We start from the raw sequence: 55,325 nt of genomic DNA on the forward strand, positions 1-55,325 counted from the left end.
TGAGTCGCACCAGCTGCATACAGTCGGTCGTTATAAGGTGCTCTTAATAGTCAGACTGCGCCTGTAATGCATTGACCATCACCAAAACGGCAGCAATCGGCCTACGGCAGTCAGCCTGCTTCAATCGAAGGCAGGCCCCCTTTTTACATCGCTTCAGCCAACCTCCACAAACCGCCGCCTGGTCACGAACAGCCCCGCGCCCACCGGCACGGCAAGGACCGACATCAATCCCAGGTCAAAGCCCAGCAACTGGGCCTGGCTCACTGCAACGCAGCCGATTGCGCCAGCCACCACCAGCGTCACCCCTAGCCACTTGCGCAGCGGGTACGGCTTAAGAAACCGATCAAGTAGAAAGGCCAGCGCCACGACGATGACCGTCTGGGTAATTTCGGACATGTGCAGCCCCACTCAGGTCTTGATGATCAGGGATTCGGAGGAGCGCTGTGGGCCAATCCCACCATTGACCTGCGCCTGGATGCTGACGATTACGTCGCCAGCATGGTAGGTGGGCAGAGTGTCATTGACGTACGAGCGCACACCCGCCGTTACAACAGTACCTGCGGCGAAACTGCCTACAGGCCCGGCTAAACCGCCCACAGTACCGGCAGTGCCACCGAAGGCGGAGGCGGCCAGGTTGGCGAGTTTGGTGCGTTGGGTATCCAGGGCGTCGGCCTGTTGTCGGGTCAGCGGCTTGGAGATGCCGATCATCATCACGCACGGCAGGTTCTTGGCCTGCATCTTGTCGTACACCTCTACGACCTTGCTGTTGACCTGATAGTGGGCGCTTTTCGCTTCGCCAAAATGAAGCTCGCGCAGGCGGCCGCGCTCGCTGTCGGTGAGGGTGATCTGTGAGACGTTGAAGACGATCCCGTGCGGGGTCATGTATTGGAAAGTCCCTTCGGCCTTCATTGCGAGCATCCTTTCGAGCAAAAGGGGGGATTCTCTATAAACAGCGCCCAAGATGCAAACCACCACTTTGCTGGCAGGTCGCGGCTTGATGGAAGAAAACCCGCAATTGATCTGGGCCTCGCACTATCTGAATGCTGAATCGCCCCGGCTTTCCTGGACACCTTTGAGCGTCTGCTATTGGCTGCAGACTCAACCGGTAACCGTGACGAGCGACCGCGCAGACGTAACGATCAATGAGTTGATGAAAGGCAGTGCGTTCAGCCTCGACGCGAGAGACAAAAATGCCTCGGTCGATTTCGCTTTCGATCATGCGTGCCCAGGCTTGGGCATCGGATTTGGTTTCGAAGGTTTTTCTTTGGGCTGGATAGCCCTTGCGACGGATTTGCGCTTCCCACTGATACTCGCCACGACTCCTGATTGTTGCCAATTCGACCATTCCCGCCACCGTGTGAGTGCGGCAGGTTTGTGGCAAAACGACGTTCAGGACCAGGACAGGTTTTTATCAGGAGCGCTATTCCCTTGTCATACAAGGGAAAGAAGATGGTGCACCAGGCGGGATTCGAACCCACGACCCCTGCCTTCGGAGGGCAGTACTCTATCCAGCTGAGCTACTGGTGCAATGCGGGCGCCATGATACTCATATGCGCTGCGGGCGTCCATGCTGCTGAATAGCCTGATGTTTCATGCCCGCTGAGCGGGTGTTTACTACGTTGATCAGAAAAATAGGGCAAATGCGGCGTTTTCGTTCTTTTTTTCGAACAGCCTATTGTCCTTTACCCCCTTTGATCCTAGGATTCGTTTGAGATTTCAAACGCTCTTGTCTGGGTGCTGAACCGCACGAGCTTCAATAGTGCGCTATTTATGTGCTTCAGCCCGGTGAATGATTTCCCTGACGGCAGCCTTCAAGGCGCCTTTCAACAATCATAATTTGCTCCGCGCGTGCGCGGTGCTGTTAAGGAAAGCCGACATGCAGCTTAAAGACACCCTGTTGTTCCGCCAGCAAGCCTTCATTGATGGCGCCTGGGTCGATGCGGACAACGGTCAGACGATCAACGTCACCAACCCGGCAACGGGCGAAATTCTGGGCACCGTGCCGAAAATGGGCGCTGCCGAAACCCGCCGTGCCATCGAAGCCGCTGACAAAGCGCTGCCGGCCTGGCGTGCACTGACCGCCAAAGAGCGCGCGAACAAGCTGCGTCGCTGGTTCGAACTGATCATTGAGAACCAGGACGACCTGGCTCGCCTGATGACTCTGGAGCAGGGCAAGCCATTGGCCGAAGCCAAGGGCGAAATCGTTTACGCCGCATCCTTCATCGAATGGTTCGCCGAAGAAGCCAAGCGCATCTACGGTGACGTGATTCCGGGCCACCAGCCAGACAAGCGCCTGATCGTGATCAAGCAGCCGATCGGCGTGACCGCTGCGATCACCCCGTGGAACTTCCCGGCTGCGATGATCACCCGTAAAGCCGGCCCGGCCCTGGCCGCAGGCTGCACCATGGTGCTCAAGCCTGCTTCGCAAACGCCTTACTCGGCCTTTGCCCTGGCTGAACTGGCCCAACGTGCCGGTATCCCGAAAGGCGTGCTGAGCGTTGTGACCGGCAGCGCCGGCGACATCGGCAGCGAGCTGACCAGCAACCCGATCGTGCGCAAGCTGTCCTTCACCGGCTCGACCGAAATCGGTCGTCAGCTGATGGCTGAATGCGCCAAGGACATCAAGAAAGTCTCCCTGGAACTGGGCGGTAACGCACCGTTCATCGTGTTCGACGACGCGGACCTGGATAAGGCCGTCGAAGGCGCGATCATTTCCAAGTACCGCAACAACGGCCAGACCTGCGTCTGCGCCAACCGTCTGTACATTCAGGATTCGGTGTACGACGCGTTCGCTGAAAAGCTCAAAGTGGCCGTGGCCAAACTCAAGATCGGCAACGGTCTGGAAGAAGGCACCACCACCGGTCCGTTGATCGACGGCAAGGCCGTGGCCAAGGTTCAGGAGCACATTGCCGATGCCCTGAGCAAAGGCGCGACCCTGCTGGCCGGTGGCAAGGTGATGGAAGGCAACTTCTTCGAACCGACCATCCTGACCAACGTGCCGAAAAGCGCTGCTGTGGCCAAGGAAGAAACCTTCGGTCCATTGGCGCCACTGTTCCGCTTCAAAGACGAAGCCGAAGTGATCGCGATGTCGAACGACACCGAGTTCGGTCTGGCCTCGTACTTCTATGCGCGTGACCTGGGTCGTGTGTTCCGTGTGGCTGAAGCCCTGGAATACGGCATGGTCGGTGTCAACACCGGGTTGATCTCCAACGAAGTCGCGCCGTTCGGCGGCATCAAGGCCTCGGGTCTGGGCCGTGAAGGCTCCAAGTACGGCATCGAAGATTACCTGGAAATCAAATACCTCTGCCTGGGCATCTAAGCTCGAAAGACATAAGCCCGGGAAGGCATTGCTTCAAGCACAAAGGGCACGAGAGCGCTGTCCCTTTGTGTGTTTCAAAAAGATTTTTATCTGTGGCCGGGAAAGCTGTGGCAGTCGATCATCGCATGCTGCCGTAGTTGCCTCCCCGCCACGTATTCCTTGGACCACGCCGCCCGATGAGCGGTGAATGAGGACTTTATGAGCAAGACCAACGCATCCCTGATGAAACGCCGCGAAGCCGCTGTACCACGCGGTGTTGGCCAGATTCACCCGATCTTCGCCGACTCCGCGAAGAACGCCACCGTGACCGACGTTGAAGGTCGCGAGTTCATCGACTTCGCCGGCGGTATTGCCGTGCTGAACACCGGTCACCTGCACCCGAAAGTCATCGCGGCCGTAACCGAGCAGCTGAACAAACTGACTCACACCTGCTTCCAGGTACTGGCTTACGAACCGTACGTAGAACTGTGCGAGAAAGTGAACGCCAAGGTTCCTGGTGATTTCGCCAAGAAAACCCTGCTGGTGACCACCGGTTCCGAAGCCGTGGAAAACTCCATCAAGATCGCTCGTGCTGCCACTGGCCGTGCCGGCGTGATCGCCTTCACCGGCGCATACCACGGTCGCACCATGATGACCCTGGGCCTGACCGGTAAAGTCGTGCCTTACTCGGCTGGCATGGGCCTGATGCCAGGCGGCATCTTCCGCGCGCTGTACCCGAACGAACTGCATGGCGTGAGCATCGACGATTCGATCGCCAGCATCGAGCGTATCTTCAAGAACGACGCCGAGCCGCGTGACATCGCTGCGATCATCATCGAGCCGGTTCAGGGCGAAGGTGGTTTCTACGTCGCACCTAAAGAGTTCATGAAGCGTCTGCGTGCCCTGTGCGACCAGCACGGCATTCTGTTGATCGCTGACGAAGTGCAAACCGGCGCTGGCCGTACCGGCACCTTCTTCGCCATGGAACAGATGGGCGTTGCAGCCGACCTGACCACCTTCGCCAAATCCATCGCTGGCGGCTTCCCGCTGGCCGGTGTGTGCGGCAAGGCTGAATACATGGACGCCATCGCTCCAGGCGGCCTGGGCGGCACTTACGCTGGTAGCCCGATCGCTTGCGCCGCTGCACTGGCGGTGATGGAAGTGTTCGAAGAAGAGCACCTGCTGGATCGCTGCAAAGCGGTCGGCGAGCGTCTGGTCACTGGCCTCAAAGCCATCCAGGCCAAGTACCCGGTGATCGGTGAAGTGCGTGCCTTGGGCGCAATGATCGCGGTTGAACTGTTCGAAAACGGCGACAGCCACAAGCCTAACGCTGCAGCCGTCGCCAAAGTCGTGGCCAAGGCACGCGACAAGGGGCTGATCCTGCTGTCGTGCGGCACTTACGGTAACGTGCTGCGTGTACTGGTGCCGCTGACTGCACCGGACGAGCAACTGGATAAAGGTCTGGCGATCATCGAAGAGTGCTTCTCCGAGCTCTGATTGCCCAGTGTGACCTGATCGACAAAAAACCCGCTTCGGCGGGTTTTTTTTGTCACTTGAAACACATCGGCGGCTTTTGCGCTGTATCGAATGGCCAGCATTGTCTAAGGTGCAAGCATTGTCTCGGAGTGAACTGATGACCGCTGTTGATTTACCGGCTGTGCCACGAGTGCTGATTGCCGAGGCTGACCCTTGGTCTCGAGACCTGCTCAAGCAGGTGTTGCTGCACGTACGCTGCGATGTGCGGCTGGATCTGTGTGCCGATGGCCAGCAGGCGCTGGAGTTGTTGAGTGAAAATCCTTATGACCTGGTGATCGCCGATTGGGAGCTTTCCGGTGTCGATGGCCCGGGTCTGCTGCGCAGCGTGCGTCAGCGGCGACGTAACCCGGTGTTGCCGTTCATTCTGATGAGCAGCCGCAACGACAGCGCCAGTGTGCGCGAGGTATTGCCGCTGGCCCCGACGGCCTATCTGACCAAACCCCTGAACATGGAAGGTCTGACTCAGCGCCTGCAGGACTTGCTCCTGAGCGCCGGCCAGACGGTTTCCTGCGACGTCCCGGCGCTGGCGCCCGATATGACCTTGTCGACCTTCCTTGAGCGTCGGCGTGAGTTGGCGGACGGCGCGCCGTTGCTCACTGACGTGCAACTGGCGGTCAAGCGCAGCCTGAACCCCAATGGCCTCGATCTGAAGCTGCTGGAGGAAGAAGTGCGCACTGACCCGCAGATCACTGCGGTGCTGATCGCCGCCGCCAACAGCGCCTCGCAGCACCTTGGCGATACCGTGCAGACCGTGTCGCAGGCCTTGCATCGCCTGGGCACCGGACAAAGCATGAACCTGATCCTTGGCCTGGCCCTCAAGCGCAGTGCGAAGTTGAGTGATCCGTGCCTGGCCGATTACGCCGAGCGTTACTGGGAGCTGTCACTGCACACCGCCGAATATGGGCGGAGCCTGGCGCGCTTGCTCGATCTCGATCAGGAGCGTTGCTATTGCGCTGGCATGCTCCATCGCCTCGGCGATCTGGCGCTGTTACGTTGCTTGCAGGAGTGGATACAGGCGGGGGGCGAACTGGACGAGTTGGAAGAGGTCGGCGACGCGCTGGCTGAATTTGGCGCGGCCTATGGGTCGGCGTTGCGTACTCGCTGGCGGCTTCCGTTGGAGTTGCGAGAGCTGATTGCGGCGGTCTATCAGCTCGGTGGCGGGGTTTATTCCCGTGAAGCGCTGGTGATGAACCTGGCGGCGCAACTCGCTCGCCTGACCGAGCATGAAGGCGTTGAAGAACTGGCCAAAAGCCGAACGGCGCGCCTGCTCAAAATCGGCCTGCCGGAACTGATGCGCCTGCGCAAAAAGTAGGAGCAAGGCTTGCCGCGGTGATCGTTCCCACGCGCAGCAAAGGAATGCCGCCCGGGACGCTCCGCGTCCCTTCACAGGCGTGACGCAGAGCGTCACAGGATGCATTCCCACGCGGGAGCGTGGGAACGATCGGCGCTCAGCTTCAGCCGGAGGTGATGCAGTTCTTGCCCTGGCGTTTGGCTCCGTACATCGCGGCGTCGGCGCGGGTGTACAGGCTGTCGATGGCTGCATCTTCTGCCGTGAGGCTGGTCAGGCCCAGGCTGACGGTGATACCGAAGGTCTGCCCGCCATGGCTGAAACTCAAACGCTGGATTTCCTGTTGCAGGCGCTCGGCGACTTGCCTCGCCATCTCTGGCGCGCAGCCAGGGAATACCGCTGCAAACTCTTCACCGCCAATGCGCCCGAACAGGTCACCACGGCGCAATGCGGCGCGTCCGCATTCGGCGAGTTGTTGCAGCACTTGATCGCCTTGCTGATGGCCGTACGTGTCGTTGATGAGTTTGAAGTCATCGATATCCAGCAACAGAAACGCCAGCGGAGAACCTTGCAGGCGAGCCTGTTCGAACTCGTGGCTGGCGCATTCGAAGAAGTGTCGACGGTTGCTGCTTTGGGTCAGCACATCGGTGGTGGCGAGGCGTTGCAGCTCGGTTTCCAGCTGCTTCTTTTCGGTAATGTCCTCGGCGAAGCCGACTACGATCAGCGGTTGCCCGGGTTCGGCCTGACGATTGATGAAGCACTTGTCGCTGAGCCAGCGCACTTGGCCGTCGGCGGCGAAGATTCGGTATTCGCGGTCTTCAACTGCGCCTTTTTCCAGCACTTGGGCAAGGCTGCGTTCGGCATAGTCCAGATCGTCCGGGTAAACGCTGTCGCGCCATTGATGATAGTCAGCCAGCAGCAGGCCGGCCGAGCGACCGAAAATCCGTTCATAGGCCGGGCTGACATACAGCACCTGACGTGTTTCCCAGTTGAAAGCCCAGAGAACGGCATTGACGCTGACCAGCAACGAACTGAACAACTGTTCACGCTCGCTCAGGCGCGCGACCTCACCTTGAGCATGCATCAAGGCCATCAGGGTTTGCGCGGCCTCGGGCCACTGTGGGTAGGGTAGGTCTTCCAGGTTCTTATTGACCATCGGCACAACTCTCAAAGGGCGTGCCGCAAGTTCGATAGCGGCCACAACAAAGCCCGCCTGGATGGCGAAGTGCTCTTTGAGATAGGGGATTTTGAGCTTAGTTCCCGGTTTTTGTGGCAAGGGAGCTTGCTCCCGCTGGGCGGTATACCGCCCCAATCTGGCGACTACGTTTTGTCAGTTAAAACGTGTCGCCAGGATTGCGAATGCTCTGCATTCGAGCGCGAGCAAGCTCGCTCGCCACAGGGTCAGGCGGGGCGCAGCGAGTAGGTTTTCAACTGGTGGGCGAAGTCGCGCAGCGATTGAATACCGCTGGCTTCGGCTTCGTGGACCCAGTCCTTGATCGCCGCCAGCATGTCATGGCCATTTGAGCTGGTCTTGATCCAGATCTGCTGCAAGGCCAGACGTTTCTCGTAAATTACCTTCAGCGCCTGGCTGTGCTCGAGCATGGTCTGAATCCGCACATGGTGCTTGTCATCCAGCAGGCTGGTTTCACGCGAGAGCAGGCGCTTGGCGCGATGGAATTGATGGCGAACCGAATGGTCGACCTTTTCCAGCTCTTGCTTGACCAGCGGGCCGATCACCAGCTTGCGGTACTGGGCCATGATCTGGAAGCGGTTGTTGAGGATCGCCATGGCAGTGTCCATGTCCAGGCTGCCTTTGCCTTCGACACGGTGGGCGATCGGTGCAACCCGCTGAACCTTGGCCAGGCGCAGGAAGCTGAAGACCTGGATCCACGCCCAGCCGAGGTCGAATTCCCACTTCTTCACCGACAGTTTTGCCGAGTTGGGGTAGGTGTGATGGTTGTTATGCAGTTCTTCACCGCCGATCAGAATGCCCCAGGGCACCAGATTGGTCGCTGCATCACGGCATTCGAAGTTGCGGTAGCCAACGGCATGGCCCAGGCCATTGACCACGCCAGCGGCCCAAACCGGGATCCACATCATCTGGATTGCCCAGATGGTGATGCCGATAGTGCCGAACAGCAGCAGGTCGATGACGGCCATGATCGCCACACCCAGCAGCGGATAACGGCTGTAGAGGTTGCGTTCGATCCAGTCTTCAGGGCAGTTCTTGCCGTAAATGCGCAGGGTTTCGGGGTTCTCCGCTTCGGCGCGGTACAGCTCGGCACCTTTGCGCAAGATCGTGGACAGGCCTTTGATCACCGGGCTGTGCGGGTCGTCGACGGTTTCGCATTTGGCGTGGTGCTTGCGGTGGATGGCAGTCCACTCGCGGGTGTTCTGCGCCGTGGTCAGCCACAGCCAGAAGCGGAAAAAGTGTTTCAGGCCGGCATTGAGCTCAAGGGAGCGATGGGCTGAATAACGATGCAGATAAACCGTGACGCCCACGATGGTGATGTGGGTCATTAACAGGGTGACTGCCACCAGTTGCCAGGGCGACAAGCCGAGTAAACCTTCGTACCACATAGGCTGTATGGCCCTCGATAAAGAAAAAAACAGCTGGCGCATTATCACTCAGCACACAGATAAAACCAGTCGCCCTTTCAGATAAGAGTGGCTGGATGTTTCTTTAATCTATAATTCCAACCTTTTTTGTAAGGCCATGGACGACCGAATGTCTGCTTCTTATCGCGACGCCTTGCGTGCAGCGCTGCTCTACCTGGTGTTTTCTGTCGCTTGGCTGAAATTAACTGGTTATTTATTAACCAATTTATTCGATGAATCCGCTGATCTTCAGCGATGGCAACTGATCAACGGTTATGTCTGGGTGGTGCTTAGCGCCGGGTTTATTTTCATTGCCCGGGCGCATTTGCTGTGTTTTCTCGGGATCGGCGCCAAATTGCGCCACCGTAACGAAGATCGCACTCGATTGCGCCAGGCGCAGGCGGTGTTCGATTGCACCCGTGAAGGGGTGTTGGTCACTGATCGCCAGAGGGTGATCGTCCATGTCAATCGGGCCTTTATGGACATCACCGGTTATCAGGCCGAAGAGGTGTTGGGCCAGAGTCCCAGCCTGTTCAAGTCCGGCCATCATCCGCCGGATTTCTATCAAGCAATGTTCGAGAGTCTGAAACGCACCCGCGAATGGAGCGGCGAGATCTGGAACCGGCGCAAAAGTGGTGAAATTTATCCGCAATGGCAGACCATCCGGATTATTCACGATGACCACGGCCAGTTGAGCCACTATGTGGCGGTGTTTTCCGACATCAGCGCGATCAAGAACTCCGAGCACGAACTCGCGCATCTGGCGCACCACGACCCGCTGACCGAACTGCCCAATCGCCTGCTGTTCAGCGATCGTGTCGAACAGGCACTGGCCTCGGCGCAGATCCACAAGCGCGGGTGCGCGTTGCTGATGATCGATCTGGACCATTTCAAGATGATCAACGACAGCCTCGGGCATAACGTTGGCGATCAACTGCTCAAAGCGACGGCGGTGCGTCTGCAAGGCCTGTTTGGCCCCGGTGTTACGCTGGCGCGTTTGGGTGGCGACGAGTTTGCCGTGTTGGCCGAGAACTGTCCGCAAGTGGTGCAGGCTGCCGCGTTGGCACAGCGGATCATTGAGGGCCTGAAAGAGCCGTTTTTCATCGCAGCTCACCCGTTGTTCATCAACGCCAGTGTCGGTATCAGCCTGTTCCCCAGCGACGCGCTGAGCGCCGAACAATTGCTGCGCAATGCCGATTCTGCGTTGTTCAAGGCCAAGAGTTCGGGGCGCGACGGTTATGCCTTGTACACCGAGGAGTTGACCGCCCACGCCCAGCACCGGGTCGAGATGGGCTTCGAATTGCGCCGAGCGCTGGAGCAGCAGGAGTTGCGAGTGTACTACCAGCCGGTGCATGACCTCACGACCCGCCGTTTGATCGGCGTTGAAGCGCTGGTTCGCTGGCAGCATCCACAGCGGGGGCTGGTGCCGCCGGGTGAGTTCATTCCGATTGCCGAACGCACCGGGTTGATCGCCGAGATTGATGCCTGGGTGATGCAACAGGCCTGTCAGCAGATGTGTGCCTGGCAGAACGCCGGGGTGGTGTTGTCATTTGTTGCGGTGAACGTTTCTACCCGCCTGTTTGCCCGGCGCGAACTGTTTGAGCGGGTTGCCCAAGTGCTGCACGACACGGGATTGGACCCGGCGTGCCTGGAGCTGGAAGTGACCGAAAGCGCAGTGATGGACGATCCGGAAGTCGCGCTGGAACAAATGCACCGCTTGCGCGAACTGGGCGTGCGGCTGGCCATCGATGACTTTGGTACCGGTTATTCGTCGCTGCTGCGACTCAAGCGTCTGCCGGTGCAGAAACTCAAGATTGACCAGGGCTTCGTCGCTGGCTTGCCGTTAGATGAGGACGATGCGGCGATCGTCCGGGTGATCATCGCCCTCGCGCAAAGCATGGGCATGCAGGTGCACGCCGAAGGCATCGAGCAGGTCGAGCAGGCGGCGTTTTTGCTCGAACAGGGGTGCGATCTGGGGCAGGGCTATTGGTTTGGCCGGCCGATGCCGGCTGAGGAACTGGACTGGGCGCGAGCCCCGGTGATTCGCTGAAGGCTCTTGTGGCGAGGGGGCTTGCCCCCGTTGGACTGCGGAGCAGTCCCAATATCGATAACCCGGTTCTTTCTCGTTCCCACGCTCTGCGTGGGTAACGCCGCCCGGGACGCTCCGCGTCCCTTCGCAGGTCGTGACGCAGAGCGTCACAGGATGCATTCCCACGCAGAGCGTGGGAACGATCAGTCTTTCAGTTATATAAACATTCTTAAATAGTATTTTTAAGAATATCTGCGCCTATCTACTATTGCCCTCACGCCGCAAGCAGTGCCGCCACTGCCAGGCACATCCCATTGAAGGAGCAGCACCATGAGCGCATCTCTACGTAGCGTTGACGGCCAGGACGAAGCCACCATTTTGCGCGAGATCCAGAGCGCACTGCGCGATCTGCGCTTTGGGGCAGTGGAGATCACCGTGCACAACGCCCAGGTGGTTCAGATCGAACGCAAAGAGAAATTCCGTTTGCAGAACCCAGGCAACAAGCCGAGCTGAAGCACTACTCAACGGGCAACCCGATTCCGGAAAACCATAAGAACAGCCAACACAAAAGAATTCAGGAGCTGCACCATGTCGTCGATTCGCCGTTACGCTTTGGCCGCTCTGGCCAGTGCCATTTTTGCCGGTTCCGCGGTTGCCAAGGATTACGAGCTGCTCAACGTGTCGTACGACCCGACCCGTGAGCTGTATCAGGATTACAACGCCGAGTTCATCAACTTCTGGAAGAAAGACCACGCTGGCGACAACGTGAAGATCCAGCAATCCCATGGTGGTTCGGGCAAACAGGGCCGGGCGGTGATTGATGGTCTGCGGGCCGACGTGGTGACCCTGGCCCTGGCCGGTGACATCGACGAAATCGCCAAACTCGGCAAAACCTTGCCGGCCGACTGGCAAAAACGCCTGCCGGACGCCAGCACGCCGTACACCTCGACCATCGTGTTCCTGGTGCGCAAGGGCAACCCCAAAGGCATCAAGGACTGGGGCGACCTGACCAAAAACGGTGTTGAAGTGATCACCCCGAACCCGAAAACCTCCGGCGGTGCGCGCTGGAACTTCCTCGCCGCCTGGGCCTATGGCCTGAAAGCCAACGGCGGTAACGAAGCCAAGGCCAAAGAGTACGTGCAGACCCTGTTCAAGCATGTCCCGGTACTCGACACAGGCGCTCGCGGTTCGACCATTACCTTCGTCAACAATGGTCAGGGTGACGTGTTGCTGGCCTGGGAAAACGAAGCCTTCCTGGCGCTGAAAGAACAGGGCGGCGCTGACAAGTTCGACATCGTCGTGCCTTCGCTGTCGATCCTCGCCGAGCCACCGGTCGCGGTCGTCGACAAGAACGCCGAGAAGAAGGGCAACGAGCAGATCGCCGAAGCCTACCTCAAGCATCTGTACAGCCCGGCGGGTCAGGAAATTGCTGCGAAAAACTTCTACCGCCCGCGTGACAAGGACGTGGCCGCCAAGTACGCCAAACAGTTCCCGACCCTGGAGCTGGTGACCATCGACAAGGATTTTGGTGGCTGGAAATCCGCCCAACCGAAATTCTTCAATGACGGTGGCGTGTTCGACCAGATCTATCAGGCGCAGTAACCTGAAATAGCTGATAAACGAGCCCCGATCTCACCGTCGGGGCTTTGCGCGCTCTTAACCAAGGACTTTTATGTCGCGTCGTATCTCCCCCGTCATACCCGGCTTCGGGCTGACGCTGGGCTACACCTTGGTGTACCTCAGTCTGATTGTGCTCATTCCACTGGCGGCAATGTTCGTGCATGCCGCTCAACTCACCTGGGATCAGTTCTGGGCAATCATTTCGGCGCCGCGGGTGCTGGCGGCGTTGAAGCTCAGTTTCGGCACCGCGCTGTACGCCGCGATCATCAACGGCATCATCGGCACGTTGCTGGCCTGGGTGCTGGTGCGTTACACCTTCCCCGGACGCAAGATCATCGACGCGATGATCGACCTGCCGTTCGCATTGCCGACGGCTGTGGCCGGTATTGCGCTGACGGCGCTGTACACGCCGACCGGTCTGGTCGGGCAGTTCGCAGCGGACCTGGGGTTCAAGATCGCCTACACGCCGCTTGGCATCACCCTGGCGCTGACCTTCGTCACGCTGCCGTTCGTGGTGCGTACGGTGCAGCCGGTACTGGCCGACATCCCGCGAGAGATCGAAGAGGCCGCCGCGTGCCTGGGTGCCAAGCCGTTGCAGGTGTTTCGCTACATTCTGGTGCCAGCGTTGCTGCCGGCCTGGCTGACCGGTTTTGCCCTGGCGTTCGCACGGGGCGTTGGCGAGTACGGCTCGGTGATTTTCATCGCCGGCAACATGCCGATGAAAACCGAAATTCTGCCGCTGCTGATCATGGTCAAGCTCGACCAATACGACTACACCGGCGCGACCTCCATTGGCGTGCTGATGCTGGTGGTTTCCTTCGTCCTGTTGCTGCTGATCAACTTGTTGCAGCGGCGCATCGAAACCCCATAAGGAGGCGCGGAAAATGTCCCAATCGTCTATTGCCGCCGCGTCTTCGGCCAACGCCGCCCGTCGTGGCAGCGCCGTTTCTCGGCGAATTCTGATCGGCCTCGGCTGGCTGATTTTTGCGCTGTTCCTGTTGCTGCCACTGTTCATCGTGGTGTCCCAAGGCTTGAAGCTAGGCCTCGGCGCATTTTTTACCGCGATCTTCGAACCGGATGCTTTGTCGGCCCTGAAGCTGACCGTCATTGCGGTGCTGATTTCGGTGCCGTTGAACCTGGTGTTCGGCGTCAGCGCGGCCTGGTGCGTGAGCAAATACTCGTTCCGTGGCAAGAGCATGCTGGTGACCCTGATCGACTTGCCGTTCTCGGTGTCGCCGGTGATCGCCGGTCTGGTCTATGTGCTGATGTTCGGCGCCCAGGGGATTTTTGGTCCGTGGCTGCAGGACCACGATATCCAGATCGTTTTCGCCTTGCCGGGCATCGTGCTGGCGACGATTTTTGTCACCGTGCCGTTCGTAGCGCGTGAGCTGATCCCGCTGATGCAGGAGCAAGGCACGCAGGAAGAGGAAGCCGCACGGTTGCTGGGCGCCAATGGCTGGCAGATGTTCTGGCACGTGACGGTGCCGAACATCAAGTGGGGCCTGATCTACGGCGTGGTGCTGTGTACCGCGCGGGCGATGGGTGAATTCGGTGCGGTGTCGGTGGTGTCCGGGCACATTCGAGGGGTGACCAACACCCTGCCGCTGCACGTCGAGATCCTCTACAACGAATACAACCACGTTGCCGCGTTTGCCGTTGCGAGCCTGTTGCTGATCCTGGCGCTCTTCATCCTGCTGCTCAAGCAGTGGAGCGAAAATCGTATTAACCGCCTGCGCGCCAGCGCCGCGGAGGAATAACTCATGTCGATCGAAGTCCGTAACGTCAGCAAGAATTTCAACGCGTTCAAGGCGCTGAACAGCATCAACCTGGACATCCAGAGCGGCGAGCTGGTGGCGTTGCTTGGCCCGTCCGGCTGCGGCAAAACCACCTTGCTGCGGATCATCGCTGGCCTGGAGACCCCGGACGCCGGCAGCATCGTGTTCCACGGCGAAGACGTCTCCGGCCACGACGTGCGTGATCGCAACGTCGGCTTTGTGTTCCAGCACTACGCCTTGTTCCGCCACATGACGGTGTTCGACAACGTCGCGTTCGGCCTGCGCATGAAGCCGAAAAACCAGCGTCCGAGCGAAAGCCAGATCGCGGTCAAAGTCCATGAGCTGCTGAACATGGTGCAACTGGATTGGCTGTCGGATCGCTACCCGGAACAACTCTCCGGCGGTCAGCGCCAGCGCATTGCGTTGGCCCGTGCCTTGGCGGTTGAGCCGAAAGTCTTGCTGCTCGACGAACCTTTCGGCGCGCTGGATGCCAAGGTCCGTAAAGAACTGCGTCGTTGGCTGGCGCGCTTGCACGAAGACATCAACCTGACCTCGGTATTCGTGACCCATGACCAGGAAGAGGCGATGGAAGTGGCCGACCGCATCGTGGTGATGAACAAGGGCGTGATCGAGCAGATCGGTTCACCGGGCGACGTCTACGAAAACCCGGCCAGCGATTTCGTCTACCACTTCCTCGGCGATTCGAACCGTCTGCACCTGGGCGACGATAATCACGTGTTGTTTCGTCCTCACGAAGTGTCGCTGTCGCGCACTGAGCTTGTGGATCACCACGCGGCGCAAGTGCGGGATATCCGTCCGCTGGGTGCGACCACGCGCATTACGTTGAAGGTCGAAGGTCAGAATGAGCTGATTGAAGCGGAAGTGGTGAAGGATCACGACAGCCTGACCGGGCTGGCCAAGGGCGAGACGTTGTTCTTCAAACCCAAGGTCTGGCAGAAAGTCGCCAACCTCTGAAAAATATCGCCGGCTTGCCTCTCCCACGGGGTCTGCACTGACCTGTGGCGAGGGAGCTTGCTCCCGTCGGCCGGTCCGCGTTCGGGCGCAGCAGTCGCAAAGCAGGCCACCTTGTCCTACCTGAAAAACGCGATTGCTGGTTTTAGGACTGCTGCGCAGTCCAGCGGGAGCAAGCTCCCTCGCCACAAAAGCGTCTTATGCTGCTGCATTTTTGCGATTAATTCGCACCCCACCCGCCCGCGCCTCGATCTGCTCTTTGAGCTCATGCCGCAAACCCAGCAAAAACGCCAATTCCGCCACCACAAACAGCGGCCCGACGATCAACCCCGTCACATCATCGACAAACGCCGGTTTGCGTCCTTCGTAGTGATGGCCGACAAACTGGATCGCCCAGCCGACCACAAACATCGCAATGCCGCTGCTCAACCAGAGCAGGGTACTGTGCGCCGCAAGAATCTGGCCTAGCCAAACGGACAGGCCCAGCAGCACCGTCATCACCCCACCGAGGCGTACTTCAAGGCGCAAATAGAACCACGCCGATGGCAGCGCCAATAGCACCGCAGGAGACAGCCAGAGCCCGGCCACCGGCCATCCTGGCCGTGACAGCAGCACCGCGACGGCGACCACGATCAGCGGAATGCCAATGAAGTGGCTGGCGATGTTGCGCGGGTCACGGTGGTACGCGGCGTATTGACTGAGGTGGTCAACGAGGCTTTTCATTGTTATTCCTCCTGTAGGGATCTCGATCATGCCCTGCGGTCCGTCGTTGCTCTGTCAGCCAGACGACAATCATCTTGGAGTTTTCATGGATATGCAGGCCTGGCGGTCACGCCTGATGAAGGGTCAATGGTTCAGCCATTTGCCGCCCTCGTTACAGGATAGTCTGCTGTCCCTGGCCCGCGTGCGGCGGTTGTCGCCGGGGCAGCGGCTGTTCAAGCGTGGTGATCCGCCGTGTGGTCTGTACGCGATGCTCGAAGGTGCGATACGCGTGGGCGCCGTGAGCGAGCAGGGCAAGGAGGCGTTGTTGAGCCTGATCGAGCCGTCGCACTGGTTCGGTGAAATCAGTCTGTTCGATGGCCAGCCGCGCACCCACGACGCCTATGGCGTGGGCCACTGCATTCTGTTGCACATACCGCAGACAGCGCTGCTCACCTTGCTCGAAGAACAGCCGCACTACTGGCGACAGTTGGCCTTGCTGATGAGCCATAAACTGCGCCTGACGTTCATCAATCTCGAGCATTTGACCTTGCTGCCAGCCCCGGCCCGCGTGGCGCATCGCTTGCTGATGATTGCCGATGGCTACGGCGAGATCGAACCGGCACGCCGGATCCTGCAACTGCCGCAGGAGCAGTTGGCGTTGCTGCTTTCGCTGTCGCGGCAGACCACCAACCAGATCCTCAAGGAACTGCAGAACCAGGGCATTCTCAACCTGAGTTATGGCGAGATCGAGATCCTCGATGCAGGTCGGTTGCGGGCGATGGCGAGCGTCTGAGTCGGCCGCCTCATCCGAAATAACCGTTAGTGATGGGCTTTGTGCACCAAGGCGCCTAGCCTGTGGTGATGATTATTCGAGGTGTGCCATGCGTTTGCTGTTAGTGGAAGACGAACCCGAGACCGCGAAACTTCTGGCCCAGGGCCTGAGCGAAGCCAGTTATGTGGTGGATGTAGCGGAAAACGGCATGGCCGGTAGACGTTTCATCGAAGCGACTGAATACGACCTGGTCATTCTCGATGTGATGTTGCCCGGCCTCAACGGTTGGCAGTTGTTGCAACAGATCCGTCAGCTTGGCGCAACACCAGTGCTGTTCCTGACCACCGCGGATGGCATTGAAGACCGGCTGCGCGGGTTGGAGCTGCATGAGGATGATTACCTGCTCAAGCCGTTCGCCGTCAGTGAGCTGGTGGCGCGAGTGCGCAAGTTGCTGCGTCGCGGGCGCAACGCAAACCCGTAACGGGTCTGTTAACGCAACCCATCCCGAAACTGCCCCGGCGTCATCCCGGTCCAGCGTTTGAAGGCGCGGCTGAAGCTGCTGGTGTCGGCGAATCCGAGCAGATAGCTGATTTCGCTCAACGAGCACTGCGGGTCTCGCAAGTGCAGCAGCGCCAGATTTTCACGACACTCATTGAGCAACGTATCGAACCGGCAGCCTTCGTCCGCCAGGTGCCGTTGCAGGCTGCGCAAACTCAAGTGCAAGGTCTCGGCGATGCGTTCGGCGCTGGGTTCGCCTTCGGGCAGTTGCGCTTCGATGGCATCGCGCACCTTGCGCTCCCAGGTCAGCAGGCGCAGCTGCGTCAGGGCGCGCTTGAGTACGGTTTCGTTGTGTTCGGCGAGTTCCGGGTTGGCGTCATCCAGATGGCTTTCGAAGTCTTCGATGGAAAACTCCAGCCGGTCTTCATCAGCAGCAAAGAAGATCGGCGCGCGGAACACCGCGTGCCATTGTTTCGGGTCGGCCGGTTCCGGGCGACGCAGGTACACCGCCAGCGGCGCGTAGTCCCGGCCCAGACGGTTGCGACAGGTGCGCACGTAGATCGCGGCGAAGGCGTCGATTGCTTCCCGTGCTGGCGCCGGGCTGCCTTCGGGCACCTTGAGGGTGAAGCAATAACGATCTTCGCCACGGGTCAGTTCGAGGTCCAAGGCGTCGCTGATCACCTGGTGATACCGCACGATGCGCTCGAACACCTCACGCAGACTGCCGCTGGCCACCAACGCATAACCCAACGCGTGGAAGGTGGTCGGGCTGACGAATCGCGACACCCGCAAACCAATTGCCGGATCGCCGCTGACTTCGACGGCCAGTTCCCATAGTCGCGTCGTGGCCGATAACGGATAGCGGGCGTTCGGGTCGTCCATCAGTTGCGGGTCGAGCCCGGCTTGCAGGCACAGCGCGTTGCTGTCGAGGCCGAGGGCGTCGAGTTGTTTGCGCAAAGCGCGGGTCCAGCTGGCGAGGGAGGTGGGTTCAATCATGATGATTGGCGCTTCCGGTCAACAGGTTGGCGTTCACAGCTAACGCCCGAAGCGATCGCGCAGGGCAGGATGCGAACATCAATAACTAAAGGATGGAAGCATGTACGGTACTTCTGCAAGTCCTGAACGCCTGAATGCACAACAACGATCTGCACACATTCGTGAAGTAGTGCTCGCCCGCGGTGTCGAACTGCGTAAGCGTTACCCGATTCTCGATCATCAGGACGCCTTGGGCGTGGGCATTCTGGCCTTCGCCCTGGCCGGGATGATTGGCTCGGCGGCGCTCTACATGACCGGGCATATGGCCTGGTGGGCGTGTTTGCTGCTGAATGCGTTTTTCGCCTCGCTGACCCATGAGCTGGAACACGACCTGATCCACAGCATGTATTTTCGCAAGCAACGCCTGCCGCACAACCTGATGATGGGCTTGGTCTGGCTGGCGCGGCCAAGCACCATCAACCCGTGGATCCGCCGTCATCTGCACCTCAACCACCACAAGGTGTCCGGCAGCGAAACCGACATGGAAGAGCGCGCCATCACCAACGGCGAACCCTGGGGTATCGCGCGTTTGCTGATGGTCGGCGACAACGTGATGTCGGCGTTCATCCGCATGCTGCGGGCCAGGACCTGGGCGCACAAATTCAGCATCATCAAGCGCACGCTGAAGGTTTACGCGCCACTGGCACTGGTGCACTGGGGCGCGTGGTACCTGTTTCTCGGTTTCCACGCGGCCAACGGCATCGCGTATTTACTGGGCACCTCGGTGGAGTGGTCGGTGATCACGCTGTCGGTGATGCAGGTGATTGATATCGCCGCCGTGGTGATCATCGGCCCGAACGTGCTGCGGACCTTTTGCCTGCACTTCGTCAGCTCGAACATGCACTACTACGGCGACATCGAGCCGGGCAACGTGCTCCAGCAGACCCAGGTGCTGAACCCATGGTGGATGTGGCCGTTGCAGGCATTTTGCTTCAACTTCGGCAGCAGCCATGGCATCCATCATTTTGTGGTGAAGGAACCGTTTTATATCCGCCAGCTGACCGTCCCGGTGGCGCACAAGGTGATGCGCGAGATGGGTGTGCGCTTCAATGATTTCGGCACGTTTGGACGGGCGAACCGGTTTGTGCGCAAGGAGCAGCAGAGCATCGAAGCGGTGCGGGAAGCTCAAGCGTAGGTCGTTCCCACGTGTGTTCCTCGGCAGCTTTTTGATTTCGGGAGCTGGCAGGAAGTGTTGATTTTATTATTCCGTACGGGTCTATATAAATCATGAAATATTCCTTTCGGAAATAAGTCATTAAGGCAATGATTCATCCATCGAAACGATCGCGTGGGGGTGTCAGGCGCAGGCAGATCGATTCATCGAACCGCAACTTATCCGTGTTAAACATTTGAGGACTACCGAGCTGTCGGTGATGACCGCGCGGTACAAAATAGTGATTTCCGGGGCCGTCTCCTTGGCAGGGTGCGGCCCCTTTTTTTCTCGACAAAGCGCAGGCTCCTACATCTGATCTCCGGTATCAGGTATCTATCGCATATTCTATTTGAGTCTTAATAAATATCTTCTTATTCCTTAACGAATATAAATCCTATCCCTATACTCGACCAGGAACAGACACGCACAGGAGAGCTCCCCATGCGCAACGAGTCAATTCGCTACCTGATTGTGCCGGGCTGGCAAGGATCGCCAGAGGATCATTGGCAAAGCCATTGGCAGAACAGCCTGCCGAACAGCGCACGGGTGGAGCAGGCCGACTGGCTGACACCGCGTCGTGAGGATTGGATTGCGGCGCTGGCCGAAGCGATTGATGCCGACAGCACGCCGGTGATCCTGATCGCCCACAGCCTGGGTTGCATCACCGTTGCCCATTGGGCGGCTACTGCGCCGATGCAGGCATTGCGTCAGGTTCGCGGGGCCTTGCTGGTGGCGCCTGCCGACGTCGAGCGCCCGGCCTGCGTGCCTGCGTTGCGCAACTTTGCACCGATTCCGACGCACCTGTTGCCGTTCCCGAGCCAGGTTGTGAGCTCCGACAACGACGCCGCTGTCAGCGCTCCACGGGCGCTGGAGTTGGCACGACACTGGGGCGCCGAAGCGGGGATTCTGGCGGGGGCCGGGCACATCAATGTGAAGTCCGGTCACCATCGTTGGGAGCAGGGTTTTGCCTACCTGTATCGCCTGCAAAACCGCATGGAGCATCACGCCCTGCGCCGCGCTTGAACCTCTTTTTTATTTAAACGCCCCCGTCTCCCGGCGGTTCTGGGCGGGAGTCTGCCATGAGTTTGCATGAGTCTTTCGGTCAGCCCTTGCTGACCTTTCCCGACGCTGAAAAAAGCCCGTTGAGCATTCGCGCCAAGGCGCTGGTATTTGTCGACCCGCGCTCGCGACAGCTGCGCCAGGAGCTGGAGCAACTGGCGCCGCGCTCGATCTCGGTGTTGATTCGCGGTGAAACCGGCAGCGGCAAAGAGCTGTTGGCGCGACATATCCACCGTGCCAGTGATCGCGGTGGTTTGTTCGTATCGGTCAACTGCGGCGCCATTAGCCCGACCTACGCCGATGCCGAGTTGTTCGGTTATGCCGGCGGCAGTTTCAGTGGTTCGGCCAGCAGTCGCGCCGGCTGGTTTGGTTCGGCCAATGGCGGGACCTTGTACCTGGATGAAATCGGCGATTTGCCGTTGCCGATTCAGATCAAACTGCTCGCCGCCCTGGAGAATCACGAAGTCACCCGCGTCGGTGCGCAGCAACCGAGTCCGGTGGATGTGCGCCTGGTGGCGGCGACCAGCATCGATCTGGCACAAGCGGTGGCGGCCGGTAAATTCCATGAGCGGCTCTACCACTACCTCAGCGAAGGTCAGCTCGAATTGCCGGCCTTACGTGAGCGAGTCGGTGACATTCAGTCATTGGCCGAGTATTTCCTCGGCATCTACAGCCAGCGCCTCGATCTGCCGGTGCCGTTTATCAGCGACGCGGCCCAGCAGGTTCTGGAACGGCACAGCTGGCCGGGTAATACCCGTGAGCTGGAAAACGTCATTCACTTTGCGTTGCTGGTGAGCAGTGGCGAGGAAATTCTTCCGGAGCATTTGAATTTGCCTCAGGTGTTGTCGCCGCTCGAACAGATCGAGCAACAACTCAAGCGCCTTGTCGACGGCGGTACTGCTGCGGAACAGAATGCCCTGAAGCAACTGCTCCATAAAGCTGGGCTCTTGTAGGAGCAAAGCTTGCTCGCGATCCAGGCGGCGCGGTCTATTCGGAGAATGTCATCGCGGGCAAGCCTTGCTCCTACACATGCGATGGTGGCCTCAAGTGCGAGTTAGAGCGGGTCGAGGCTGTATGAATAAAATGGAATATGAAAGTGAATAAAAGATATTGTTCGGGAATAAAAAATCTCGGTATCGTCCGCACCACACCAGCGATAGCACGTCACTGGCATTTCATTTTTTAGCCGTTGTCGACAACGACAAATAAGGACACTGCATGAAAAAGGTTCTGTTGTTCACCGCATTGGCGGCTGCCCTGACTGCGGGCCTGGCCCAGGCTGGCGAAAAACTGGTGGTTGCCGCAACGCCGGTGCCGCACGCCGAGATTCTTGAACTGATCAAACCGACCCTCGCCAAAGAAGGCGTGGATCTGGAAATCAAGGTCTTCACCGACTACGTACAACCGAACGTGCAGGTCGATCAGAAGCGTCTGGACGCCAACTACTTCCAGACCCTGCCGTACCTGCAAAGCTTCAATGAAGGCAAAGGCACTCACCTGGTGACCGTGATCGGCGTCCACGTCGAACCGTTCGGCGGCTACTCGAAAAAGGTCAAAACCCTGGCTGAGCTGAAAGACGGCGCAACCATCGCTATCCCGAACGAAGGCAGCAACAGCGGCCGTGCGCTGATCCTGTTGCAGAAAGCCGGCCTGATCGAGTTGAAAGACCCGAAAAACGCCCTGGCTACCCCGAAAGACATCGCCAAGAACCCGCACAACTTCAAGTTCAAGGAACTGGAATCGGCGATGCTGCCGCGTGTGCTGGATCAGGTCGACCTGGACATGATCAACACCAACTACGCGCTGGAAGCGGGTTTGAACCCGGCTAAAGATGCGCTGGTGATCGAAGGTGCGGATTCGCCCTACGTGAACTTCCTGGTCGCGCGTCCAGACAACAAGGACAGCGTAGCGATCCAGAAGCTGGCCAAGGCCCTGACCAGCCCTGAAGTCAAAGCGTTCATCGAGAAGAAATACAGCGGCGCGGTACTGCCAGCGTTCTGATTGAGCGGTAAAACCCTTTGAGGTTTCAACGCCGACGGCTGATAGAGCGTCGGCGTTTTTTATTGAGGGGAGTCAATTTCAAGAATTGAGTCTGGCCTGAATATCACCCCTCACCCCAACCCTCTCCCCAGAGGGGAGAGGGGGCAGATATCTGTGTTTCCCAGATTCTGAGTTCGGCTGCGTAATCGCAGGTCGCAGTAAATTGTCCAAACACCTCGGTCAGTCCCCTCGCCCCTCTGGGGAGAGGGTTAGGGTGAGGGGTGGTTCTAACTAGCCCCGCGTATTCAACGCCCGGCGCAACGCCGTCAATAACTTCACGATGTCCTGCGGATCCAGCCGCTGGGGTATTTTCACGTCTGCCATTTTTATCGTCCTTGTGATGGTTCGGCCGAGAGTGTGGCCGCAAGCTGCTCGTCCTTGGAGGGGTATTTTGAAAAATAGATCCCTCCTACAGCGCAAAGGAAAATAGCTGTCTCCCGCTGACACCGCCAACCCATCAGATAGTTTTTTGCGTGATATCAATATGCTTTATCGGTATTTAAATGTTTCTTTTTATACCTTTAAAGTCAGTGCCTGCCGGGTTGTTATCCACAGCCCAATGGACTGCGCCACCGTCGCTTACCCTGCGGCGTTCAGGATCTTCAATGACGTTCGATTACGCTTTCATCCTCAGCACCCTGCCGGCGTTTCTCTGCGCCGTGGGCGTGACGCTGCAGGTCGGCCTGATCGCCATCGGCACTTCGTTGCTGGTAGCACTGATCAACGCGACCCTTCTGGTGTTCCGCACACCATACTTACAGCGCCTCGTGGCGTTGTACGTGGAACTGGCGCGCAACACCCCGCTGCTGATCCAACTGTTCTTCGTCTACTTCGCGTTGCCGGCACTTGGGGTGAAGGTTTCCGGTTTTGCCGCGGCGATCATTACCATGACCTTTCTGGGCGGTGCGTATCTTACAGAGGTGCTGCGGGCCGGCGTTGAAGCGGTGCCAGCGGCGCAACTGGAGTCGGGGCGCTCGATCGGCTTGTCTCGCTGGCAATTGCTGCGCTACGTGATCCTGCCGCAAGCGGGGATCCTCAGCCTGCCATCGCTGTTCGCCAACTTCATTTTCCTGCTCAAGGAAACCACCGTGGTCTCGGCGGTGGCGGTGCCGGAGATTCTCTATACCACCAAGAGTTACATCGCGCTGTATTACAAAACCTACGAAATGCTCGCCGTGCTGACGCTGATCTGCGTGTTGCTGTTCTTGCCGTTGTCGCTGTTGCTCAGCCGCCTGGAAAGGAGGCTCCAGCATGGCCAGTTCGGGTCTTGAGCTGCTTTGGGTGTCTTTGCCGCAGCTAGGCAAAGGCGCTGCGCAAACCTTGTCGATTTCGTTTTTGAGTATCGCCATCAGCACGGTGGGCGGAGTGCTCTACGGCGTGCTGTGCAGTCTGAATTCGAAGTGGTTGAACGCGTTGCTGCGAGTCTATCTGGAACTGTTCCGGGCAATCCCGGTGCTGGTCTGGCTGTATTTGCTGTTCTTCGGCCTGCCGATTTTTTTCGGCCTGAGCCTACCGAGTTTCTGGTGCGCGGTGCTGGTGCTGTCGTTGTGGGGCGCCAGTGAAGTCGGCGAAGTGGTGCGCGGAGCCTTGCATTCCTTGCCCCGTGGCCAGCGTGAAGCGGGGTTGTCGATCGGGCTGTCCGGCCCCCAGCTGTTCGGTTACGTGTTGCTGCCCCAGGCACTGAAACGCATGACGCCACCGACCATCAACGTCTACACGCGGATCATCAAGACCAGCTCGCTGGCGGTGTTGATCGGCGTGGTCGACGTGATCAAGGTCGGCCAGCAGATCATCGAGCGTACCTACGAGTCGGTGTTGATCTACGGTGCGTTATTCCTGTTTTTCTTCTTTATCTGCTACCCGCTCTCGGCCGCTTCCCGCGTGCTGGAACGGCGCTGGACGCAAGCATGAGTGCATTGATCGAGTTCAAGGGTTTCAACAAGTTCTTCGGTGAGCATCAGGTCCTCAACGGGGTCGACTTGAGCGTCGAAGCCGGTGAAGTGATCGTCATTCTTGGCCCCAGCGGCTGCGGCAAAAGCACCTTGCTGCGTTGCCTCAACGGTCTGGAAGTCGCCCACAGCGGCGAGTTGCGTTTCGCCGGGCGCGAGTTGCTGAGCAAGACCACCGATTGGCGCGAAGTGCGTCAGCAGATCGGCATGGTGTTCCAGAGTTATCACCTGTTCCCGCACATGAGCGTGCTCGACAATCTCCTGCTCGGCCCGCTCAAGGTGCAAAAGCGCCCACCGCGTGAAGCGCGCGAACAGGCCTTGGCGCTACTGGAACGGGTCGGTCTGGCGGACAAGCGCGAGGCTTTCCCGCGCCAGCTTTCCGGTGGCCAGCAGCAACGCATCGCCATCATCCGCTCACTGTGCATGAACCCGCAGGTGATGCTGTTCGATGAAGTCACCGCGGCCCTTGATCCCGAGATGGTCAAGGAAGTGCTGGAAGTGATTCAGGGCCTGGCCCGCGACGGCATGACGCTGTTGATCGTGACCCACGAGATGGCCTTCGCCCGCGCGGTAGCGGACCGCATTGTGTTCATGGACGCCGGGCGCATCCTCGAACAAAACCCTCCCGAGATTTTCTTTACGAACCCGCAAACCGCACGAGCGCAGCAGTTCCTGGAGAAGTTCTCCTACGTCGAAGCACTGCCCAAAAAGACTCTTGAAAAGGAATTGGAACTGTCATGAAAACTGCCAAGTCTTCACTGCTGCTACTCCCATTGTTCGGCCTCGCGCTGTTGGCCGGGTGCAATAAATCCGAAGCGCCTGCCAAACCTGCGGCCTCTACCGCCAGCGCGGCACCGGCGGCCAGCTACCTGGAGAAAATCAAGGCGCGGGACAAGCTGATCGTTGGTGTATTCACCGACAAACCGCCGTTCGGCTTCGTCGATGAAACCGGTCGCTACGTGGGGTTTGACACCGACATCGGCCGTCAATTTGCCAAGGACCTGCTGGGCGACGAGAACAAGGTCGAGTTCGTCGCGGTCGAGCCGGCGAGCCGGATTCCGTTCCTGCAAAGCGACAAGGTCGATCTGATCCTCGCCAACATGACCGTCACTCCGGAGCGCAAGGAAGCGGTGGAATTCACCAACCCGAACCTCAAGGTCGCAGTGCAGGCGCTGGTACCACAGGCGAGCTCGGTCAAAAGCCTCGATGACCTGGCGACCCGCACCACTATCGTCACCACCGGCACCACTGCCGATATCTGGCTGACCAAGAACCACCCGGACTGGAAGCTGCTGAAGTTCGAGAAAAACACCGAGTCCCTGCAAGCCTTGGCCACTGGTCGCGGTGATGCGTATGCGCAAGACAACCTGGTGCTGTTCAGTTGGGCCAAGCAGAACCCGGGCTACCGTGTGCTGACCGAACCCCTGGGTGCCGAGGCACCGATTGCGCCTGCGGTAAAGAAGGGCAACATCGAGCTGCGTGACTGGGTCAACGCCGAGCTGGCGAAGCTGGGTGAAGACAAATACCTGCGCAAGCTTTACGACCAGTACGTGCGTAAAGAACTGAGCGATGACACCCAGCCTGAGAGCGTGATTGTCGAAGGCGGGAAGTGGCAGGGCTGAATCGTCACGGCTGCACTGATCGTTCCCACGCAGAGCATGGGAACGATGTGTATGGGGCTAGTCCGGCCAGTTCCACGCAGGTTCATCGAGCATCCCCTGACCAACGATCCCGGTCTGGCCAAAACACTTCTCCAGCACGATGGCGTTGCATTCGGGGGCTTGCTGCAATGCTGCGATCAAGCGGCTGGCGTGGGACACCACCCACACCTGGCACTGCTCCGAGGCGCGGATGATCAGCCGCGCCAATGCCGGCAGCAGGTCCGGGTGCAGGCTGGTTTCCGGTTCGTTGAGCACCATCAGCGTCGGCGGCCTTGGCGTCAGCAGGGCGGCGATCAGCAGCAAGTAGCGCAAGGTCCCGTCCGACAGCTCGGCGGCGGACAGCGGTCGCAACAACCCTTCCTGATAGAGCTCGATGGCAAACCGTGAGCCTTGAAGCGGCTGGATGTTCAGCCGGGCGCCGGGGAATGCGTCGCTGATGGCGGCGTGCAGCGCCTGCGGATCACCGATTTCGAGGATGGTTTGCAACGCTGCCGCCAGGTCGCGGCCATCGTGGTGCAACACCGGCGTGCGCGTACCCAGTTGAGGTTGACGAACTGGCGCCTCGGCGTCGCTGCGAAAGTGATCGTAAAAGCGCCAGCGGCGAATGAACTCACGCAACTGCAATACTTCGGGTGATGCGTGCAGGCTGCCGACCTGATCGAACAGGCTGTCGAAGACCGGCGTGTGCTGGGCCAGCACATCCCAATCGCGTTCGACCCGCGAGCGAATCATCGGGCCGGCGCGATTGACCAACAGGCTGGCCGGGCGGTACAGCGGCCCTGACCAGATGCATTCACGCTTGATTTCCGGGTCCAGGGAAAACGCTGAGCGCGACAGTTCCGGCAGGCCCAGGGCGATTGCATAACTGAAGTCTTCACTGGCAAAGCCCAGCCGCAAGCGCTTGGGCGACTGACGCACGGAGGCCTCGACGGCTACTTCACCGTTGCGCATGCGCCGGCTGATGTTTTCCGGGCCGGCCCAGAAGGTCGAGGCCAGCCCACCCTCGCGCGCCAGTGCGTTAACCACACCGCCCTGAGCGGTTTCGGCCAATAGCCGCAGAGCGCGGTAGAGGTTGGACTTGCCGCTGCCATTGGGCCCGGTGATGAGATTCAGGCGCCCGAGCGGGATCACCAATTTATTGATCGAGCGGTAATTGGCCACCGCGAGGGTTTTGAGCATCCGCGAGCTCCTGCTGTGTTGCCCGGCAGTGTGCCTGACTGTCGATAACGCGATGATGTCTGAATGTGTGCAGTTGTTGCCGTGCAGCACTGGAGCCCTGATCTAAGCTCTCAGTCGTACCGTCACGTGTCCGCCCGCATCACGCCTGCCCGTATCACGCAAAGGAGCTTGCATGGCTGGTCTCGGATTGAAATGTATCGTTGGCCTGAGCCTGTTTGCCCTGCTGACCGCATGCGGTGATAAAAAGCCGGTCGAAAAGGAACGCCCACGGGTGTTTGTGCAAGAGGTTAAACCGACCAATTTCGCCGCCTCGGTGACCCTGACCGGGGATGTTCAGGCGCGGGTTCAGACCGAGTTGTCGTTTCGCGTTGCGGGCAAGATCATCCAGCGCATGGTGGATGTCGGCGATCGGGTTTCTGCCAAACAAGTGTTGGCCAGGCTCGACCCGAAAGACTTGCAGACCAACGTTGATTCGACCCGGGCCCAGGTGGTCGCCGAGCAGGCACGGGTCAAACAGAGCGCTGCCGCATTCGTCCGCCAGCAAAAACTCTTGCCCAAGGGTTACACCAGCCAAAGCGAATACGATTCTGCACAGGCCGCGTTGCGCAGCAGCCAGAGCGCCTTGAGCGCAGCGCAGGCGCAGTTGGCCAATGCCCGCGAGCAGCTGAGTTACACCGCGCTGGTTGCCGACGCGCCCGGGGTGATTACGGCGCGTCAGGCTGAAGTCGGCCAGGTGGTGCAGGCCACGGTGCCGATTTTCAGTCTGGCCCGGGATGGCGAGCGCGACGCGGTGTTCAATGTCTATGAATCGCTGTTGAGCGCGCCGCCATCGGAGCGGTCGGTGGTGGTCAGCCTGCTCGATAACCCGACGATCTACACCACCGGCACGGTGCGCGAAATCACCCCGGCGGTGTCGGCACAAACCGGTACGGTGCAGGTCAAGGTCACCCTCAGCGCATTGCCCGAAGGCATGCGGTTGGGCTCAGTGGTCAGTGCCACGGCCAAGGTGCCGGGCAAGTCTGTGATCGAATTGCCCTGGGCCGCACTGACCAAGAATCTCAGTGATCCGGCAGTGTGGCGGGTGGATGCCAATGGCAAGGCACAGTTGCAGACCGTCAAGGTGGGGCGTTACCTGACTGGCAAAGTGATCATCAGCGAGGGCCTGAACGGCGGCGAGCGAGTCGTCACCGCTGGCGGCCAGTTGTTGCACCCCGACGTATCGGTCGAGATCGTTACGCCGCCCGCCGAAGGTTCGACGGGAGTTCAGCCATGAAGCGCGTGTTGCTGCTTTTGTCGGCGGGCTTGCTGTTGGCGGCCTGCTCGAAAAAGGAGGCGCCACCGGAGCCGGTGCGCCCGGTGCTGTCGATCGAAGTGCAGTCTCTTGACCAGCAAGACCTCGGGCGTTTCGCCGGGAGCATTCAGGCGCGCTTCGAAAGCAACATTGGTTTCCGGGTGCCCGGGCGTATCGCCAGCCGCAATGTGGATGTCGGCAGCGAAGTCAGGAAGGGCGCGTTGCTGGCAACCCTCGACCCGACCGATCAGCAGAACCAGTTGCGTGTCGCTCGGGGCGATCAGGCGCAAGTCGAGGCGCAGTTGATCAATGCCAAGGCCAATGCACGCCGTCAGCAGGAACTGTTCAACAAGGGTGTGGGCGCCCAGGCGCAACTGGATATCGCCCAGACCGACCTGAAAACCACCCAGGCTTCACTGGACCAAGCCAGGGCGGCGGTCAGTCAGGCCAGGGACCAGCTCAATTACACCGAGCTGCGTACCGATCACGACGCAATCGTGACGGCCTGGAGCGCCGAGGCCGGGCAGGTGGTGACCGCCGGACAACAAGTGGTGACGCTGGCGCGGCCCGACATCAAGGAAGCGGTGATCGATCTGCCCGCAGGCCTTGCCGAGCAACTGCCCAGCGATGTCGTGTTTGAGGTGGCTGCGCAACTTGACCCCGGTATCCACACCACGGCCATCATCCGCGAGATCGAGCCACAGGCGCAAAGCGCGACCCGGACTCGCCGCGCTCGCTTGACCCTGGCCGAGACGCCGCGGGGCTTTCGTCTCGGTACGGCGATCAGCGTGACCTTGAGCTCGGCCATCGAACCGCGTATCGAATTGCCGCTGACGGCCTTGCAGGAAGTCGACGGTAAACCCCGTATCTGGGTGGTCGACAAACAGACCCAGACCGTTTCCCCGCGCGACGTCACCGTACTCAGTCGTGGCGCTGACAGCGTGATCATTGGGCACGGCGTCAAAAGCGGTGAGCGCGTGGTCAGCGCCGGCGTGAACAGCCTCAAGCCGGGGCAGAAAGTCAAAGTCGACGAGGACCGCCCGTGATGAAAGGGAGCTTCAACTTATCCGAGTGGGCCATCAAGCATCAGTCGTTCATCTGGTACCTGATGTTCGTCGCGCTGCTGATGGGGGTGTTCTCGTACCTCAATCTGGGGCGCGAAGAAGACCCGTCCTTCACCATAAAAACCATGGTGATCCAGACCCGCTGGCCCGGTGCGACCCAGGAAGAAACCCTCAAGCAGGTCACTGACCGCATCGAGAAAAAACTCGAGGAGCTCGACTCGCTCGATTACGTGAAAAGCTACACCCGCCCCGGCGAATCCACGGTGTACGTCAACTTGCGTGACACCACCAGTGGCAAGGACATCCCGCAAATCTGGTACCAGGTGCGCAAGAAGATCAACGACATTCGCGGCACGTTCCCCCAGGGCATACAGGGCCCGTCGTTCAATGATGAATTCGGTGATGTGTTCGGTTCGATCTACGCCTTTACCGCCGACGGCCTGTCGATGCGCCAGTTGCGCGACTACGTCGAGCAGGCCCGCGTCGAGATCCGTGACGTACCGGGGCTGGGCAAGATCGAGATGGTCGGCCAGCAGAACGAAGTCATCTACCTGAATTTCTCCACCCGCAAACTGGCGGCGCTCGGGATCGATCAGCGTCAGGTCGTACAAAGCCTGCAAACCCAGAACGCGGTGACTCCGGCCGGGGTGATCGAGGCCGGTCCCGAGCGGATTTCCGTGCGCACGTCGGGGAAGTTCGCCTCGGAAAAGGACCTGGAGACGGTCAATCTTCGGCTCAACGACCGCTTCTACCGTTTGGCCGACATCGCTGAAATCAGCCGTGGCTACGTCGACCCGGCGTCACCGATGTTCCGCTTCAACGGCCATCCGGCCATCGGCCTGGCAATTGCCATGCAGAAGGGCGGCAACATTCAGGTCTTCGGTAGCGCGCTGCACAAACGTATGGACGAGCTCACCGCCGACCTGCCGGTGGGCGTCGGCGTGCACAAGGTCTCGGATCAGGCTGAAGTGGTGGAAGAGGCGGTCGGTGGCTTCACCAGTGCGTTGTTCGAGGCGGTCATCATCGTGCTGGTGGTCAGTTTTATCAGTCTCGGTGTGCGCGCCGGGTTGGTGGTGGCCTGTTCGATTCCGCTGGTGCTGGCGATGGTCTTCGTGTTCATGGAGTACAGCGGCATCACCATGCAGCGGATTTCCCTCGGAGCGCTGATCATCGCCCTCGGGCTGTTGGTGGATGACGCGATGATTACCGTCGAGATGATGGTCACGCGCCTGGAATTGGGTGAAACCAAGGAACAGGCGGCGACGTTCGCGTATACCTCGACCGCGTTCCCGATGCTCACCGGGACCCTGGTGACCGTCGCCGGTTTCGTGCCGATCGGCCTGAACGCCAGCTCCGCCGGTGAGTACACCTTTACCCTGTTTGCGGTCATTGCCGTGGCGATGATCGTCTCGTGGATTGTCGCGGTGCTGTTCGCCCCGGTGATTGGCCTGCACATCCTCAGCGCCCATGTGAAACCGCATGACGCGCAACCCGGGCGTATCGGCAAGGCCTTCGACAGCGGCTTGTTGTGGAGCATGCGCAATCGTTGGTGGACCATCGGCATCACGGTGCTGTGTTTCCTGGTGGCGGTGTTTTGCATGCGTTTCGTGCAGAACCAGTTCTTCCCGTCGTCGGATCGCCCGGAAATCCTCGTCGACCTGAACCTGCCGCAAAACGCCTCGATGGATGAAACCCGCAAGGCCGTCGACCGTCTCGAAGCGACCCTCAAGGGCGATCCGGACATCGTGCGCTGGAGCACCTACATCGGTCAGGGCGCGATTCGTTTCTACCTGCCGCTCGATCAGCAATTGCAGAACCCCTACTACGCGCAACTGGTGATCGTCAGCAAGGATTTCAAAACCCGCACGCTGCTCAGCGAGCGCTTGCGCGAACGTCTGCGCAAGGACTTCGTCGGCATTGGCAGCTACGTGCAAGCGTTGGAAATGGGCCCGCCGGTGGGCCGGCCGATCCAGTACCGGGTCAGCGGCAAAGACATCGATCAGGTACGCAAGCATGCCATCGACCTGGCCAGCGTGCTGGACAAGAGCCCGCACATTGGCGAGATCATTTTCGACTGGAACGAACCGGGTAAAGTCCTGCGCATCGACATCGCCCAGGACAAGGCACGGCAACTCGGGCTGTCGTCCGAAGACGTGGCGAACCTGATGAACAGCATCGTCAGCGGCTCGGCGGTGACTCAGGTCGACGATGACATCTACCTGATCAACGTGGTCGGACGCGCCATAGACGCCGAGCGCGGCACGCCGGAAACCCTGCAAAACCTGCAAATCGTCACGCCCGGCGGAACGTCGATCCCGTTGCTGGCCTTCGCCACCGTGCGGTATGAGCTGGAGCAGCCGCTGGTCTGGCGCCGCGATCGCAAACCGACCATCACCGTCAAGGCTGCGGTGCGTGACGAGATACAGCCGACTGACCTGGTGAGGCTGCTGAAGCCGGATATCGACACGTTCGCCGCGACCTTGCCGGTGGGCTATAGCGTCGCCACCGGCGGTACGGTCGAATCCAGTGGCAAGGCCCAGGGGCCAATCGCCAAAGTCGTGCCGTTGATGCTGTTTCTGATGGCGACGTTCCTGATGATCCAGTTGCACAGCGTGCAGAAGCTGTTTCTGGTGGCGAGTGTCGCGCCGTTGGGCCTGATCGGCGTGGTGCTGGCGCTGGTTCCGTCGGGGACGCCGATGGGTTTTGTGGCGATTCTCGGGATACTCGCGCTGATCGGCATCATCATTCGCAACTCGGTGATCCTGGTGACTCAGATCGACGAATTCGAACGCAGCGGCCTCTCACCCTGGGACTCCGTGGTGCAAGCCACCGAACACCGTCGCCGGCCGATCCTGCTGACTGCCGCAGCCGCGAGCATGGGCATGATTCCGATTGCCCGGGAGGTATTCTGGGGGCCGATGGCCTACGCCATGATTGGCGGGATCATCGTCGCCACCTTGCTGACCCTGCTGTTCCTGCCGGCGCTGTATGTGGCGTGGTACAAGATCAAGGAACCGAAGAAGTCCTCGTGATGATCGTTCCCACGCTCCTGCGTGGGAATGATCGGATCTCAGCTACGCCGCCAGACACTCGCCAACCAAGGCTGCTGATCCCTCGGCAATCCTGCCGGTCGGTAGTAATGCTCCAACTCGACAAACCCCGCCCCCGTCAGCAGTTCCTGCCACGCCGCCAGATCGTGATACGCCCCAAAGCGCGGGCCATTCCAGCCTTCGCGGTTATCCCCGCGTGGATTCGAACTGAACAACACACCGCCCGGCTTCAACGTCCCGTGCAACTGCTTCAGCACCCGAGGCAATTCCTGAACCGGAACATGAAACAGCACCGCGTTGGCGAAGATCCCGTCGAAGCGTTCGGCCGGCAGATCGAGTTTCAGAAAGTCCTGTTGCCAGACTTCGCAACCGCTGTCATCGCGTGCCATCTGGGCAAAACGCTCGGAACCATCGAGGCCGATGGCGATGTGGCCCATGCGAGTGAAGGTCTGCAGATCCCGGCCCGGGCCACAGCCGAAATCGAGCACGGTGAACGGCGCCGTACCCTGAATGTGTCGCAACAGGGCGTCGATGTTTTGGCTGACATCGTGGTCGCGGGTGCCTTCACGGAAATCTTCGGCGACCTGGTTGTAGTGGCCCAGGGTGGTCGCGGTGATCTGTTTGAGGTCGTCAGGGGTGTGTTTCATGGCGGCTGCGCAGGCAAAGGGTGAGTTCGCCGAATATACCCCTTGAAGATGATCGTTCCCATGCTCTGCGTGGGAATGCCTCTAGGGACGCGGAGCGTCCAGTGACGCGGAGCGTCACGGGCTGCATTCCTTTGCTGCGCGTGGGAACGATCGGTAGGGGCTCAGCGCTTGTTCAAAACTCGCGCCAACCGATCCCCACCCAGCTGAATCACCGCCACCAGAATCACCAGCAACACAATCACCGTCAGCATGATCTGGCTATCAAAGCGCTGATACCCGTAGCGGTACGCAATGTCGCCCAGTCCACCGGCACCTATGGCGCCGGCCATGGCCGAGGAATTGATCATGGTCACCAGCGTGATGGTGAACCCCCCGACGATTCCCGGCAGCGCCTCAGGCAACAACACGTGCCAGACGATATGCCAGCGTCGGCAGCCCATGGCCTGGGCGGCTTCGATCAGGCCGTGGTCGACCTCGCGCAAGCTGACCTCGGCGATGCGCGCAAAGAATGGCGTAGCAGCGATGGTCAGCGGCACTACGGCGGCCCAGACACCGTAGGTGGTGCCGACGATCAAGCGGGTGAAGGGGATCAGCGCGACCATCAGGATCAGGAACGGGATCGAGCGGAACAGGTTGACGAAGGCCCCCAGCGCACGGTTCAGCGCCGGTGCCTGGTAGATCCCGCCCTTGGAACTGGTCACCAGAATCACCGCCAGCGGAATACCCGCCAACAGCGCGATCAGCGACGACACGCCGACCATCAGAAACGTGTCGATAACGCCCTGCAGCAATCGATCAAACCACATAACCCAGCACCTCCACCTGTTGTGCCCAGTGACTGGCGCGCTGGCGCAACTCTTCGGCGCCCAGGGACGAACCGGTTACCGCCAATAAAAATTGACCAAGGGCGTGACCCTGAATCCGTTCGACGCCACCTTGCAGCAAGCGCACGCGACCGCCAAGTGCACTGAACAGCGCCGCCAGGTCTGGCTCGTCATTGCTGTTGCCGGTGAACTGCAAGCGCAGCACTACCGCGGATTCCGACGAGTGCGGTTGCGCCTGCAATCGGCTTTGCAGTTCTTCCGGCAAACTGTGTTGCAGAGGCGCCAGCAGGGTTTTACTGACCTCGTGTTGCGGGTTGCCAAACACTTCCCAGACCGGTCCTTGCTCGACGATTCGTCCGTGTTCGAGCACCACCACCCGATCACAGATATCGCGAATTACCGCCATTTCGTGGGTGATCAGAATGATCGTCAGCCCGAGGCGCTGATTGATCTCGCGCAGCAGGCCGAGGATCGACTGCGTGGTCTCCGGGTCGAGGGCCGAGGTGGCCTCATCGCAGAGCAGAATCGCTGGGTCATGCACCAGCGCCCGGGCAATGCCGACGCGCTGTTTTTGCCCACCCGAAAGCTGCGCCGGATAGGCCGTGTGTTTGCCTTGCAGACCGACCAGTTCCAGCAGCTCACGGACCTTCTGTTCACGCTCGGCTTTTGGCACGCCCGCGACCTTGAGCGGCAGCTCGACGTTCTGCCATACGGTTTTCGCCGACATCAGGTTGAAGTGCTGGAAGATCATGCCGATCCGCCGCCGCAGCGCCACCAGACGGTCTTCATCGAACTCGCCGATATCCACCTGATCAATCAGCACCCGACCGGTGCTCGGTTGTTCAAGGCGGTTGATGGTGCGGATCAGCGACGATTTGCCGGCACCGCTGCGGCCGATGATGCCGAACACTTCACCGCGCTGGATCGCCAGGTCGATGCCATGCAGTGCAGCGACCGGACCTTGCTGGCCGTTGTAGGTTTTACCCACACCGATAAAGCGCACATGGGCGCGGTTGAGCTCGGGGTGCAGCTCAGTCTGTTCGGCACTGCGAGACGGTGGGATTTGCAGTCGAAGCTGGGCGTTGGCGGCATTCATGGTCAGCCTTCCCAGCCAGCTTGGTAGAGCTTGCCGTGGGCTTTATCCAGCGCGGCGCGAACCACCGGCGAATGCTGGTAGATGTCGACGAACTTGATCAGGCGCGGGTCGGTTTTGCTTTTTGGCTGGATCACGAACTGGATCACGTATTCCTTATGGTCGAGGCCGTCGAACAGCAGCGCCGAGCCGGCATCGAAGGTCTTGGCCAGACGAATGTAGGCCGGGTAGCCCTGCACCAGATCGGCGTCGTCATACGCACGCACCAGTTGCACGGCTTCGACCTGAAGGATTTTCAGTTTTTTCGGATTGGCAACGATGTCGTCTTCGGTCGCCTTGTAGCCCACACCCGGTTTGAGGCTGATCAACCCGGCCTTGGCCAACAGTTGCAAGCCGCGACCGCTGTTGATCGGGTCGTTGGCGATGGCCACGCTGGCGCCCTCGGGAAGCTCGTCGAAGCTTTTGTATTGCTTCGAGTACAGGCCGACGTTGTTGATGATGCCCGGCGCAAACGGTACCAGATCAAAACCGGCGGCGGCCTTGGCGTTTTCCAGGAACGGGATGTGCTGGAAGTAGTTCACATCGATGTCGCCCGAGGCCAGGCTGACGTTCGGTGCGATCCAGTCGCTGAACTCCACCAGCTCGACCTTCAGGCCTTGTTTACCGGCCTCTTCGACCGCCGCTTCCAACGGGATGGCGAAGGCGGCGGTGGTGCCGATTTTCAGCGGTGCGTCGGTGGCGAACGCTACCGAGCTGAAGAGGCCGAGGGTCAGGGCCAGTGCTTTGACTGGGAGGGTGAGCAAGTTGTTTTTCATCAAGGGTTTCCAGTCAGTTATTGAATGTGTGACTCATATTTGTGGCGAGGGAGCTTGCTCCCGCTGGGCCGCGTAGCGGTCCCAAAACCATTCAATGAGGCGTGCCTGTTAAAACTCGGCAGCAGGTTGTGCGACTGCTGCGCAGTCGAGCGGGAGCAAGCTCCCTCGCCACAACGGTTAGTGTCGGTAGGTGGATCCTGTGTGTTGCTCGGGCAAATACGCCTGCGCGTGAAACAGCTTTTCGCGCAAGGTGCCTTCGTCATAAGCGGTCTTGTACGACCCGCGGCGTTGCAATTCGGGAATCACCAGATCAATGAAATCGACATAGCTTTCCGGGGTGACGATGCGGGTCAGGTTGAAGCCGTCCAGGCCGGTTTCAGCAATCCAGGATTCCAGCTCATCGGCGACCTGCTCAGGCGAGCCGACCACGGTGATGTAGCGGCCGCCCAAGGCGTGTTGCTCCAGCAACTTGCGCCGGGTCCAGTCGTTGTTTTGCAGGTTTTTGGTGGCGGACTGGATGGCGTTGTTTTTCACGTACTGGATGGGTTCATCGAGTTCGTATTCGGAAAAGTCGATCCCGGTGGACGCCGAGAAATGCGCCACCCCGGCTTCGGCGCTGGCGTAGCTCAGGTACTCGGCGTGCTTGGCCCAGGCAAGCGTTTCGCTGGCACCGACGATCACGTTCAACCCCATGAAGACCTTGATGTCCTCGGGGTTACGCCCGGCAGCGGCGGCGCTGGCGCGGACCTTGTCCACCTGCACCTTGGTCGAGGCCTTGTTCTGGCCGCTGATGAACACGCACTCGGCATGTTGCCCGGCGAACACCAGGCCGCGCTCCGAACTGCCGGCTTGAAACAGCACCGGCGTGCGCTGCGGCGAGGGTTCGCAGAGGTGATAACCCTCGACCTGATAGAACTCGCCGTGGTGTTCGACCTTGTGGACTTTGCCCGGTTGGGCGTAGATCCGCTGCTCGCGGTCGTTGATGACCGCATCGTTTTCCCAGCTGCCTTCCCAGAGTTTGTACAGCACCTCAAGGTACTCATCGGCCTGGTCGTAACGCCGGTCATGCTCGACCTGTTCGCTCAGGCCCATGGCCTTGGCGGCGCTGTCGAGGTAGCCGGTGACGATGTTCCAGCCGACCCGGCCACGGCTCAGGTGATCGAGGGTCGACAGGCGACGGGCGAACAGGTACGGCGGCTCATACGTCAGATTGGCGGTCAGGCCAAAGCCGAGGTTCCTGGTCACCGCGGCCATGGCCGACACCAGCAGCAGCGGGTCGTTGACCGGCAACTGGATCGACTCCTTGAGCGGCACATCGACCGAGTGCTGATAGACGTCGTACACCCCGACGATGTCGGCGATGAACAGCCCGTCGAACAAGCCACGCTCCAGCAACTGCGCCAGCTCGGTCCAGTACTCGACCGTCTTGTACTGGGTCGAGTTGTCCCGTGGATGAGTCCACAGGCCGTGGTTGATGTGCCCGATGCAGTTCATGTTGAAGGCATTGAGCAGGATCTTTTTTTTCTTTGTCAGAGGCGAGGGCATCAAATAGTCCCTCGCAGCGGCGGGTTTTCATCGTTGAGGTAGTAGTTGCCAATTGCGTGGTACTTCCAGCGCACCGGGTCGTGCAGGGTGTGCACGCGGGCGTTGCGCCAGTGACGATCCAGCCCGTGCTCGGCCAGGGTGGCCTGGCTGCCGGACAGTTCGAACAGCGTGCTGCCGGCCGCCAGGGAGATTTCCGTGCTGATGGCGCGCGCTTCGGCCACGGCAATCGAGGCCGCCGCTATCGTTTCGGCGTTGGTGTCGGCCTGGGCGCGGTCGAGGAATTCTCCTGCGCGTTCCAGCAGTGCTTCCGTCGCGTGCAGGCGAATACTCAGGTGGCCAAAGCTTTTGATCGTCAGCGGGTCTTCGGTGGCGTTGTCATTGCCGGAGTCGATCCACGGGCGGGTTTTGCTTCGCACGAAATGCAGCGCGTCTTCATAGGCTGCGCGAGCAATGCCGGTGTCGATGGCCGCATGAAGAATCTGCGCCAGCGGGCCGACCGGGGTTGGACGTTCGAAGGCGCTTTGAAAGGGGATCACGTCGTCTGCCGAGACGTAGACGTCTTCGAACACCACCGAACCGCTGCCGGTGGTGCGCTGGCCGAAGCCGCTCCAGTCATCGATGACCGTCAGGCCCTGGCTGTCACGCGGGACGAAGGCCAGTTGCTGGACGCCGTTTTCATCGACCACCGTGGTCGGAATCCGTTGTGCGTAAATCGCCCCGGTGGAGTAGAACTTGCGGCCGTTGATGCGAAAGCCGTCGCCATCGGGAGTCAGGCTGGTGACCCGGTGGAGAGCGGTTTTGGTCCCGAGTTCGGCCAGCGCATTGCCGAAGCGCTGACCGGCGAGAACTTCGGCGTACAGGCGTTTTTTCTGCTCGGATGTACCGTTTACGCGCAACACTTCGAGGGCATAAAAGTGGTTCTGCGGGATCTGCCCCAGCGAACCGTCGGCCTGGGCGATCAGCGCGATGACTTTGGCCAGGGTGACGTTGGAAACCCCCGCGCCGCCGAATTCCCTGGGTACGCTGATGCCCCACAGGCCTGAACGCGAAAAGACTTCCAGTTCGGGGTAGGGCAGGCGTCGTTCACGGTCGCGCAGGGCGCTGTCGCGTTTGAAGTCTTCGGCCAGATCGCTGGCGACGACGAGGGCTTGTTCATCGCTGGTGATGACCGCGACGGGGTGAGAAAGAGTCATGTGTTTCTCCAGATGTCTGGTCGGTCAGATCCAGGAATGGCGGGCTGGTTTTGTGCCGTTCAGGTGATAAGTGCCCACGGCGTGGTATTTCCAGCGCACCGGATCGTGAAGGGTGTGCACGCGTGCGTTGCGCCAGTGGCGGTCGAGGTTGAACTCGGCGAGGGTGGCGCGGCTGCCGGCCAGCTCGAAGAGCTTTTCGCTGGCCAGCAGCGAGATCTCGGTGGTCAGCACCTTGGCTTCGGCGACCGCAATCGAGGCGCGTGCGGCGGATTCGGCGGTGACCGGCGCGGCGCTGACTTGATCGAGCACTTTTCCGGCTTTGCGCAGCAGCGCTTCGGCGGCGTGCAGTTCGATTTTCAGTTTGCCGATGTCGGCAATCACGTAGAGGTCATCGCTGGCGCGTTCGACGTTGGCGTCGATCCACGGCCGTGCGCGTTCGCGAACGAAGCTGATGGCGTCATCGATGGCGCCGCGCGCAATGCCGGCGTCGATGGCGGCTTGAATCAGCTGTGACACGGCGCCCTGAATGTTCGGGCTGTCGTTGATCCGCCAGTTTTCCACCACCAGATCAGCATCGACCCGCACATTGTTCAGCAGCACGGTGCCACTGGCCGTGGTGCGTTGGCCGAAACCTGACCAGTCGTCGACGATGCGTAGCCCAGGGGTGCCACGACGGACGAAGGCGATGACTTGCTTGCCGTCGTCGTTGAGTGCCTTGACCGCGACCCAGTGAGCGAACAGTGCGCCCGTGGAGTAAAACTTCTGACCATTGATGACGTAACCATCACCATCGGCAGTGATTCGGGCTTTGAGTTCCAGGGTGTTTTTGGTGCCGCGTTCAGGCCCCGCGTTGCCGATCCGCCAGCCGTCGAGCACGCTCTGGAACAGCTGCTTTTTCTGCCGCTCGTTGGCCGTGTGCTGGAGCAGATTGAGAATCCCGAAGTGGTTCTGCGGGATTTGCCCGAGTGCCGGGTCGGCCGCGGAAATGATCGCGAAGACTTCGGCGATGGTGACGAATGAAACGTCGGGGCCGCCGAACGCCTTGCCGATGGCAATACTGCCCAGGCCACTGCGGGTGAATTGTTCGATTTCCGCCCAGGGCAACTTGCGCTGTTGATCGCGTCGCGCGGCTTGCAGGCGGGCGACCTGAGCGAGTTCGTGTGCCGCTTCGAGGGCTTGCGCGTCGTCGCGCAAAACATGTGCGGGCAACAACAGCGGGGGAATGTCCAGATCACTCTGAACGTTTGCATCTGCCAGATTAGACATCAGCGCCGCTCCTTGGCTGCACGCAATGCCCTGGCGATTTGCACCGGGGTGATTATGTTCCTGACCATACCTACCTCACATCTCATGGATAAGCCGCATCGTGCGGCGAAATCAAAATCAAGAATGTCCGGTGGTCCGGTTTATATACCCTAAACGTGTATAAAAAATTAATGAACTAACTTTTAGGAATATGCATAGAAGGCTAGCTCTGTACCCCTGTGGCGAGGGGGCTTGCCCCCGTTGGGTCGCGAAGCGACCCTTCAAGGCTAAGATCGCAGGTATTCAGGTGTAACGCGGGCGTGGGGTATGCGGGTGCTCCGCACCCGAACGGGGCGATGCGGCGTTCCGACAAGCCCCCTCGCCACAGGGTTTGGCGGCTCGCAGTGGCTCTTTGGGGGGGGCTTTGAGGCAAGTATTGGCGCAGCCGACTTTCAGGGTGCGCACTGGAGCCCAGCGTGAGTTATTGCCTGCTCGATCAAGGATGCAATAGGTGACTTCCAGCCGATGGTCTTCGCCGGCTTCGAGAATCACTGCCGACGGCACCCAGACGTTGATCGGGTGACCGACTTCGCCGGGTTTGATCTTGGGCAGGTCCATGCGCACATCACCCCAGCGCAGGGTAATTTCATCGTCAGCCGCCATATTCAGGTAGGGTTCGATGATCAGCGGTACGCCACGTTTGATCTGGTTCGGATTGACCCCGTGACGGCGAATCATCTCGGGAATACCCAATGGCTCCAGGTGCTGGTTTTCATCTGCGCACAGGGTGTGTGGCTGACCACCCGGGCAGTCGAGTTTGACCTGGACCTGTTTCGCCGCGGACAGCGCCGGGCCTTGCCCGACTTGCATGAGCCGGTAGTGGATACGCGAGCTGCCATTGCGGATAAAACTCTCGGGAACCCGCAGGTTGAGTGGCTGACCGACATCTGCGCGGTTGAGCACCCTTGAGGCCACATAGCAGTTGTCCCAAAACAGTTCGATCAGATCACCTTCGTCCATGCCGGCATAAGGCGGTATTTCGATCAGCAGGTAAGCAGCGGAAGTGATGTTGATGGCAGAGCCGGGCGACTGCGTCAGGCCGGGAGCCGCCAGTTCAACTTTGTTCGACATACAAGTCATGTGTGTTCTCCTTGAAACATCGCAGCGAAGTCCATTTCGGAAGTGTCGAAGGCGTTAGGGTAGTAGGCGATTAAATATATTCAAGTACTGTGAAATACCTGTTAGCGCCTAGATAAGGGAGCGGCCGACGGGGTGTCAATAGACGCACGTTGAGAACGTGGGAATGCCAGGCTATTCAGATATTTCCTACCTCTAATTAGCGATCGATGGACATGCTGTTCGGCTTTTTCCTGGGTGCGCTCGATTTGTGAGCCAGTGTTTCCGGTGTTTTTCGGCATTGAATCAATCTGAGTGTGTTGGAGGTTACGTGGCGGGAGGATGTTGCAGGAGGTATCTATATACCGCTTTCGACTGGGGTGATTAATTAATTACGGAAGTCGGCGGGAGGCGGGTGAGGCGAGTCAAGTCGTGTGATAAATGTCACTTCCGTCCGTGGAAGTTGACAGTGCTTACTATATTTCTGAAGGTGATTGTTAACTTCAGGAGTTGAGGAACTTGTTGAGGAATTGTCGGGTTCGTTCTTCTTTTGGATTGGCAAACAATGCCTTTGCTTCACCTTGTTCGACGATGACGCCCTTGTCGAAAAACACCACCCGGTTCGCCACATCACGAGCAAAACTCATTTCGTGGGTAACGATGACCATCGTGCGTTTTTCTTCGGCCAGACTGCGAATGGTCGCCAGCACTTCGCCGACCAGTTCCGGATCGAGCGCCGAGGTTGGCTCGTCGAAGAGAATCACTTCCGGCTCCATGGCCAGCGCCCGGGCGATTGCCACGCGCTGTTGCTGCCCACCGGACAGCCTGCGCGGATAGGCGTCTTCCTTGCCTGCCAGGCCGACCTTGGCCAGCAGTTTGCGACCCAGCGCCAACGCTTTGTCCTTTGGCATTTTCTTCACCACCAAAGGGCCTTCGATGACGTTTTCCAGGGCCGTGCGATGGGGGAACAGATTGAAGTTCTGAAACACGAAGCCGACATGCTGGCGCAACCGGCGCACCAGGCTCTGCTGCTGGTTCAGCGGGCGGCTGCCATCGATCTCGATGTCGCCGACCTTGATCCGGCCGCTGGTGGGTTCTTCAAGAAAGTTCAGGCAACGCAGGAAGGTGGTCTTACCCGAGCCGCTAGGGCCGATGATCGCCACCACCTCGCCTTCTTCAACCTTCAGATCGATGCCATTGAGCACCACTTGACCCTTGAACTGCTTTGTCAGTTTTTCCACGACAATCATGGGGTCAGGACTCCTGGTCGTGCCGATTGACCCGCTCTTCCAACTGGTTTTGCAGGTGAGAGAGCACCGTTGCAAGCACCCAGTAGATCAGTGCGGCGGCAAGATACATGGTGAAAATTTCGAAGGTGCGGGCGGTGATCAGCTGTGCCTGACGGAACAGTTCCGGCACCTGAATGGTCGCCGCCAGCGCCGTGTCCTTGACCAGCGAAATGAAGCTGTTGCCCAGTGGCGGCAACGCCGTTCGCGCAGCTTGCGGCAGGATGGCCCGGCGCAGGGTTTGCGCGCGGGTCATGCCGATACTGGCCGCGGCTTCCCATTGGCCGCGCTCAATGGAGCTGATCGCGGCACGGAGAATTTCGCAGGCGTAGGCGGCCATGTTCAGCGAGAAACCGATCAAGGCCGCCGGCAGCGGATCCAGTTCGATACCCAATTGCGGCAAGCCGTAATAGATCACGAACAGTTGCACCAGCAACGGCGTGCCGCGAAAGAACGACACGTAGATGCGGGCGATCCAGCTCACCAGCTTGAAGCGCGACAAGCGCATCAAGGCCAGGCTAAACCCCAGCAATAGACCAAAGAACATCCCGCCCAGGCTGAGGATGACCGTGAAATACGCGCCCTTGAGCAAAAAGGGCGCGGAGTCCAGCGCGAGTTGGAAAGCTTCTTCCATTATTGGGTGACGTCAGCGCTGAAGTATTTTTCCGAAAGCTTTTTCAGCGTACCGTCGGCACGCAGCTTGTCGATGGCCTTGTTCACCGCAGCCAGCAGCTCAGGCTCGCCTTTGCGCAGGGCAATGCCGGCTTCCTGGCGGGAGAACGCTTCGCCGGCGGCGGTGGTGTCTTTGGCCTTCTTGGCGTACTCCAGCGCCGCGAGGCGGTCGATCAGAATGACGTCGGTGCGGCCAACGCGCAGGTCCTGGAACTTGGTCGGATCGTCTTCGTAGGTGCGGACTTCAGCGCCTGGCACATTGGCTTTTACCCACTGCTCATAGTTGGTGCCCAGGCCTACACCGACTTTCTTGCCGGTCAGGTCGGCGGCGGTCTTGATGTTCAGCGCCGCAACCTTCTTCGTTAGCACCAGCGCCTGTATTCCGGAAACAGTGTAAGGCTCGGAGAAGTCATACTTCTTCTTGCGCTCGTCCGAGATGGTCACCTGGTTGATCACCGCGTCCAGACGCTTGGATTCCAGCGCCGCGAGGATGCCGTCCCATTTGGTCGGTTGCAGTTTGACCTTAACGCCCAGCTCTTTGGCCAGGGCTTCGGAGAACTCCACTTCGAAGCCGGCCAGTTTGCCGTCGGCATCGACGAAACTGAACGGTGGGTAAGTGCCTTCAAGGCCGACGTTGATCACGCCAGCATCCTTGATTTTTTGCAGCTGCTCACCGGCCACTGCTTGCCCCAACAGGCCAGCACCGAGTACCAGGCCCAGCGAGCCCACCAGCAGATTTCGACGAAATGCGGAAAAATTCATGACAAGCCCCTGTGTTTTTTATGAAGACATTTTTTGGAGAAGCAGGCAAAACCGAGAATTGAACGACTGCAACATCGTGCCCTAAAAGCAGCGTATGCGTCTCGCGGCAATTGCGCCTGCGGCGGGACTATATGATGCGGCTTTTAGATATTAAAAATAATATAAATTCACTTTATTATTCTTTTTTTGAATATAAAGGCTGCGTGCAATTCCTGTGGCGAGGGAGCTTGCTCCCGCCGGTCGGTCCGCGCTCGGGCGTAGCAACCGCAAATCAATACAGCGCGACGTATCTGCAAGAGCCGGGTCGCGAATTTTGGGGATGCTTTGCATCCCAGCGGGAGCAAGCTCCCTCGCCACAGAAGATCTTTTTCCGGCAGGCTCAAAACGCTGTGTTATAGGCAAACAACGCCGGCGCACCTCCGGTGTGCAGGAAGATGATCGGGCCGTCATTGAAGCGCTGCCGGCCGATACCGTCGAGCAAGCCGGCCATGGCCTTACCGGTGTAGACCGGGTCGAGCAACAGCCCTTCCTGACTGGCCAGCAACTTGACTGCCGCGAGGGTACCGGCGTTCGGCTCGCCGTAACGCGGAGCGAAATACTCGTCCCACAATTGCACCTTGAAACTCGCCGGCAGGTTCACGCCCAGCAGTTCGGCGGTGCGCTCGGCCAGGCCCTGGACTTTCGGCCGCTGGTCTTCGTCGCTGCGCGAAACGGTGACACCGATTACCGGCAAATCCGGCAGTACTTCGCTCAGCGCCAACGCCAGACCGCTGTGAGTGCCGGCGCTGCCCGAAGCCAGCACCACGGCGGCGAACTCCAGGCCGCTGTCCTCGATTTGCCCGGCCAGCTCCAGTCCGGCTCGTACATAGCCCAGCGCGCCCAAGGCGTTGGAGCCGCCAATCGGCACCAGATAAGGTTTTTTGCCGTTACTGCGCAGACGCTCGGCCAGGGCTTGTAGCTGTTGGTCGGCGTTATCGAGGTTCTCTACCAGTTCGACCTTGGCATCGAACAAGTCCAGCAGCAGGCGATTGCCGTTGCCCAGGTAATTGCTGTCATCAGTGCCGATCGGATTCTCCAGCAAGGCGACGCAGCCCAGGCCCAGTTTGGCGGCAAGCGCTGCCGTCTGGCGCACGTGGTTGGACTGGATTGCACCTGCGGTGATCAGCGTATCGGCACCTTGCGCGAGCGCGTCGGCGGCAAGGTATTCGAGTTTGCGCAGCTTGTTGCCACCCATGGCCAGCGGTGTCAGGTCGTCACGTTTGACGTAGACATCACGCCCGAGCCAGGCCGACAAGCGTTCGAGTTTTTCCAGGGCGGTAGCATTGGCAAGAAGGTCCAGACGATTAAAACGAGCCAGCTGTTGTTTGATCATGGGGCCGCACGGGTTGTGGGAGATGACTGGACTATAGGCAGGCCGATTTGCTCGGGCAACCGACAATGTCGCTTATGCCAAAAAGTGCTTAATACAGCACTATTCGTTCTTAATTCCGCTTTGAGCGCATACCGTAAAGTGAACGCCGTTCAGGCGGCCTTACTGTCCGGCCGCCGCACGTGAGGAGTTTTACCGTGAGCCAGCGTTCCAGCCATTGGCAATTACAGACCATCGTCAGCCAACTGCGCACCGCCCGCGACCAGTGGCGTGCGCAGAACGGTCGTATCAGCGGCGAGCAGGGCGGGCGTGAGCTGCCATCGCGTGCGGCGATGGCGGAGATTCTCGAAGCATTGTGCGGTGCGCTGTTCCCGATGCGCCTGGGCCCAGTGGACCTGCGTGAAGAGAGCGAAGACTTTTACGTCGGGCATACGCTGGATGTGGCGCTGAACGCGCTGCTGGCTCAGGCGCGGTTGGAGCTGCGCTATGTCGCGCGGCAAAGCGCCCGGGTCGATACCGAAGTCGAGGCGCGGGCGATCAGCCTGATCCAGGATTTCGCCCTGGCCTTGCCAGGTCTGCGCAGCCTGCTGGATTCCGATGTACTGGCGGCGTATCACGGTGACCCGGCCGCACGCAGTGTCGATGAAGTGCTGCTGTGCTATCCGGGGATTCTGGCGGTGATTCACCATCGTCTGGCCCACCATTTGTACCGCGCCGGGCTGCCATTGCTGGCGCGGATCAGTGCGGAAATCGCGCACTCGGCCACCGGCATCGACATTCACCCGGGCGCGCAGATCGGCCGCAGTTTCTTCATCGACCACGGCACGGGCGTGGTGATCGGCGAAACCGCGATCATCGGCGAGCGGGTACGCATTTACCAGGCCGTGACCCTCGGCGCCAAACGCTTCCCGGCCGATGAAGACGGCCAGTTGCAGAAGGGCCATCCGCGCCATCCGATCGTTGAAGACGATGTGGTGATCTATGCCGGCGCGACCATCCTCGGGCGGATCACCATCGGCAAGGGCTCGACCATCGGCGGCAACGTCTGGCTGACCCGCAGCGTACCGGCCGGCTGCAACCTGACCCAGGCCAATCTGCAACATGATGACGGGACGCAGAAGTAAGTATTCAAGAACCACCCCTCACCCCAACCCTCTCCCCAAGGGGGAGAGGGTGAAAGGGAGCCGATCTTCATTGTTGTCAAAATCGAGTTCGACTCGGTCGTTCAGGTCGCAGCACATCGAAAGCACACACAGGTCAGTTCCCTCTACCCCTTGGGGAGAGGGTTAGGGTGAGGGGTGGTTTCCAAAACCACCGAAGATGCCGAGCCTGGCTCCCCTCAAACCCCGCGTCATACCCTTCCCTGAGCTAGCGTACGAAACGTACCACCGAGCCTCGCGATTAGTCCTCCCAGCCTATCCATGTTTAACTTGAACGTTCATTCAAGTTAAACCGGTGGTTCGCTGCCCGCTCACAACAGGAGGCTAGCCTTTGCTGAGTCCGTTATTGACAGCCACGTTTTACCCCCTCGAGGTGCACGCTTCATGAGTGCATCGTTCACCCCTCCAAGCGGTCAGATCCGCATGAATCCGCCGGTGTTCTACTTCGCGGCGACCTTCATTTTACTGTTCGGCCTGGTGGTCATCGCCTTCCCGCAAGAGTCCGGCGCCTGGTTGCTGGCGGCGCAAAACTGGGCGGCCAACACGGTCGGCTGGTACTACATGCTGGCAATGACCCTGTATCTGGTCTTCGTGGTGGTCACCGCCTTGTCTGGCTACGGCAAGATCAAGCTCGGTGCCGACCACGACGAGCCCGAATTCAGTTACCTGTCCTGGGCCGGCATGCTGTTTGCCGCCGGGATCAGCATCACGCTGTTCTTCTTCTGCGTGTCCGAACCGCTGACGCATATGCTGCAACCGCCGCAGGGCGAGGCCGGCACGGCCGATGCGGCACGCCAGGCGATGCAGCTCCTGTTTCTGCATTGGGGCTTGCACGGCTGGGGCGTATTCGCTTTTGTCGGCATGGCGCTGGCCTATTTCGCCTATCGGCATAACCTGCCGCTGGCCCTGCGCTCGGCGCTTTATCCACTGATCGGCAAACGCATCAACGGCCCGATCGGTTATGCGGTGGATGGCTTCGGCATCATCGCCACGGTGTTCGGTCTGGGCGCTGACATGGGTTTCGGCGTGTTGCACCTCAACTCCGGCCTCGACTACTTGTTCGGCATTGCCCACACCCAGTGGATTCAGGTCGGCCTGATCACGCTGATGATGGGCGCGGCGATTATCGTCGCCGTCGCCGGCGTCGATAAAGGCGTGCGGGTGATGTCCGACATCAACATGCTGCTGGCCTGTGCGTTGTTGCTGTTCGTGTTGTTCGCCGGCCCTACCCAGCACCTGCTCAACACCCTGATCCAGAACCTCGGCGATTACCTCGGCGCCTTGCCGATGAAGAGTTTCGACCTTTACGCCTACGACAAACCCAGCGACTGGTTGGGCGGCTGGACGGTGTTTTACTGGGCCTGGTGGATCGCGTGGTCGCCGTTCGTGGGCCTGTTCATCGCACGTATTTCCCGTGGCCGGACCATCCGCGAATTCGTCTTCGGCGTGCTGTTGATTCCGCTCGGCTTCACCCTGGCGTGGATGTCGATCTTCGGTAACAGCGCCATCGACCAGGTACTCAACCACGGCATGAGTGCCCTTGGCCTGTCGGCCATCGAGAACCCGTCGATGACCCTCTACCTGCTGCTGGAAACCTACCCATGGAGCAAAACGGTGATCGCCGTTACGGTGTTCATCAGCTTCGTGTTCTTCGTCACCTCGGCCGACTCCGGCACCGTGGTGCTCTCGACGCTGTCGGCCAAGGGCGGCAACCCCGATGAAGACGGGCCGAAATGGTTGCGGGTGTTCTGGGGCGCGATGACCGCGCTGGTCACCAGTGCGTTGTTGTTTGCCGGCAGCATCGACTCGTTGAAGTCAGCGGTGGTACTGACCTCGTTGCCGTTCTCGCTGATTCTGTTGCTGATGATGTGGGGGCTGCACAAGGCGTTCTACCTGGAATCGCAGAAGCAAATCGCCCAGCTGCATTCCTTGGCTCCAGTCTCGGCGTCGTCACGACGCGGTAAGGGTGGCTGGCGTCGGCGTCTGAGTCAGGCTGTGCACTTTCCGTCGCGTGACGAGGTGTACCGTTTTCTCGACACGACGGTGCGTCCGGCGATTGAAGAAGTGACGGCGGTGTTCGCTGAAAAGGGTTTGAACGTGGTCACCCAACCGGACCCGGCCAACGACAGCGTCAGCCTGGAAATCGGTCACGGCGATCAGCCTCCGTTCATCTACCAGGCGCAAATGCGCGGTTACTTCACGCCGTCTTTCGCCCGTGGCGGGATGGGCTCCAAAGAGCTCAACAACCGTCGCTACTACCGGGCTGAAGTGCATCTGAGCGAAGGTAGCCAGGATTACGATCTGGTGGGCTACACCAAAGAGCAAATCATCAACGACATCCTCGATCAGTACGAGCGACACATGCAGTTCCTGCATCTGGTGCGCTGACCGAGGCCGGTGGCGCTCAAGCGTTGTTCAGGGCCATGAACAGCACCAGAGCGGCCACCGGCACACCGAACACCATGAAGCCCACCATCAATTCGGAGGTCAGCGGTTGCCCGGCGGAGATAATGCCGATGGCGCCGTTGATCACCGTCAGCGCCAGCCACAGGACGACGAAACTGTAGGTCAGGGTTTGGCGGCTGAAGCCGAGCTTCTCACCGATGAACAGCATCAGCGCCAGCAAGACCAGGCCGAAGGTGATGATGATCGTGGTGTGCATGATGGTGTGCTCCTGAATCGGTGTTTGTCATACCGAGCATAGGCGCCGTTTAGCACCATGGCGCTTAAACCAGTCCACCGTCGTACATCCCCAGTGTCGGTGAGCTTCCTGCACAGCCGACACATGTCGCTACCAGTTCGGGTGTTTGTGGATTGAGTAGCGCAGGTGTTGGCACGGATGGGTTAGCCAGTCGTCTGGTTAGAAAAATACGTGTTTGCGATGGGCTAATATTTAACCGAGTGTGTATGGTGTGTATTGGGGTGTCCGTTTGCCGGGTAAAGTCGCAGCAAATGCTGACGACAAAGGGCGAAGGTGATGCGGAGTCGGGAAATGATCAGGATGATCGAAGACGACGGTTGGTATTTGGTAGCAGTCAAAGGCAGCCACTATCAATACAAACATTCGTGCAAACCGGGGAGGGTCACGATCAAGCACCCTGACGCGGATCTTCCAAAGGGAACAATCAACAGCATTTTGAAACAGGCGGGCTTGAAATGAGCCTGGAGAATATCGATCAACGCCCCGATGGGGGCGGATTGGAAGGGCCTATCCCCATGAAATTCCCAGTCGTACTGCACAAGGATGCCGACTCAGATTACGGCGTGATCATCCCCGACGTTGCGGGTTGTTTCTCAGCAGGTGGAACGGTGGCGCAGGCGCTCGAAAACGTTAAAGAAGCGCTGGCGTTGCATTACGAAGGACTGGTCGCTGATGGCGATCCGTTGCCGCAGGTGCGCGAGATCGACGAGCACTTCGAAAACCCGGATTACGCGGGAGGTGTTTGGGCAGTGGTCGAGTTTGATGTGACGCCGTATTTCGGCAAGTCCGTGCGTTTCAATGCAACGTTGCCAGAGCAGTTGCTGGAGCGCATTGATCAGACGGTCAGACGCGATCAACGGTACAACTCAAGATCCGGGTTTCTGGCAGCAGCGGCCCTGCGCGAACTGTCGGCGTAAGGACAAAATCAAGAACTGTATGAAACGTTTCAGCATTTAGTCGAACTCCCCGTTTTGAATGCGTTGCCTGAGCGTATGCTGGGCAACGCTGACGACTTCGTCGCTCATAACAAGAGAGGGCTCGATGACTTACACCGCTGCTGCTGATCGTTACGACTCCATTCCTTACCGCCGCGTCGGGCGCAGTGGGCTGGTGCTGCCGGCACTGTCGCTGGGCCTGTGGCACAACTTCGGCGACAGTACGCCGATCGATACCCAGCGATCCTTGCTGCGTACAGCCTTTGACCTGGGCATCAATCACTTCGACCTGGCCAACAACTACGGCCCGCCGTACGGCAGTGCCGAGGTCAACTTCGGCCGTTTGCTGCGCGAAGACTTCAAGCAGTACCGCGATGAGCTGATCATCTCCAGCAAGGCCGGTTGGGACATGTGGCCGGGCCCTTACGGTCAGGGCGGTGGCTCACGCAAATACGTGCTGGCCAGCCTCGACCAGAGCCTGCAACGCCTAGGCGTCGACTATGTGGACATCTTCTATTCCCACCGCTTCGACCCTGACACGCCACTGGAAGAAACCGCTAGTGCGCTGGCCACCGCTGTGCAGCAGGGCAAGGCGCTGTACATCGGTATCTCGTCGTACTCCGGGGCGAAAACCCGTGAAGTCGCCGCATTGTTGAAAGAGTGGAAAGTCCAGCTGCTGATCCACCAACCGGCCTACAACCTGCTCAATCGCTGGGTGGAAAAAGACCTGCTGGACACCACCGACGAACTCGGTGCTGGCGTGATTGCCTTCACTCCGTTGGCTCAAGGGCTGCTGACCGACAAGTACCTTAACGGCGTGCCGGCTGATGCGCGGGTCAATCGTCCGGGCGGTGGTTCGCTGCAGGCTTCGCATTTGTCCGATGCCAACATTGCTCAGGTGCGTGCGCTCAACGAAATCGCCAAACGTCGTGGTCAGAGTCTGGCGCAATTAGCGTTGGCATGGACTCTGCGGGATCCGCGAGTGACTTCGGCGCTGATCGGCGCCAGCCGCCCCGAGCAGATCATCGAGAACGTCGGGGCGTTGAAGAATTTGAGCTTCAGTGTTGAGGAACTGGCGGAGATTGACCGGTTTGCCCAGGAAGGCGGGATCAATCTGTGGGAGAAGCCTTCGACGGCGGAGTAACCCTGGATCGGTGGTATCCGCTCGGGCCACCCCTCACCCTAACCCTCCCGAAACGTCGGACCGCCCCAGAGGGTAGAGGGGAGTGACCGTGTTGTATGATAAATATACTGCGACCTGTCAGACATACGCTGAACGTGAGACCGACACAGCTCAAGTTCCCTCTCCCCTCTGGGGAGAGGGCTAGGGTGAGGGGCGGTTTCAGAGTCGAACGCCAATCCAAGTAACACCACCTTAGCGCTTCTAAAGTTTTACCTGAAAAACGGCACATCCCCCAACACCGTCGCCCGGTGCATCACCCGCCGTACTGGCCGGTAATCGTCCACGGCAAAATGCTGGGTCACGCGGTTATCCCAGAACGCCACGTCGTTCTCCTGCCAACGCCAGCGAATAGTAAATTCCGGCCGGGTAGCATGGGCGAACAACAACTTCAGAATCGCCTCGCTTTCTGTCTCCGACAGCTCATTGATCTTCGTTGTGAAGCCTTCATTGACGAACAACGACTTGCGCCCGCTCACCGGGTGTGTGCGGATCACCGGATGCGACAGCGGAGGGTTCTTCTTGCGCGCTTCTTCCCACTGAACCAGTGCTTCAGGCGTGGTGCCAAAGCGCTCCAGAGGGAAGGATTTGACGAAGTCGTGAGTCGCAGTCAGGGCTTGCAGCAGGTTTTGCAGAGGCACCGACAGCGCTTCATAAGCCGCAATGCCGCTGGCCCATAACGTGTCGCCACCAAACTCCGGCAACAGCTTGGCGCTGAGTACCGCGCCGAGGGCCGGGGTCGGCAGGAAGGTCACATCGGTGTGCCACACGGCGTTGTCACGCACATCGGTTTCGGCTGTGTCGAGGATCAGCACTTGCGGTTGTTCCGGCACATTCGGGTAGATCGGATGAATGTGCAGATCACCGAAATTCGCCGCAAAACGTGCTTGCTGCTGCGGATTGATCGGCTGCTCGCGGAAGAACAGCACCTGATGCTTGAGCAACGCCTGCTCGATTGCATCGCGCTGTTCGAGGTTCAACGGCTGGGAGATATCGACGCCGCTGATCTGCGCGCCGAGGGCGGTGCTGAGTGGGGTGACGGTCAGGCTGCTCATGGCTTTCTCTTCAACTCGGGCGCCGAACTGTCGGCGTAGTCAGTGCTTAAAAAACGTCTCAATGCGCCTGGCCATGCCACGGCACCAGTTTGCGTTGCAGCGCTCGCAGGCCCATTTCCATGGCGAAGGCAATCAGTGCGATCAGTAGAATCCCCAGCACCACCACATCGGTGACCAGAAATTGCGCGGCTGACTGCACCATAAAGCCCAGGCCGCAGGTGGCGGCGATCAACTCGGCTGCGACCAGTGTCGACCAGCCCACGCCCAAACCAATGCGCACACCGGTCAGAATGTCCGGCAGGGCGCTGGGCAAAATCACATGGCGAATCAGTTGGGCCCGTGTTGCGCCTAGCGACTGCGCCGCGCGCAACTTGGCCGGGTCGACGGTACGCACGCCAGTCGCGGTGGCAATGGCGATCGGGGCGAAGATCGCCAGATAGATCAACAACACCTTGGACAGCTCACCGATGCCGCACCAGATCACGATCAACGGCAGATAGGCCAACGGTGGAATCGGCCGGTAGAACTCGATCAGTGGATCGAGAATTCCGCGCGCAATGCGGTTATGGCCGATGGCGATACCGACCGGCACTGCGGTCAAAACGGCGAAGCCCAGACCCAAGCCGATACGGCTGAGACTCGCGCCCAGATGCTGCCAGAGGGTTGAGTCCATGTAGCCGGTGGTCGCCAGCAACCAGCCTTTTTGCAGGACGGCGGACGGCGGCGGAAGGAACAACGGCTCGATCAGGCCACTGGCGGTCACCGCCCACCAGAGACCAAGCAGCGTAAACAGCGTCAACAGGCTGATCCAGCGTGTGCTGAGGCTGCGACGGACTGGAATCACTGACGAAGGGTTGGGCACTTTGACCGTGGCGGCCGGGATTTCATAACTGCTCATCAGGCACGCTCCTGCCGTTGGGAGAACACACGGGCAAGGACGTGTTCGCGGGTTTCGATAAAACGCGGGTCGGACTTGATCGCTCGCGCCGATTCACCGGCCGCGTAACGCTGACCGAAATCCAGCTGCAGGCGCTCGACGATTTGCCCAGGGTTAGGCGCCAACAGAATCAGATCCGTGGCCAGGAAGACTGCTTCTTCAATGTCGTGGGTAATCAGGAACACCGGTTTGGCGGTGCGCCGCCAGACTTGCAACAGCAGTTCCTGCATCTGTTCGCGGGTGAAGGCGTCAAGGGCGCCGAAGGGTTCGTCCATCAGCAGCACGCGTGGGTCGGCAGCGAGGGCGCGGGCCAGACCGACACGTTGTTTCTGACCGCCTGAGAGCTGCCAGATGCGGCGCGCATCAAAGCCTGCGAGGTCGACCAGCGCGAGCATCTCCCGGGCGCGGATTTCGCGTTTATCACGCGGTACGCCGGCCAGTTCCAAACCGAAACCGACGTTGGCCAATACGTCCTGCCAGGGCAGCAGCGCGTCGTCCTGGAACACCACGCCACGCTCGGCGCCCGGACCTTTGACCGGCACACCATCGAGGGTGATGCGCCCGGTGCTGGGTTCGACGAAGCCGGCGATCAGGTTCAACAGCGAGGTCTTGCCGCTGCCGGACGGGCCGAGGGCGACCAGCAATTGCTGGGGCCCAAGGCTTAAGGAAATATCCGCCAGCACCGGCTCCGGGCTACCGGGGTACTGTGCGCTGATGCGCTCCAGCTGAAGCAAGGCCATCGCGGTCAACTCCCGATCAATTAGTGATGTACTTGGCGCTGACGTAAGGGGCGTAGTCCGGCAGCACAGCCTCAACCTTGCCTTGTTCCTTGAGGAACGCCGCGGTGTCGGTGATGGCCTTGGTGGTCGGCGCGCCAAGGGTGATCACCTGATCAGCCGCCAGCGGGTAGACGTTGCCTTGCAGCAGCAACGGAATGTCGCTGGCCTTGGCACCGGAGAGTTTCACCAGTTTGTCGACATTGCCCTTATCGGCCAGCCAGGCTTGCGGGTCTTTGCGGTAGTGGGCGTAGGCGTCGAGGGTGACTTTGGCGAAGGCACTGACGATTTCCGGGTGCTTCTCGGCGAAATCCTTGCGCACGATCCACGCATCGAAGGTCGGCGCGCCGAACTTGGCCAGTTCACCGGAAGTGATCAGCACTTTGCCGTTTTCCTTGGCAACGCCCAGCGCCGGGTCCCACACGTAGGTGGCGTCGATGTCGCCGCGTTTCCACGCGGCAATGATTGCCGGCGGCGCGAGGTTGAGGATCTGGACTTTCGACGGGTCGATGTTCCAGTGCTTGAGCGCGGCCAGCAGGCTGTAGTGACCTGTGGAAACGAATGGCACGGCGATTTTCTTGCCGATCAGGTCCTGCGGGGTCTTGATCCCGGAACCGTCGCGGGCCACCAGTGCTTCGGCGGCGCCGATCTGGGTGGCGATGAGGAAGGTTTCGACCGGAACCTTGCGGGTGATTGCAGCCGTCAGCGGGCTGGAGCCGAGGTAGCCAATCTGCACGTCGCCCGAGGCGATGGCGGCGATGATGTCGGCACCGTTGTCGAACTTGCGCCAGTCGATTTTGGCGTGGGTGGCGGTTTCGTAAGTGCCGTCAGCCTGGGCGACTTTCGCTGGGTCGACGGTGGTCTGGTAGGCGACGGTGACATCAGCCGCTTGGGCGAAAAAGCTCGCTGCAGCCAGGGAAGCGGCCGCCAGGAGGCGTAGGGGGAAGTGCAGTTTCATCATGAAAGTCCTCATCAGGCGGCCGGGGTTTCGGCGAGTGATGAGACTAAATGATCTAAGAATTCGAAAATAAATAACTTTTTCGAATGAGCTTATGAGCGGAAAACCCTGACAGCGACCGCTGTGTGCTCATCGCGAGCAAGCCTGTGTGGGGCACGCGACATGATCGTTCCCACGCTCTGCGTGGGAATGCCTCTAGGGACGCTCCGCGTCCAGTGACGCGGAGCGTCACGGGCTGCATTCCCACGCGGGAGCGTGGGAACGATCGGCGGATTTAGTTACTGATCGCCAGAATGCTCGCCTGGTACGACCCGACAAACACGTCGAAATCACCGACTTCGTTCTGCTCAAGCTCGGTTTGCTGGGCCAGCGACGAGCGCGCCAGCTCTTCAAAGCGCGCCTGCTCTTCGGCAGGCAGCGGCTCGCTGCGGAAGAACTCGGCGTGCGCCTGACTCTGGCGCAGGGAGAACTGGGCGAAGCTTTCCTT

General features: G+C 59.8%; 53 protein-coding genes and 1 tRNA gene (1 of these 54 cut by a window edge). 27 read left to right on the forward strand and 27 right to left on the reverse strand.

Annotated features, from left to right (window positions below):
- Positions 1-153 precede the first annotated feature (153 nt).
- The 4 genes from KRR23_RS12500 to KRR23_RS12515 form a co-directional block, all read right to left on the reverse strand.
- On the reverse strand, positions 154-396 hold the full coding sequence (locus KRR23_RS12500) for a hypothetical protein (protein WP_216742747.1): 243 nt from the start codon (positions 394-396) through the stop codon (positions 154-156).
- A gap of 12 nt (positions 397-408) precedes the next feature.
- A complete protein-coding gene (locus tag KRR23_RS12505) occupies positions 409-909 on the reverse strand; it encodes a hypothetical protein (protein WP_103319461.1) in 501 nt (166 codons plus the stop codon).
- A gap of 34 nt (positions 910-943) precedes the next feature.
- Positions 944-1,345 (reverse strand): hypothetical protein, encoded by a 402-nt coding sequence (locus tag KRR23_RS29105; protein WP_253912064.1) that lies wholly within the window; start codon positions 1,343-1,345, stop codon positions 944-946.
- Between the two features lie 105 nt (positions 1,346-1,450).
- A tRNA-Arg gene (locus tag KRR23_RS12515) sits at positions 1,451-1,527 on the reverse strand.
- A 349-nt stretch (positions 1,528-1,876) separates the two neighbouring features.
- Here KRR23_RS12515 and gabD point away from each other — a divergent pair.
- The 3 genes from gabD (at position 1,877) to KRR23_RS12530 (ending at position 6,146) form a co-directional block, all read left to right on the forward strand.
- Positions 1,877-3,319 carry an NADP-dependent succinate-semialdehyde dehydrogenase gene (gabD, locus tag KRR23_RS12520; protein ID WP_054595050.1) on the forward strand — a complete coding sequence of 481 codons (1,443 nt, stop codon included), beginning with the start codon at positions 1,877-1,879 and terminating at the stop codon, positions 3,317-3,319.
- A 198-nt stretch (positions 3,320-3,517) separates the two neighbouring features.
- On the forward strand, positions 3,518-4,795 hold the full coding sequence (gene gabT / locus KRR23_RS12525; RefSeq protein ID WP_216742748.1) for a 4-aminobutyrate--2-oxoglutarate transaminase: 1,278 nt from the start codon (positions 3,518-3,520) through the stop codon (positions 4,793-4,795).
- Positions 4,796-4,931: 136 nt separating this feature from the next.
- The gene (locus tag KRR23_RS12530) at positions 4,932-6,146 is read left to right on the forward strand and encodes a response regulator (protein ID WP_216742749.1); all 1,215 of its coding nucleotides are present in this window, start codon (positions 4,932-4,934) and stop codon (positions 6,144-6,146) included.
- 142 nt (positions 6,147-6,288) lie between these two features.
- Here KRR23_RS12530 and KRR23_RS12535 read toward each other — a convergent pair whose 3' ends face one another.
- Together KRR23_RS12535 and desA are read right to left on the reverse strand one after the other, a co-directional pair.
- Entirely contained in the window at positions 6,289-7,278 is a 990-nt protein-coding gene (locus KRR23_RS12535; RefSeq protein WP_216742750.1) for a sensor domain-containing diguanylate cyclase, read from the reverse strand.
- 245 nt (positions 7,279-7,523) lie between these two features.
- Positions 7,524-8,702 (reverse strand): delta-9 fatty acid desaturase DesA, encoded by a 1,179-nt coding sequence (gene desA, locus KRR23_RS12540; RefSeq protein WP_216742751.1) that lies wholly within the window; start codon positions 8,700-8,702, stop codon positions 7,524-7,526.
- A gap of 148 nt (positions 8,703-8,850) precedes the next feature.
- Between desA and dibA the strand changes: the two genes are divergently transcribed.
- The 6 genes from dibA (at position 8,851) to KRR23_RS12570 (ending at position 15,119) form a co-directional block, all read left to right on the forward strand.
- Positions 8,851-10,770, forward strand: a complete 1,920-nt coding sequence (gene dibA / locus KRR23_RS12545; protein WP_216742752.1) for a phosphodiesterase DibA — start codon at positions 8,851-8,853, stop codon at positions 10,768-10,770.
- A gap of 309 nt (positions 10,771-11,079) precedes the next feature.
- Positions 11,080-11,262 (forward strand): sulfur starvation response protein OscA, encoded by a 183-nt coding sequence (gene oscA, locus KRR23_RS12550; protein WP_007941032.1) that lies wholly within the window; start codon positions 11,080-11,082, stop codon positions 11,260-11,262.
- Positions 11,263-11,337: 75 nt separating this feature from the next.
- Complete coding sequence (locus tag KRR23_RS12555) at positions 11,338-12,351, forward strand: sulfate ABC transporter substrate-binding protein (RefSeq protein ID WP_216742753.1); 1,014 nt, start codon at positions 11,338-11,340, stop codon at positions 12,349-12,351.
- A 70-nt stretch (positions 12,352-12,421) separates the two neighbouring features.
- On the forward strand, positions 12,422-13,240 hold the full coding sequence (cysT, locus tag KRR23_RS12560) for a sulfate ABC transporter permease subunit CysT (RefSeq protein WP_019691172.1): 819 nt from the start codon (positions 12,422-12,424) through the stop codon (positions 13,238-13,240).
- 13 nt (positions 13,241-13,253) lie between these two features.
- The gene (gene cysW / locus KRR23_RS12565; RefSeq protein WP_054595058.1) at positions 13,254-14,126 is read left to right on the forward strand and encodes a sulfate ABC transporter permease subunit CysW; all 873 of its coding nucleotides are present in this window, start codon (positions 13,254-13,256) and stop codon (positions 14,124-14,126) included.
- A 3-nt stretch (positions 14,127-14,129) separates the two neighbouring features.
- Positions 14,130-15,119: a sulfate/molybdate ABC transporter ATP-binding protein gene (locus KRR23_RS12570; RefSeq protein WP_216742754.1), complete on the forward strand. Its 990-nt coding sequence runs from the start codon at positions 14,130-14,132 to the stop codon at positions 15,117-15,119.
- Between the two features lie 195 nt (positions 15,120-15,314).
- On the opposite strand, the gene KRR23_RS12575 is transcribed toward KRR23_RS12570, so the two are convergent.
- Positions 15,315-15,839, reverse strand: coding sequence for a DUF962 domain-containing protein (locus KRR23_RS12575; protein ID WP_216742755.1), 525 nt, complete (start codon positions 15,837-15,839; stop codon positions 15,315-15,317).
- A gap of 85 nt (positions 15,840-15,924) precedes the next feature.
- Here KRR23_RS12575 and KRR23_RS12580 point away from each other — a divergent pair, with 85 nt between their 5' ends.
- Both KRR23_RS12580 and KRR23_RS12585 read left to right on the forward strand, forming a co-directional pair.
- Positions 15,925-16,611, forward strand: a complete 687-nt coding sequence (locus KRR23_RS12580) for a Crp/Fnr family transcriptional regulator (RefSeq protein WP_216742756.1) — start codon at positions 15,925-15,927, stop codon at positions 16,609-16,611.
- Positions 16,612-16,699: 88 nt separating this feature from the next.
- On the forward strand, positions 16,700-17,071 hold the full coding sequence (locus tag KRR23_RS12585; protein ID WP_216742757.1) for a response regulator: 372 nt from the start codon (positions 16,700-16,702) through the stop codon (positions 17,069-17,071).
- An 8-nt stretch (positions 17,072-17,079) separates the two neighbouring features.
- Here the strand turns inward: KRR23_RS12585 and KRR23_RS12590 are convergent, their stop codons facing one another.
- On the reverse strand, positions 17,080-18,084 hold the full coding sequence (locus tag KRR23_RS12590; protein WP_216742758.1) for an AraC family transcriptional regulator: 1,005 nt from the start codon (positions 18,082-18,084) through the stop codon (positions 17,080-17,082).
- Positions 18,085-18,184: 100 nt separating this feature from the next.
- Between KRR23_RS12590 and KRR23_RS12595 the strand changes: the two genes are divergently transcribed.
- The 8 genes from KRR23_RS12595 to KRR23_RS12630 all read left to right on the forward strand — a co-directional run bounded on the left by KRR23_RS12595 (position 18,185) and on the right by KRR23_RS12630 (position 25,946).
- Positions 18,185-19,258, forward strand: coding sequence for a fatty acid desaturase (locus tag KRR23_RS12595; protein ID WP_216742759.1), 1,074 nt, complete (start codon positions 18,185-18,187; stop codon positions 19,256-19,258).
- Between the two features lie 459 nt (positions 19,259-19,717).
- Positions 19,718-20,299 carry an alpha/beta hydrolase gene (locus tag KRR23_RS12600; RefSeq protein ID WP_216742760.1) on the forward strand — a complete coding sequence of 194 codons (582 nt, stop codon included), beginning with the start codon at positions 19,718-19,720 and terminating at the stop codon, positions 20,297-20,299.
- Between the two features lie 56 nt (positions 20,300-20,355).
- Entirely contained in the window at positions 20,356-21,288 is a 933-nt protein-coding gene (locus tag KRR23_RS12605; RefSeq protein ID WP_216742761.1) for a sigma 54-interacting transcriptional regulator, read from the forward strand.
- A 265-nt stretch (positions 21,289-21,553) separates the two neighbouring features.
- On the forward strand, positions 21,554-22,336 hold the full coding sequence (locus KRR23_RS12610; protein WP_216742762.1) for a MetQ/NlpA family ABC transporter substrate-binding protein: 783 nt from the start codon (positions 21,554-21,556) through the stop codon (positions 22,334-22,336).
- Between the two features lie 644 nt (positions 22,337-22,980).
- Positions 22,981-23,646, forward strand: a complete 666-nt coding sequence (locus KRR23_RS12615; protein WP_216742763.1) for an amino acid ABC transporter permease — start codon at positions 22,981-22,983, stop codon at positions 23,644-23,646.
- A complete protein-coding gene (locus KRR23_RS12620) occupies positions 23,627-24,286 on the forward strand; it encodes an amino acid ABC transporter permease (protein WP_054595069.1) in 660 nt (219 codons plus the stop codon). The genes KRR23_RS12615 and KRR23_RS12620 overlap by 20 nt, the downstream gene beginning before the upstream one ends.
- Positions 24,283-25,065, forward strand: coding sequence for an amino acid ABC transporter ATP-binding protein (locus KRR23_RS12625; protein ID WP_216742764.1), 783 nt, complete (start codon positions 24,283-24,285; stop codon positions 25,063-25,065). Before KRR23_RS12620 ends, KRR23_RS12625 begins: the two co-directional genes overlap by 4 nt.
- Positions 25,062-25,946: a transporter substrate-binding domain-containing protein gene (locus tag KRR23_RS12630; protein ID WP_216742765.1), complete on the forward strand. Its 885-nt coding sequence runs from the start codon at positions 25,062-25,064 to the stop codon at positions 25,944-25,946. The genes KRR23_RS12625 and KRR23_RS12630 overlap by 4 nt, the downstream gene beginning before the upstream one ends.
- A 57-nt stretch (positions 25,947-26,003) precedes the next feature.
- On the opposite strand, the gene KRR23_RS12635 is transcribed toward KRR23_RS12630, so the two are convergent.
- On the reverse strand, positions 26,004-27,164 hold the full coding sequence (locus KRR23_RS12635) for an AAA family ATPase (protein ID WP_216742766.1): 1,161 nt from the start codon (positions 27,162-27,164) through the stop codon (positions 26,004-26,006).
- A 172-nt stretch (positions 27,165-27,336) separates the two neighbouring features.
- On the opposite strand from KRR23_RS12635, the gene KRR23_RS12640 reads away from it, so the two are divergent.
- Genes KRR23_RS12640 through KRR23_RS12650 form a run of 3 tightly spaced genes read left to right on the forward strand, consistent with a single transcriptional unit; the run spans position 27,337 to position 32,551 of the window.
- Positions 27,337-28,437, forward strand: a complete 1,101-nt coding sequence (locus KRR23_RS12640) for an efflux RND transporter periplasmic adaptor subunit (RefSeq protein WP_216742767.1) — start codon at positions 27,337-27,339, stop codon at positions 28,435-28,437.
- The gene (locus KRR23_RS12645) at positions 28,434-29,501 is read left to right on the forward strand and encodes an efflux RND transporter periplasmic adaptor subunit (protein WP_216742768.1); all 1,068 of its coding nucleotides are present in this window, start codon (positions 28,434-28,436) and stop codon (positions 29,499-29,501) included. The genes KRR23_RS12640 and KRR23_RS12645 overlap by 4 nt, the downstream gene beginning before the upstream one ends.
- Positions 29,501-32,551, forward strand: a complete 3,051-nt coding sequence (locus tag KRR23_RS12650) for an efflux RND transporter permease subunit (RefSeq protein WP_216742769.1) — start codon at positions 29,501-29,503, stop codon at positions 32,549-32,551. Before KRR23_RS12645 ends, KRR23_RS12650 begins: the two co-directional genes overlap by 1 nt.
- 38 nt (positions 32,552-32,589) lie before the next feature.
- On the opposite strand, the gene KRR23_RS12655 is transcribed toward KRR23_RS12650, so the two are convergent.
- The 12 genes from KRR23_RS12655 to KRR23_RS12710 form a co-directional block, all read right to left on the reverse strand.
- Entirely contained in the window at positions 32,590-33,216 is a 627-nt protein-coding gene (locus tag KRR23_RS12655; RefSeq protein WP_216742770.1) for a bifunctional 2-polyprenyl-6-hydroxyphenol methylase/3-demethylubiquinol 3-O-methyltransferase UbiG, read from the reverse strand.
- 161 nt (positions 33,217-33,377) lie between these two features.
- Positions 33,378-34,022: a methionine ABC transporter permease gene (locus KRR23_RS12660; protein ID WP_216742771.1), complete on the reverse strand. Its 645-nt coding sequence runs from the start codon at positions 34,020-34,022 to the stop codon at positions 33,378-33,380.
- Positions 34,012-35,136 carry a methionine ABC transporter ATP-binding protein gene (locus tag KRR23_RS12665; protein WP_216742772.1) on the reverse strand — a complete coding sequence of 375 codons (1,125 nt, stop codon included), beginning with the start codon at positions 35,134-35,136 and terminating at the stop codon, positions 34,012-34,014. Before KRR23_RS12665 ends, KRR23_RS12660 begins: the two co-directional genes overlap by 11 nt.
- Positions 35,137-35,138: 2 nt before the next feature.
- On the reverse strand, positions 35,139-35,948 hold the full coding sequence (locus KRR23_RS12670; protein ID WP_216742773.1) for a MetQ/NlpA family ABC transporter substrate-binding protein: 810 nt from the start codon (positions 35,946-35,948) through the stop codon (positions 35,139-35,141).
- A gap of 177 nt (positions 35,949-36,125) precedes the next feature.
- Positions 36,126-37,493, reverse strand: coding sequence for an LLM class flavin-dependent oxidoreductase (locus KRR23_RS12675; protein ID WP_216742774.1), 1,368 nt, complete (start codon positions 37,491-37,493; stop codon positions 36,126-36,128).
- Entirely contained in the window at positions 37,493-38,686 is a 1,194-nt protein-coding gene (locus KRR23_RS12680) for an SfnB family sulfur acquisition oxidoreductase (RefSeq protein WP_216742775.1), read from the reverse strand. The genes KRR23_RS12675 and KRR23_RS12680 overlap by 1 nt, the downstream gene beginning before the upstream one ends.
- Before the next feature lie 24 nt (positions 38,687-38,710).
- Positions 38,711-39,952, reverse strand: a complete 1,242-nt coding sequence (locus tag KRR23_RS12685; protein WP_216742776.1) for an SfnB family sulfur acquisition oxidoreductase — start codon at positions 39,950-39,952, stop codon at positions 38,711-38,713.
- 282 nt (positions 39,953-40,234) lie between these two features.
- Entirely contained in the window at positions 40,235-41,071 is an 837-nt protein-coding gene (locus KRR23_RS12690; protein WP_253912065.1) for a hypothetical protein, read from the reverse strand.
- A gap of 479 nt (positions 41,072-41,550) precedes the next feature.
- Positions 41,551-42,297: an L-cystine ABC transporter ATP-binding protein TcyN gene (gene tcyN / locus KRR23_RS12695; RefSeq protein ID WP_216742777.1), complete on the reverse strand. Its 747-nt coding sequence runs from the start codon at positions 42,295-42,297 to the stop codon at positions 41,551-41,553.
- 4 nt (positions 42,298-42,301) lie between these two features.
- On the reverse strand, positions 42,302-42,967 hold the full coding sequence (gene tcyL, locus KRR23_RS12700) for a cystine ABC transporter permease (protein WP_054595082.1): 666 nt from the start codon (positions 42,965-42,967) through the stop codon (positions 42,302-42,304).
- Complete coding sequence (gene tcyJ, locus KRR23_RS12705) at positions 42,967-43,767, reverse strand: cystine ABC transporter substrate-binding protein (protein ID WP_216742778.1); 801 nt, start codon at positions 43,765-43,767, stop codon at positions 42,967-42,969. The genes tcyL and tcyJ overlap by 1 nt, the downstream gene beginning before the upstream one ends.
- Before the next feature lie 379 nt (positions 43,768-44,146).
- On the reverse strand, positions 44,147-45,139 hold the full coding sequence (locus KRR23_RS12710) for a D-cysteine desulfhydrase (RefSeq protein WP_216742779.1): 993 nt from the start codon (positions 45,137-45,139) through the stop codon (positions 44,147-44,149).
- A gap of 194 nt (positions 45,140-45,333) precedes the next feature.
- Between KRR23_RS12710 and epsC the strand changes: the two genes are divergently transcribed.
- Positions 45,334-46,260, forward strand: a complete 927-nt coding sequence (gene epsC / locus KRR23_RS12715) for a serine O-acetyltransferase EpsC (RefSeq protein ID WP_019691211.1) — start codon at positions 45,334-45,336, stop codon at positions 46,258-46,260.
- Positions 46,261-46,719: 459 nt separating this feature from the next.
- Positions 46,720-48,684, forward strand: a complete 1,965-nt coding sequence (betT, locus tag KRR23_RS12720; protein ID WP_216742930.1) for a choline transporter BetT — start codon at positions 46,720-46,722, stop codon at positions 48,682-48,684.
- Positions 48,685-48,700: 16 nt separating this feature from the next.
- Here the strand turns inward: betT and KRR23_RS29110 are convergent, their stop codons facing one another.
- A complete protein-coding gene (locus tag KRR23_RS29110; protein WP_253912066.1) occupies positions 48,701-48,958 on the reverse strand; it encodes a hypothetical protein in 258 nt (85 codons plus the stop codon).
- 315 nt (positions 48,959-49,273) lie between these two features.
- Here KRR23_RS29110 and KRR23_RS12730 point away from each other — a divergent pair, with 315 nt between their 5' ends.
- The 3 genes from KRR23_RS12730 (at position 49,274) to mgrA (ending at position 51,076) form a co-directional block, all read left to right on the forward strand.
- Positions 49,274-49,456, forward strand: a complete 183-nt coding sequence (locus KRR23_RS12730) for a type II toxin-antitoxin system HicA family toxin (protein ID WP_216742781.1) — start codon at positions 49,274-49,276, stop codon at positions 49,454-49,456.
- 56 nt (positions 49,457-49,512) lie between these two features.
- Positions 49,513-49,914, forward strand: coding sequence for a type II toxin-antitoxin system HicB family antitoxin (locus KRR23_RS12735; protein ID WP_145019516.1), 402 nt, complete (start codon positions 49,513-49,515; stop codon positions 49,912-49,914).
- A gap of 124 nt (positions 49,915-50,038) precedes the next feature.
- Complete coding sequence (gene mgrA, locus KRR23_RS12740) at positions 50,039-51,076, forward strand: L-glyceraldehyde 3-phosphate reductase (protein WP_216742782.1); 1,038 nt, start codon at positions 50,039-50,041, stop codon at positions 51,074-51,076.
- 248 nt (positions 51,077-51,324) lie between these two features.
- Here mgrA and tauD read toward each other — a convergent pair whose 3' ends face one another.
- From tauD to gshA, 5 genes are all read right to left on the reverse strand, one after another.
- Entirely contained in the window at positions 51,325-52,167 is an 843-nt protein-coding gene (gene tauD / locus KRR23_RS12745; RefSeq protein ID WP_216742783.1) for a taurine dioxygenase, read from the reverse strand.
- Between the two features lie 58 nt (positions 52,168-52,225).
- On the reverse strand, positions 52,226-53,065 hold the full coding sequence (tauC, locus tag KRR23_RS12750; RefSeq protein ID WP_216742784.1) for a taurine ABC transporter permease TauC: 840 nt from the start codon (positions 53,063-53,065) through the stop codon (positions 52,226-52,228).
- Positions 53,065-53,844 carry a taurine ABC transporter ATP-binding subunit gene (gene tauB / locus KRR23_RS12755; protein ID WP_216742785.1) on the reverse strand — a complete coding sequence of 260 codons (780 nt, stop codon included), beginning with the start codon at positions 53,842-53,844 and terminating at the stop codon, positions 53,065-53,067. Before tauB ends, tauC begins: the two co-directional genes overlap by 1 nt.
- 16 nt (positions 53,845-53,860) lie before the next feature.
- Positions 53,861-54,838 carry a taurine ABC transporter substrate-binding protein gene (gene tauA / locus KRR23_RS12760; protein WP_123581536.1) on the reverse strand — a complete coding sequence of 326 codons (978 nt, stop codon included), beginning with the start codon at positions 54,836-54,838 and terminating at the stop codon, positions 53,861-53,863.
- A 274-nt stretch (positions 54,839-55,112) separates the two neighbouring features.
- Positions 55,113-55,325: the 3' end of a glutamate--cysteine ligase gene (gene gshA, locus KRR23_RS12765; RefSeq protein WP_216742786.1), read on the reverse strand. 1,371 nt of this gene lie beyond the right edge of the window; the window shows 213 of its 1,584 coding nt (coding positions 1,372-1,584); its start codon lies beyond the right edge, outside the window; it ends in the stop codon at positions 55,113-55,115.

Origin of the sequence: Pseudomonas sp. CVAP#3 (assembly GCF_018986375.1) — a bacterium.
Taxonomy (GTDB): domain Bacteria; phylum Pseudomonadota; class Gammaproteobacteria; order Pseudomonadales; family Pseudomonadaceae; genus Aquipseudomonas; species Aquipseudomonas helvetica.

What these genes read in the sequence shown, in the direction of transcription:
- KRR23_RS12500 (WP_216742747.1), bottom strand. Translation starts at nt 396, where the DNA reads ATGTCCGAAATTACCCAGACGGTCATCGTCGTGGCGCTGGCCTTTCTA.
- KRR23_RS12505 (WP_103319461.1), bottom strand. Translation starts at nt 909, where the DNA reads ATGAAGGCCGAAGGGACTTTCCAATACATGACCCCGCACGGGATCGTC.
- KRR23_RS29105 (WP_253912064.1), bottom strand. Translation starts at nt 1,345, where the DNA reads ATGGTCGAATTGGCAACAATCAGGAGTCGTGGCGAGTATCAGTGGGAA.
- gabD (WP_054595050.1), top strand. Translation starts at nt 1,877, where the DNA reads ATGCAGCTTAAAGACACCCTGTTGTTCCGCCAGCAAGCCTTCATTGAT.
- gabT (WP_216742748.1), top strand. Translation starts at nt 3,518, where the DNA reads ATGAGCAAGACCAACGCATCCCTGATGAAACGCCGCGAAGCCGCTGTA.
- KRR23_RS12530 (WP_216742749.1), top strand. Translation starts at nt 4,932, where the DNA reads ATGACCGCTGTTGATTTACCGGCTGTGCCACGAGTGCTGATTGCCGAG.
- KRR23_RS12535 (WP_216742750.1), bottom strand. Translation starts at nt 7,278, where the DNA reads ATGGTCAATAAGAACCTGGAAGACCTACCCTACCCACAGTGGCCCGAG.
- desA (WP_216742751.1), bottom strand. Translation starts at nt 8,702, where the DNA reads ATGTGGTACGAAGGTTTACTCGGCTTGTCGCCCTGGCAACTGGTGGCA.
- dibA (WP_216742752.1), top strand. Translation starts at nt 8,851, where the DNA reads ATGTCTGCTTCTTATCGCGACGCCTTGCGTGCAGCGCTGCTCTACCTG.
- oscA (WP_007941032.1), top strand. Translation starts at nt 11,080, where the DNA reads ATGAGCGCATCTCTACGTAGCGTTGACGGCCAGGACGAAGCCACCATT.
- KRR23_RS12555 (WP_216742753.1), top strand. Translation starts at nt 11,338, where the DNA reads ATGTCGTCGATTCGCCGTTACGCTTTGGCCGCTCTGGCCAGTGCCATT.
- cysT (WP_019691172.1), top strand. Translation starts at nt 12,422, where the DNA reads ATGTCGCGTCGTATCTCCCCCGTCATACCCGGCTTCGGGCTGACGCTG.
- cysW (WP_054595058.1), top strand. Translation starts at nt 13,254, where the DNA reads ATGTCCCAATCGTCTATTGCCGCCGCGTCTTCGGCCAACGCCGCCCGT.
- KRR23_RS12570 (WP_216742754.1), top strand. Translation starts at nt 14,130, where the DNA reads ATGTCGATCGAAGTCCGTAACGTCAGCAAGAATTTCAACGCGTTCAAG.
- KRR23_RS12575 (WP_216742755.1), bottom strand. Translation starts at nt 15,839, where the DNA reads ATGAAAAGCCTCGTTGACCACCTCAGTCAATACGCCGCGTACCACCGT.
- KRR23_RS12580 (WP_216742756.1), top strand. Translation starts at nt 15,925, where the DNA reads ATGGATATGCAGGCCTGGCGGTCACGCCTGATGAAGGGTCAATGGTTC.
- KRR23_RS12585 (WP_216742757.1), top strand. Translation starts at nt 16,700, where the DNA reads ATGCGTTTGCTGTTAGTGGAAGACGAACCCGAGACCGCGAAACTTCTG.
- KRR23_RS12590 (WP_216742758.1), bottom strand. Translation starts at nt 18,084, where the DNA reads ATGATTGAACCCACCTCCCTCGCCAGCTGGACCCGCGCTTTGCGCAAA.
- KRR23_RS12595 (WP_216742759.1), top strand. Translation starts at nt 18,185, where the DNA reads ATGTACGGTACTTCTGCAAGTCCTGAACGCCTGAATGCACAACAACGA.
- KRR23_RS12600 (WP_216742760.1), top strand. Translation starts at nt 19,718, where the DNA reads ATGCGCAACGAGTCAATTCGCTACCTGATTGTGCCGGGCTGGCAAGGA.
- KRR23_RS12605 (WP_216742761.1), top strand. Translation starts at nt 20,356, where the DNA reads ATGAGTTTGCATGAGTCTTTCGGTCAGCCCTTGCTGACCTTTCCCGAC.
- KRR23_RS12610 (WP_216742762.1), top strand. Translation starts at nt 21,554, where the DNA reads ATGAAAAAGGTTCTGTTGTTCACCGCATTGGCGGCTGCCCTGACTGCG.
- KRR23_RS12615 (WP_216742763.1), top strand. Translation starts at nt 22,981, where the DNA reads ATGACGTTCGATTACGCTTTCATCCTCAGCACCCTGCCGGCGTTTCTC.
- KRR23_RS12620 (WP_054595069.1), top strand. Translation starts at nt 23,627, where the DNA reads ATGGCCAGTTCGGGTCTTGAGCTGCTTTGGGTGTCTTTGCCGCAGCTA.
- KRR23_RS12625 (WP_216742764.1), top strand. Translation starts at nt 24,283, where the DNA reads ATGAGTGCATTGATCGAGTTCAAGGGTTTCAACAAGTTCTTCGGTGAG.
- KRR23_RS12630 (WP_216742765.1), top strand. Translation starts at nt 25,062, where the DNA reads ATGAAAACTGCCAAGTCTTCACTGCTGCTACTCCCATTGTTCGGCCTC.
- KRR23_RS12635 (WP_216742766.1), bottom strand. Translation starts at nt 27,164, where the DNA reads ATGCTCAAAACCCTCGCGGTGGCCAATTACCGCTCGATCAATAAATTG.
- KRR23_RS12640 (WP_216742767.1), top strand. Translation starts at nt 27,337, where the DNA reads ATGGCTGGTCTCGGATTGAAATGTATCGTTGGCCTGAGCCTGTTTGCC.
- KRR23_RS12645 (WP_216742768.1), top strand. Translation starts at nt 28,434, where the DNA reads ATGAAGCGCGTGTTGCTGCTTTTGTCGGCGGGCTTGCTGTTGGCGGCC.
- KRR23_RS12650 (WP_216742769.1), top strand. Translation starts at nt 29,501, where the DNA reads ATGAAAGGGAGCTTCAACTTATCCGAGTGGGCCATCAAGCATCAGTCG.
- KRR23_RS12655 (WP_216742770.1), bottom strand. Translation starts at nt 33,216, where the DNA reads ATGAAACACACCCCTGACGACCTCAAACAGATCACCGCGACCACCCTG.
- KRR23_RS12660 (WP_216742771.1), bottom strand. Translation starts at nt 34,022, where the DNA reads ATGTGGTTTGATCGATTGCTGCAGGGCGTTATCGACACGTTTCTGATG.
- KRR23_RS12665 (WP_216742772.1), bottom strand. Translation starts at nt 35,136, where the DNA reads ATGAATGCCGCCAACGCCCAGCTTCGACTGCAAATCCCACCGTCTCGC.
- KRR23_RS12670 (WP_216742773.1), bottom strand. Translation starts at nt 35,948, where the DNA reads ATGAAAAACAACTTGCTCACCCTCCCAGTCAAAGCACTGGCCCTGACC.
- KRR23_RS12675 (WP_216742774.1), bottom strand. Translation starts at nt 37,493, where the DNA reads ATGCCCTCGCCTCTGACAAAGAAAAAAAAGATCCTGCTCAATGCCTTC.
- KRR23_RS12680 (WP_216742775.1), bottom strand. Translation starts at nt 38,686, where the DNA reads ATGACTCTTTCTCACCCCGTCGCGGTCATCACCAGCGATGAACAAGCC.
- KRR23_RS12685 (WP_216742776.1), bottom strand. Translation starts at nt 39,952, where the DNA reads ATGTCTAATCTGGCAGATGCAAACGTTCAGAGTGATCTGGACATTCCC.
- KRR23_RS12690 (WP_253912065.1), bottom strand. Translation starts at nt 41,071, where the DNA reads ATGACTTGTATGTCGAACAAAGTTGAACTGGCGGCTCCCGGCCTGACG.
- tcyN (WP_216742777.1), bottom strand. Translation starts at nt 42,297, where the DNA reads ATGATTGTCGTGGAAAAACTGACAAAGCAGTTCAAGGGTCAAGTGGTG.
- tcyL (WP_054595082.1), bottom strand. Translation starts at nt 42,967, where the DNA reads ATGGAAGAAGCTTTCCAACTCGCGCTGGACTCCGCGCCCTTTTTGCTC.
- tcyJ (WP_216742778.1), bottom strand. Translation starts at nt 43,767, where the DNA reads ATGAATTTTTCCGCATTTCGTCGAAATCTGCTGGTGGGCTCGCTGGGC.
- KRR23_RS12710 (WP_216742779.1), bottom strand. Translation starts at nt 45,139, where the DNA reads ATGATCAAACAACAGCTGGCTCGTTTTAATCGTCTGGACCTTCTTGCC.
- betT (WP_216742930.1), top strand. Translation starts at nt 46,720, where the DNA reads ATGAATCCGCCGGTGTTCTACTTCGCGGCGACCTTCATTTTACTGTTC.
- KRR23_RS29110 (WP_253912066.1), bottom strand. Translation starts at nt 48,958, where the DNA reads ATGCACACCACGATCATCATCACCTTCGGCCTGGTCTTGCTGGCGCTG.
- KRR23_RS12730 (WP_216742781.1), top strand. Translation starts at nt 49,274, where the DNA reads ATGCGGAGTCGGGAAATGATCAGGATGATCGAAGACGACGGTTGGTAT.
- KRR23_RS12735 (WP_145019516.1), top strand. Translation starts at nt 49,513, where the DNA reads ATGAAATTCCCAGTCGTACTGCACAAGGATGCCGACTCAGATTACGGC.
- mgrA (WP_216742782.1), top strand. Translation starts at nt 50,039, where the DNA reads ATGACTTACACCGCTGCTGCTGATCGTTACGACTCCATTCCTTACCGC.
- tauD (WP_216742783.1), bottom strand. Translation starts at nt 52,167, where the DNA reads ATGAGCAGCCTGACCGTCACCCCACTCAGCACCGCCCTCGGCGCGCAG.
- tauC (WP_216742784.1), bottom strand. Translation starts at nt 53,065, where the DNA reads ATGAGCAGTTATGAAATCCCGGCCGCCACGGTCAAAGTGCCCAACCCT.
- tauB (WP_216742785.1), bottom strand. Translation starts at nt 53,844, where the DNA reads ATGGCCTTGCTTCAGCTGGAGCGCATCAGCGCACAGTACCCCGGTAGC.
- tauA (WP_123581536.1), bottom strand. Translation starts at nt 54,838, where the DNA reads ATGAAACTGCACTTCCCCCTACGCCTCCTGGCGGCCGCTTCCCTGGCT.